At 70.1% G+C, this 55,901-nt stretch carries 55 protein-coding genes and 3 tRNA genes (1 of these 58 running past the window's edge); 34 read left to right on the top strand and 24 right to left on the bottom strand.

The window, feature by feature from the left end; genetic code table 11:
• Positions 1 to 772: the 5' portion of a phosphotransferase enzyme family protein gene (locus tag QH270_RS08375; protein WP_280339941.1), read on the bottom strand. It extends 434 nt beyond the left edge of the window; the window shows 772 of its 1,206 coding nt (coding positions 1-772); its start codon is at positions 770 to 772; the stop codon falls past the left edge of the window.
• Positions 773 to 987: 215 nt separating this feature from the next.
• Between QH270_RS08375 and cmrA the strand changes: the two genes are divergently transcribed.
• The 3 genes from cmrA to QH270_RS08360 all read left to right on the top strand — a co-directional run bounded on the left by cmrA (position 988) and on the right by QH270_RS08360 (position 3,811).
• Positions 988 to 1,791 (top strand): mycolate reductase, encoded by an 804-nt coding sequence (cmrA, locus tag QH270_RS08370; RefSeq protein WP_280339940.1) that lies wholly within the window; start codon positions 988 to 990, stop codon positions 1,789 to 1,791.
• A 152-nt stretch (positions 1,792 to 1,943) separates the two neighbouring features.
• Entirely contained in the window at positions 1,944 to 3,314 is a 1,371-nt protein-coding gene (locus QH270_RS08365) for a diaminopimelate decarboxylase family protein (protein WP_280339939.1), read from the top strand.
• Positions 3,315 to 3,475: 161 nt separating this feature from the next.
• The gene (locus QH270_RS08360; protein WP_280339938.1) at positions 3,476 to 3,811 is read left to right on the top strand and encodes a hypothetical protein; all 336 of its coding nucleotides are present in this window, start codon (positions 3,476 to 3,478) and stop codon (positions 3,809 to 3,811) included.
• A 57-nt stretch (positions 3,812 to 3,868) separates the two neighbouring features.
• Here QH270_RS08360 and QH270_RS08355 read toward each other — a convergent pair whose 3' ends face one another.
• Positions 3,869 to 5,536 (bottom strand): helicase HerA-like domain-containing protein, encoded by a 1,668-nt coding sequence (locus QH270_RS08355; protein ID WP_280339937.1) that lies wholly within the window; start codon positions 5,534 to 5,536, stop codon positions 3,869 to 3,871.
• A 166-nt stretch (positions 5,537 to 5,702) separates the two neighbouring features.
• Here QH270_RS08355 and orn point away from each other — a divergent pair, with 166 nt between their 5' ends.
• Complete coding sequence (gene orn, locus QH270_RS08350; protein ID WP_167456361.1) at positions 5,703 to 6,341, top strand: oligoribonuclease; 639 nt, start codon at positions 5,703 to 5,705, stop codon at positions 6,339 to 6,341.
• Between the two features lie 54 nt (positions 6,342 to 6,395).
• Positions 6,396 to 6,473 (top strand) — tRNA-His (locus QH270_RS08345).
• 44 nt (positions 6,474 to 6,517) lie between these two features.
• Here QH270_RS08345 and QH270_RS08340 read toward each other — a convergent pair.
• Positions 6,518 to 6,919 (bottom strand): VOC family protein, encoded by a 402-nt coding sequence (locus QH270_RS08340; RefSeq protein ID WP_280339936.1) that lies wholly within the window; start codon positions 6,917 to 6,919, stop codon positions 6,518 to 6,520.
• Positions 6,920 to 6,968: 49 nt separating this feature from the next.
• On the opposite strand from QH270_RS08340, the gene QH270_RS08335 reads away from it, so the two are divergent.
• Both QH270_RS08335 and QH270_RS08330 read left to right on the top strand, forming a co-directional pair.
• The gene (locus QH270_RS08335; protein WP_280339934.1) at positions 6,969 to 7,604 is read left to right on the top strand and encodes a TetR/AcrR family transcriptional regulator; all 636 of its coding nucleotides are present in this window, start codon (positions 6,969 to 6,971) and stop codon (positions 7,602 to 7,604) included.
• 6 nt (positions 7,605 to 7,610) lie between these two features.
• Entirely contained in the window at positions 7,611 to 8,921 is a 1,311-nt protein-coding gene (locus QH270_RS08330; protein ID WP_280339932.1) for an FAD-binding oxidoreductase, read from the top strand.
• A gap of 94 nt (positions 8,922 to 9,015) precedes the next feature.
• Here the strand turns inward: QH270_RS08330 and QH270_RS08325 are convergent, their stop codons facing one another.
• Positions 9,016 to 9,540: a CGNR zinc finger domain-containing protein gene (locus QH270_RS08325; RefSeq protein WP_280339931.1), complete on the bottom strand. Its 525-nt coding sequence runs from the start codon at positions 9,538 to 9,540 to the stop codon at positions 9,016 to 9,018.
• Positions 9,541 to 9,565: 25 nt separating this feature from the next.
• On the opposite strand from QH270_RS08325, the gene QH270_RS08320 reads away from it, so the two are divergent.
• Both QH270_RS08320 and QH270_RS08315 read left to right on the top strand, forming a co-directional pair.
• Positions 9,566 to 9,742: a hypothetical protein gene (locus tag QH270_RS08320; protein ID WP_280339930.1), complete on the top strand. Its 177-nt coding sequence runs from the start codon at positions 9,566 to 9,568 to the stop codon at positions 9,740 to 9,742.
• A 106-nt stretch (positions 9,743 to 9,848) separates the two neighbouring features.
• Positions 9,849 to 10,193 (top strand): hypothetical protein, encoded by a 345-nt coding sequence (locus QH270_RS08315; protein ID WP_280339929.1) that lies wholly within the window; start codon positions 9,849 to 9,851, stop codon positions 10,191 to 10,193.
• A gap of 61 nt (positions 10,194 to 10,254) precedes the next feature.
• On the opposite strand, the gene QH270_RS08310 is transcribed toward QH270_RS08315, so the two are convergent.
• Positions 10,255 to 11,463, bottom strand: a complete 1,209-nt coding sequence (locus tag QH270_RS08310; RefSeq protein WP_280339928.1) for a L,D-transpeptidase — start codon at positions 11,461 to 11,463, stop codon at positions 10,255 to 10,257.
• A 350-nt stretch (positions 11,464 to 11,813) separates the two neighbouring features.
• On the opposite strand from QH270_RS08310, the gene QH270_RS08305 reads away from it, so the two are divergent.
• The 4 genes from QH270_RS08305 (at position 11,814) to QH270_RS08290 (ending at position 15,282) form a co-directional block, all read left to right on the top strand.
• Positions 11,814 to 11,886, top strand: a tRNA-Lys gene (locus QH270_RS08305).
• A 290-nt stretch (positions 11,887 to 12,176) separates the two neighbouring features.
• The gene (locus tag QH270_RS08300; protein ID WP_280339927.1) at positions 12,177 to 13,607 is read left to right on the top strand and encodes a DUF1254 domain-containing protein; all 1,431 of its coding nucleotides are present in this window, start codon (positions 12,177 to 12,179) and stop codon (positions 13,605 to 13,607) included.
• Positions 13,608 to 14,227: 620 nt separating this feature from the next.
• Positions 14,228 to 14,863, top strand: a complete 636-nt coding sequence (locus QH270_RS08295) for a transglycosylase SLT domain-containing protein (RefSeq protein WP_280339926.1) — start codon at positions 14,228 to 14,230, stop codon at positions 14,861 to 14,863.
• 74 nt (positions 14,864 to 14,937) lie between these two features.
• Positions 14,938 to 15,282, top strand: a complete 345-nt coding sequence (locus QH270_RS08290; RefSeq protein WP_280339925.1) for a hypothetical protein — start codon at positions 14,938 to 14,940, stop codon at positions 15,280 to 15,282.
• Between the two features lie 21 nt (positions 15,283 to 15,303).
• On the opposite strand, the gene QH270_RS08285 is transcribed toward QH270_RS08290, so the two are convergent.
• Positions 15,304 to 15,924, bottom strand: a complete 621-nt coding sequence (locus QH270_RS08285; RefSeq protein WP_280339924.1) for a LysE/ArgO family amino acid transporter — start codon at positions 15,922 to 15,924, stop codon at positions 15,304 to 15,306.
• 71 nt (positions 15,925 to 15,995) lie between these two features.
• Between QH270_RS08285 and QH270_RS08280 the strand changes: the two genes are divergently transcribed.
• Positions 15,996 to 16,892 (top strand): LysR family transcriptional regulator ArgP, encoded by an 897-nt coding sequence (locus QH270_RS08280; RefSeq protein WP_280339922.1) that lies wholly within the window; start codon positions 15,996 to 15,998, stop codon positions 16,890 to 16,892.
• 7 nt (positions 16,893 to 16,899) lie between these two features.
• Here QH270_RS08280 and QH270_RS08275 read toward each other — a convergent pair whose 3' ends face one another.
• Complete coding sequence (locus tag QH270_RS08275) at positions 16,900 to 17,244, bottom strand: zinc ribbon domain-containing protein YjdM (RefSeq protein ID WP_280339920.1); 345 nt, start codon at positions 17,242 to 17,244, stop codon at positions 16,900 to 16,902.
• A gap of 25 nt (positions 17,245 to 17,269) precedes the next feature.
• Complete coding sequence (locus QH270_RS08270; protein ID WP_280339919.1) at positions 17,270 to 18,073, bottom strand: alpha/beta fold hydrolase; 804 nt, start codon at positions 18,071 to 18,073, stop codon at positions 17,270 to 17,272.
• A gap of 101 nt (positions 18,074 to 18,174) precedes the next feature.
• Between QH270_RS08270 and QH270_RS08265 the strand changes: the two genes are divergently transcribed.
• The 3 genes from QH270_RS08265 (at position 18,175) to QH270_RS08255 (ending at position 22,022) form a co-directional block, all read left to right on the top strand.
• On the top strand, positions 18,175 to 18,486 hold the full coding sequence (locus tag QH270_RS08265; protein ID WP_280339944.1) for an ArsR/SmtB family transcription factor: 312 nt from the start codon (positions 18,175 to 18,177) through the stop codon (positions 18,484 to 18,486).
• 78 nt (positions 18,487 to 18,564) lie between these two features.
• A complete protein-coding gene (locus QH270_RS08260) occupies positions 18,565 to 20,388 on the top strand; it encodes a phosphoenolpyruvate carboxykinase (GTP) (RefSeq protein WP_280339918.1) in 1,824 nt (607 codons plus the stop codon).
• 2 nt (positions 20,389 to 20,390) lie between these two features.
• Positions 20,391 to 22,022: a SulP family inorganic anion transporter gene (locus QH270_RS08255; RefSeq protein ID WP_280339917.1), complete on the top strand. Its 1,632-nt coding sequence runs from the start codon at positions 20,391 to 20,393 to the stop codon at positions 22,020 to 22,022.
• Positions 22,023 to 22,221: 199 nt separating this feature from the next.
• Here the strand turns inward: QH270_RS08255 and QH270_RS08250 are convergent, their stop codons facing one another.
• Positions 22,222 to 23,202 carry a GlxA family transcriptional regulator gene (locus tag QH270_RS08250; RefSeq protein ID WP_280339916.1) on the bottom strand — a complete coding sequence of 327 codons (981 nt, stop codon included), beginning with the start codon at positions 23,200 to 23,202 and terminating at the stop codon, positions 22,222 to 22,224.
• Positions 23,203 to 23,254: 52 nt separating this feature from the next.
• Here QH270_RS08250 and QH270_RS08245 point away from each other — a divergent pair, with 52 nt between their 5' ends.
• A complete protein-coding gene (locus QH270_RS08245) occupies positions 23,255 to 23,650 on the top strand; it encodes a cupin domain-containing protein (RefSeq protein WP_280339915.1) in 396 nt (131 codons plus the stop codon).
• Between the two features lie 51 nt (positions 23,651 to 23,701).
• Here QH270_RS08245 and QH270_RS08240 read toward each other — a convergent pair whose 3' ends face one another.
• Complete coding sequence (locus tag QH270_RS08240) at positions 23,702 to 24,166, bottom strand: MarR family winged helix-turn-helix transcriptional regulator (protein ID WP_280339914.1); 465 nt, start codon at positions 24,164 to 24,166, stop codon at positions 23,702 to 23,704.
• A gap of 66 nt (positions 24,167 to 24,232) precedes the next feature.
• On the opposite strand from QH270_RS08240, the gene QH270_RS08235 reads away from it, so the two are divergent.
• Together QH270_RS08235 and QH270_RS08230 are read left to right on the top strand one after the other, a co-directional pair.
• On the top strand, positions 24,233 to 25,210 hold the full coding sequence (locus QH270_RS08235; protein WP_280339912.1) for a pirin family protein: 978 nt from the start codon (positions 24,233 to 24,235) through the stop codon (positions 25,208 to 25,210).
• A 124-nt stretch (positions 25,211 to 25,334) separates the two neighbouring features.
• The gene (locus QH270_RS08230) at positions 25,335 to 25,631 is read left to right on the top strand and encodes an excalibur calcium-binding domain-containing protein (protein ID WP_280339910.1); all 297 of its coding nucleotides are present in this window, start codon (positions 25,335 to 25,337) and stop codon (positions 25,629 to 25,631) included.
• A 129-nt stretch (positions 25,632 to 25,760) separates the two neighbouring features.
• On the opposite strand, the gene QH270_RS08225 is transcribed toward QH270_RS08230, so the two are convergent.
• Entirely contained in the window at positions 25,761 to 25,994 is a 234-nt protein-coding gene (locus tag QH270_RS08225; protein ID WP_420107251.1) for a DUF3618 domain-containing protein, read from the bottom strand.
• Between the two features lie 74 nt (positions 25,995 to 26,068).
• Here QH270_RS08225 and bcp point away from each other — a divergent pair, with 74 nt between their 5' ends.
• Positions 26,069 to 26,542 carry a thioredoxin-dependent thiol peroxidase gene (gene bcp, locus QH270_RS08220; RefSeq protein ID WP_110039601.1) on the top strand — a complete coding sequence of 158 codons (474 nt, stop codon included), beginning with the start codon at positions 26,069 to 26,071 and terminating at the stop codon, positions 26,540 to 26,542.
• 4 nt (positions 26,543 to 26,546) lie between these two features.
• Here bcp and QH270_RS08215 read toward each other — a convergent pair whose 3' ends face one another.
• A complete protein-coding gene (locus QH270_RS08215; protein WP_280339909.1) occupies positions 26,547 to 27,269 on the bottom strand; it encodes a TetR/AcrR family transcriptional regulator in 723 nt (240 codons plus the stop codon).
• 125 nt (positions 27,270 to 27,394) lie between these two features.
• Between QH270_RS08215 and QH270_RS08210 the strand changes: the two genes are divergently transcribed.
• Complete coding sequence (locus tag QH270_RS08210) at positions 27,395 to 28,327, top strand: ATP-binding cassette domain-containing protein (RefSeq protein WP_432420319.1); 933 nt, start codon at positions 27,395 to 27,397, stop codon at positions 28,325 to 28,327.
• A 26-nt stretch (positions 28,328 to 28,353) separates the two neighbouring features.
• A complete protein-coding gene (locus tag QH270_RS08205) occupies positions 28,354 to 29,139 on the top strand; it encodes an ABC transporter permease (RefSeq protein WP_280339907.1) in 786 nt (261 codons plus the stop codon).
• Positions 29,140 to 29,211: 72 nt separating this feature from the next.
• Here the strand turns inward: QH270_RS08205 and QH270_RS08200 are convergent, their stop codons facing one another.
• Positions 29,212 to 30,429 carry a hypothetical protein gene (locus QH270_RS08200; protein ID WP_280339906.1) on the bottom strand — a complete coding sequence of 406 codons (1,218 nt, stop codon included), beginning with the start codon at positions 30,427 to 30,429 and terminating at the stop codon, positions 29,212 to 29,214.
• Between the two features lie 312 nt (positions 30,430 to 30,741).
• Here QH270_RS08200 and QH270_RS08195 point away from each other — a divergent pair, with 312 nt between their 5' ends.
• Complete coding sequence (locus QH270_RS08195; RefSeq protein WP_233001701.1) at positions 30,742 to 31,362, top strand: TetR/AcrR family transcriptional regulator; 621 nt, start codon at positions 30,742 to 30,744, stop codon at positions 31,360 to 31,362.
• 15 nt (positions 31,363 to 31,377) lie between these two features.
• Here QH270_RS08195 and acpS read toward each other — a convergent pair whose 3' ends face one another.
• Both acpS and QH270_RS08185 read right to left on the bottom strand, forming a co-directional pair.
• Positions 31,378 to 31,815 (bottom strand): holo-ACP synthase AcpS, encoded by a 438-nt coding sequence (acpS, locus tag QH270_RS08190; RefSeq protein ID WP_110039378.1) that lies wholly within the window; start codon positions 31,813 to 31,815, stop codon positions 31,378 to 31,380.
• Positions 31,816 to 31,826: 11 nt separating this feature from the next.
• On the bottom strand, positions 31,827 to 41,165 hold the full coding sequence (locus QH270_RS08185; RefSeq protein ID WP_280339904.1) for a type I polyketide synthase: 9,339 nt from the start codon (positions 41,163 to 41,165) through the stop codon (positions 31,827 to 31,829).
• A gap of 373 nt (positions 41,166 to 41,538) precedes the next feature.
• Between QH270_RS08185 and QH270_RS08180 the strand changes: the two genes are divergently transcribed.
• From QH270_RS08180 to QH270_RS08165, 4 genes are all read left to right on the top strand, one after another.
• Positions 41,539 to 41,620: transfer RNA gene (locus QH270_RS08180), tRNA-Leu, on the top strand.
• Between the two features lie 190 nt (positions 41,621 to 41,810).
• A complete protein-coding gene (locus QH270_RS08175) occupies positions 41,811 to 42,938 on the top strand; it encodes a hypothetical protein (RefSeq protein WP_280339903.1) in 1,128 nt (375 codons plus the stop codon).
• Positions 42,939 to 42,963: 25 nt separating this feature from the next.
• Positions 42,964 to 43,551 carry a hypothetical protein gene (locus QH270_RS08170; protein ID WP_280339902.1) on the top strand — a complete coding sequence of 196 codons (588 nt, stop codon included), beginning with the start codon at positions 42,964 to 42,966 and terminating at the stop codon, positions 43,549 to 43,551.
• A complete protein-coding gene (locus tag QH270_RS08165) occupies positions 43,548 to 43,988 on the top strand; it encodes a hypothetical protein (RefSeq protein ID WP_280339901.1) in 441 nt (146 codons plus the stop codon). The genes QH270_RS08170 and QH270_RS08165 overlap by 4 nt, the downstream gene beginning before the upstream one ends.
• A gap of 124 nt (positions 43,989 to 44,112) precedes the next feature.
• Here QH270_RS08165 and QH270_RS08160 read toward each other — a convergent pair whose 3' ends face one another.
• The 3 genes from QH270_RS08160 to QH270_RS08150 all read right to left on the bottom strand — a co-directional run bounded on the left by QH270_RS08160 (position 44,113) and on the right by QH270_RS08150 (position 47,774).
• Positions 44,113 to 44,673, bottom strand: coding sequence for a hypothetical protein (locus QH270_RS08160; protein ID WP_280339900.1), 561 nt, complete (start codon positions 44,671 to 44,673; stop codon positions 44,113 to 44,115).
• Positions 44,674 to 44,871: 198 nt separating this feature from the next.
• Positions 44,872 to 47,028 (bottom strand): elongation factor G-like protein EF-G2, encoded by a 2,157-nt coding sequence (locus QH270_RS08155; protein WP_280339899.1) that lies wholly within the window; start codon positions 47,026 to 47,028, stop codon positions 44,872 to 44,874.
• A gap of 101 nt (positions 47,029 to 47,129) precedes the next feature.
• Positions 47,130 to 47,774 carry an LppU/SCO3897 family protein gene (locus QH270_RS08150; protein ID WP_280339898.1) on the bottom strand — a complete coding sequence of 215 codons (645 nt, stop codon included), beginning with the start codon at positions 47,772 to 47,774 and terminating at the stop codon, positions 47,130 to 47,132.
• A gap of 296 nt (positions 47,775 to 48,070) precedes the next feature.
• Between QH270_RS08150 and QH270_RS08145 the strand changes: the two genes are divergently transcribed.
• From QH270_RS08145 to QH270_RS08125, 5 genes are all read left to right on the top strand, one after another.
• Positions 48,071 to 48,700 (top strand): hypothetical protein, encoded by a 630-nt coding sequence (locus QH270_RS08145; RefSeq protein ID WP_280339897.1) that lies wholly within the window; start codon positions 48,071 to 48,073, stop codon positions 48,698 to 48,700.
• 97 nt (positions 48,701 to 48,797) lie between these two features.
• The gene (locus tag QH270_RS08140; RefSeq protein ID WP_280339896.1) at positions 48,798 to 49,562 is read left to right on the top strand and encodes a glutamine amidotransferase; all 765 of its coding nucleotides are present in this window, start codon (positions 48,798 to 48,800) and stop codon (positions 49,560 to 49,562) included.
• A gap of 35 nt (positions 49,563 to 49,597) precedes the next feature.
• Positions 49,598 to 49,933 carry an ArsR/SmtB family transcription factor gene (locus QH270_RS08135; protein WP_280339895.1) on the top strand — a complete coding sequence of 112 codons (336 nt, stop codon included), beginning with the start codon at positions 49,598 to 49,600 and terminating at the stop codon, positions 49,931 to 49,933.
• Positions 49,933 to 50,607 (top strand): cation transporter, encoded by a 675-nt coding sequence (locus QH270_RS08130; protein ID WP_280339893.1) that lies wholly within the window; start codon positions 49,933 to 49,935, stop codon positions 50,605 to 50,607. Before QH270_RS08135 ends, QH270_RS08130 begins: the two co-directional genes overlap by 1 nt.
• Before the next feature lie 85 nt (positions 50,608 to 50,692).
• The gene (locus QH270_RS08125) at positions 50,693 to 51,082 is read left to right on the top strand and encodes a low affinity iron permease family protein (RefSeq protein WP_280339891.1); all 390 of its coding nucleotides are present in this window, start codon (positions 50,693 to 50,695) and stop codon (positions 51,080 to 51,082) included.
• Positions 51,083 to 51,091: 9 nt separating this feature from the next.
• Here the strand turns inward: QH270_RS08125 and QH270_RS08120 are convergent, their stop codons facing one another.
• The 4 genes from QH270_RS08120 to QH270_RS08105 form a co-directional block, all read right to left on the bottom strand.
• Positions 51,092 to 51,664, bottom strand: coding sequence for a TetR/AcrR family transcriptional regulator (locus QH270_RS08120; RefSeq protein WP_280339943.1), 573 nt, complete (start codon positions 51,662 to 51,664; stop codon positions 51,092 to 51,094).
• Between the two features lie 111 nt (positions 51,665 to 51,775).
• Positions 51,776 to 52,306, bottom strand: coding sequence for a dihydrofolate reductase family protein (locus tag QH270_RS08115; protein WP_280339890.1), 531 nt, complete (start codon positions 52,304 to 52,306; stop codon positions 51,776 to 51,778).
• Positions 52,307 to 52,419: 113 nt separating this feature from the next.
• On the bottom strand, positions 52,420 to 52,620 hold the full coding sequence (locus tag QH270_RS08110; protein WP_110041523.1) for a hypothetical protein: 201 nt from the start codon (positions 52,618 to 52,620) through the stop codon (positions 52,420 to 52,422).
• A 174-nt stretch (positions 52,621 to 52,794) separates the two neighbouring features.
• A complete protein-coding gene (locus QH270_RS08105; protein ID WP_280339888.1) occupies positions 52,795 to 53,190 on the bottom strand; it encodes a hypothetical protein in 396 nt (131 codons plus the stop codon).
• A gap of 144 nt (positions 53,191 to 53,334) precedes the next feature.
• On the opposite strand from QH270_RS08105, the gene QH270_RS08100 reads away from it, so the two are divergent.
• Complete coding sequence (locus QH270_RS08100; protein WP_280339886.1) at positions 53,335 to 53,772, top strand: SRPBCC family protein; 438 nt, start codon at positions 53,335 to 53,337, stop codon at positions 53,770 to 53,772.
• Positions 53,773 to 53,780: 8 nt separating this feature from the next.
• Here QH270_RS08100 and QH270_RS34640 read toward each other — a convergent pair whose 3' ends face one another.
• On the bottom strand, positions 53,781 to 54,095 hold the full coding sequence (locus tag QH270_RS34640; RefSeq protein WP_432420318.1) for a hypothetical protein: 315 nt from the start codon (positions 54,093 to 54,095) through the stop codon (positions 53,781 to 53,783).
• A 92-nt stretch (positions 54,096 to 54,187) separates the two neighbouring features.
• Positions 54,188 to 55,675 (bottom strand): FAD-dependent oxidoreductase, encoded by a 1,488-nt coding sequence (locus tag QH270_RS08090; RefSeq protein ID WP_280339884.1) that lies wholly within the window; start codon positions 55,673 to 55,675, stop codon positions 54,188 to 54,190.
• Positions 55,676 to 55,901 lie beyond the last annotated feature (226 nt).

Raw genomic sequence — 55,901 nt, 5'->3', positions numbered from 1 at the left:
GTGTCCACAGCGGTTCGGTGCCGGTGAGATCGACGCGCAGATCAGGGATCTCGGCACGCCAGTCGTGGTCGGCGAGGAACCGCGCCAGCGCCGGTCGACGCGCGATGTGCCAGTCGAACGCGCTGACGACACTGTCGCCGTGCAGGCCGGCCACCAGGGGTCGGGCCGGTCGAGCGGGTGCGTCGTAGCCCTGTGCCGCCACGTGCAGGCGAGCCAGCATCACCCCGGCGCCGGCCGCGTCATCGGTGTCGCGATACGGCGTCCACGAGAAGTCGGCACGATACCGGTCCGCCCCGACCCCGGCCCGCTGAACTTCGTAGACGTACGCCTCGCCGCCGGGCAGGCCTGTCCCGGCCGTCCTCACCTCTGTCGCCGAGATGACCTGCCGCACGGCGTCGGTCCGCGGCGCCGGATCGACACCGACGGGAGCAGGTTCTTCAGTCGACGTGCCCCGATCGCCCACGGCGGCCCGCACCGCGGGCACCGGGATACCGCGGGTGCGCAGGTGCGCCATGAAGCGGTGCTCCTCGGTCAGCGCGCCCAGGTCACGCAGTCGCACCGGGAGCCGCTTCACGACCACCTGCGCACCGTCGGTCAACCGCACGCCCACCGTCGACGACAGCGGGCGCGCGCTGCGCCATTCGATCTCGGCGGGCTCTGGCCCACCCCAGGTCGCGGCGATCGCCCGGACGATCTCGTCGTCGGTCAGTGCGGGCCAGGTCGGCGCGGCCGTCGGCTCGTCCCCCATCCCGAACACCGGGGAGCCGGTCATGTCCGACCTCCACCGATCGACGCCGTCCTCGTCGACGAGGGCGCGGCGGGGCCGTACCGGTCGGCTCGGTGACCGGTCGTGGCGCCGCCCGCCGGGTGGGGTGCTGCGATATCGCTGACCGTCATGACAGCTGTCAGCCTAGGGCCGCCTCGCCGGGTGTTCACGATCCCGGCTCGGTCGGCGGCGTCGGCGGCAGATCCCCTAAGCTCGCCCTGGTGAGCTTGCCCTCCCCCACTGCAGACAATCGTGCCGTCGTCACCGGCGCGTCCTCCGGTATCGGCACCGCGCTGGCCGCCGAGCTGGCCGGGCGCGGCTACTCGTTGATCCTGGTCGCGCGGCGCGGTGAGATCCTCACCGAGCTCGCCCAGCGGCTCACGCTGGCGCACGGGATCACCGCCGAGGTGCGCGCGGTCGACCTCGCCGATCGGACCCAGCGCGCCAGCCTGGTCGACGAGCTCGCCGTGCGCGATATCGCGATCCTGTGCAACAACGCGGGCATCGCCACCTTCGGCCCGGTCGCCGAGCTGGACTTCGCCTACGAGCGCGCGCAGATGGAACTCAACGCGACCGCTGTGCACGATCTGACGCTGGCCGTGCTGCCCGGCATGCTCGAGCGCAAGGCGGGCGGCATCCTGATCAGCGGCTCGGCCGCGGGCAACATGCCGATCCCGAACAACGCCACCTACGCCGCGTCCAAAGCGTTCGCCAACACCTTCTCGGAGTCGCTGCGCGGCGAACTCAAGGGCAGCGGCGTCCATGTCACGCTGCTGGCGCCCGGCCCGGTCCGCACGGAAACTCCGGCGCCCGAGGACGAATCGATCGTCGACAAGATGGTCCCCGATTTCCTGTGGGTCTCCTCGGAGTACACCGCCAAGGTGTCCATCGACGCGCTGGCGCGCAACAAGATGCGCATCGTGCCCGGCCTGATCAGCAAGGGCATGAGCGTGGCGGGCAATTACGGCCCGCGCGCGGTGACCGCCCCGATCGCGGGCGCGTTCTACAAGAAGCTGGGCGGCTGAGCCCACCCTGACGGGTGGCCGCGTCAGCAACCCGTCAGGAACGTCCGCCCCGGGGTCAAGGACTCGTCAACAGCGCGTTCGACGGCCCGCGTGCGGCGTAGTCCTGGAGTCGGCCCCGCCGTCGGAGCGCGGGGGCGTCCCCAGGAGACACCGTGACGTTGCTCGAGATCTTTCCTTCGTTGCGCGCGACCACCGTGCCGCGGCTGGATCCCGCGGTCTGGCCCGCCGACACCCACTACGACGACGAGGGGCGCATCACGCTCGGCGGGGTCGCGCTGACCGACGTCGCCGACGAATTCGGCACCCCCGTCCACGTGGTCGACGAGGCCGAGGTGCGGACTCGCTGCCGCGCCTATCGCAAGCACTTCCCCGACGCCGAGATCGTCTACGCGGGCACCGCGCTGATGGTCGGCGCGGTGGCGCGCTGGGTCGCCGAGGAGGGCCTGTCGGTGCAGGTCGGCTCGGCCGGTGAACTGTCGATCGCCCTCGCCGCAGGCATCGATCCGGGCCGGATCGTGTTGCACGGCAACGGCAAGACCTTCGACGAGCTCCGGACCGCCGTCGAGTGCGGCGTCGGGCGCATCGTGGTCGGCTCGCTCACCGAGATCACCCTGCTGGCCGCGCTGGCGGTCACGCCGCGGCAACTGCTGCTGCGCGTCGACCCCGGCGTCGACGTCCCCGGCGGCCCGCGTTTCGGCTTCCCGCTCGGCAGCGCGTCGTTCGAGACCGCCGTCGCCAGGATCGCGGCGCAGCCCAACCTCCGGCTCACCGGCCTGCACTGCCATCTCGGCGCGCAGATCCACAACCCCGACCACTACGGCGAGGCGATCCGCCGGATGATCGGCGAAATGGCCTGGGTCGACCACGAATACGGCCTGCTGCTCACCCATCTCGACATCGGCGGCGGGCACGCGGTGGCCTATCGCGGCGGCGACGCGGAACTGAACCTGCGCGAACTCGCCGACATCCTCGACGACGCCCTCGACGCCGGGTGCGCACGCCACCGCTTCCCCCGCCCCGTGATCGCCATGGAACCCGGGCGCGCGATCGTCGCCAGGGCCGGGGTCACGCTCTACCGGGTGCTCGCCGTCACCGAGACCGCCGAGGGCGGGCACCGCGTCCTCGTCGACGGTGGCGGTTGCGGCCCGGGCCGGGGGCACGACGGCGCGGTGGTGGTGAACCGGCATCCCACCGGCGCCCAGCGGGCGACGTCGATCGCGGGCAGGCACACCGAGACCGGCGAACTCCTCGCCACCGGCGTGCGGCTGCCCGCGGACCTGCGTCCCGGCGAGGTGCTCGCCGTGCCGTGCACCGGGGCCTATCACCACGGGCTCGCCTCGACCTACAGCACCGTCGGCAGGCCGCCGATCGTCGCCGTCACCGGCGGCCGGACCAGGCAGCTGCTGCGCCGCGAGACAACCGCGGACCTGCTGATGCGCGAGATCGCCGACCCGCCGTCGGCCGTCGCCGAGCCGGCCCGGACACCGGCCGGATCAGGGGCGGACAGCCAGTCGGTCCGGTGACTCGCGGGCGGAGAACCCCGCCCCGACCGCGGAGATCCGCCCAGGTCGAGTGCCGCCACAGCCTGGTGGTGACGCCGGTGACGCGCCTACGATCAGAGTGTCGGGGACTCTCATCCAACTCGACACACGGCGCACCGAATTCCGCGCCGGAAGAGGCGATCATGAAGACCACAACGACAAGCACGGCCGGTCTACGCCGACTGCTCCTGAGCGCCGCCGTGGTGGGTGCGGCAGCTACCTTCCCGCTGACCATGGCCACCCCCGCCACCGCCCTGCCCGCGGCCGCACCGGCCGCGGTGCACACCAGCAACCCCCGCTGCGATGACTGGAACAAGCATCGCGACTGGGACTACTGCGATCGCGACCGCGGCCACCGCTGCGACCACGACAAGTACGGCCGCAACCACTGGAACGACCGGGACTGGGAGTACTGCGACCGTGATCGTGGCCGCGGCGGACACCACTGGTTCCCCTGGGGCTGGTTCGGCAGCAGCTGACCAGCGCCCGTTGCTTTCGGGGACACCGCACGACCTGCGGTGTCCCCCAGGCGCGCGCTAACGCCTGCGCGTGCCGAACAGGCTGCGGCTGATCTCCCGGCCCGCCGCGCTCGCCGCCGAGCGCAGAAAACTCTTCACCGCCGGGTTTTTCATGATCCGTTCGGCCGCGGAGTCTTCCTCCCGCTGCGCCTGCGAGCGGCCCGCCGGCTCCGGCGTCTCCGGCGCCGGTTCGGCCGCGGCCACGCTGGCCAGCAGCATCTCGTAGGCGGACTCCCGGTCGACGCTCTGCCCGTACTTGCCCTGCAGCGGGCTCGACAGCGCCTTGGACTTGATGGCGTCGTCACCGATGGTGTCCATCAGCGAGGTCGGCGGCGCGATCCTGGTCCAGGCGACCGGCGTCGGAGCACCCTTCTCCGAGAGCACGGTGACGATCGCCTCGCCCGTGCCCAGCGAGGTGAGCGCCTCCTCGAGATCGTAGACCGCCGACTTCGGGTAGGTCCGCACCGTCTTCGACAACGCCTTCTGATCGTCGGGGGTGAAGGCGCGCAGTGCGTGCTGCACGCGGGCGCCGAGCTGCGACAGCACCGGATTCGGGATATCGGTGGGCAACTGCGTGCAGAAGAACACGCCCACCCCCTTGGACCGGATCAGCTTCACCGTCTGCTCCACCTGCTGCAGGAACGCCTTGGACGCCTCGGCGAACAGCAGGTGCGCCTCGTCGAAGATGAAGACCAGCTTCGGCTTGTCCAGATCGCCCTCCTCGGGCAGTGTCTGGAACAAGTCGGCGAGCACCCACATCAGGAAGGTGGAGAACAGCACCGGCCGCGCGGCCTGCTGACCGAGTTCGAACAGCGTGATCACGCCCTGCCCGCCCGCGGTGCGCAGCAGGTCGGCGGGGTCGAGCTCGGGTTCGCCGAAGAAGGTGTCACCGCCCTCGGCTTCCAGATTGACCAGCGCGCGCAGGATCACTCCCGCCGTCTGTGCCGACACCCCGCCGATGCCCTTGAGGTCTTCCTTGCCTTCCGGGCTGGTCAGGTGGGTGATCACCGCCCGCAGATCCTTCAGGTCCAGCAGGGCGAGGCCGCGCTGATCGGCCCAGTGGAAGATCAGGCCGAGCGTGGATTCCTGGGTGTCGTTGAGGCCGAGCACCTTGCTGAGCAGGATCGGGCCGAAGGAGGTGATCGTCGCCCGGATCGGCACGCCGATGCCGCCGGTGCCGAGCGAGACGAACTCCGTCGGGTACGAGCGCGGCGCCCAGTCGGTCGCGGCGGTCTCGGCGGCGCGCACCCTGATCTTCTCGTCGTCGGCACCGGGTTCGCCCAAGCCCGACAGGTCGCCCTTCACATCGGCCATCACCACCGGCACCCCCGCCCGGGACAGGTGCTCGGCGATGCCCTGCAGTGTTTTGGTCTTACCGGTGCCGGTGGCCCCGGCGACCAGGCCGTGCCGGTTCATCATCCGCAGCGGAATACGCACGCGCGCAGCGGGATCCGCGGCGCCATCGACCATCACGGTGCCGAGTTCGAGCGCCGGTCCGTCGAAGGCGTAGCCCGCGGCGATCTCGGCGGCCGCACCGGATGCCGCAGGCGCCCGCGATGATTCGCTACTCGCGGCCGCGGCTTCCTGCTCGGCGGCCTCGGCGGCGGCCGCGGCCTCCGCGGCGACCCGGGCCGCTTCCTCGGCCGCTTTGCGGGCCGCTGCCGCCTTCTCCTGGGGGGTGGTCATCGCGCGTCCTCCGTCTGGTCACAACTGCCGTACGCAAGAAATGCTCGAAACGTGGTGCGGGGAGATCAAGGCAAACTGTATCGCCGCCGGTCGACTCCTGGTCCCGCCTCGCCCGCACGACACACCTGCCGCCCGGGCGCGCCCGCACCCCGTTAGGGTGGCTCAGGTGTCCGACAAACTCCTGGTCTGGATGGATTGCGAGATGACGGGGCTCCGTCTCGACAGCGACAAGCTGATCGAGATCGCCGCGCTCGTGACCGACAGCGACCTGAACATCCTCGGTGACGGTGTCGACATCGTCATCCACGCCGACGACGCCGCCCTGGCCTGCATGCCACCGGTCGTCGCCGAGATGCACGCGAAATCCGGTCTCACCGAAGAGGTTCGGCGTTCCACGGTGACGCTCGAGCAGGCCCAGGCCGAGGTGCTCGCCTACATCCGCGAGTACGCGCCCACCGCGCGCACGGTTCCGCTGTGCGGCAACTCGATCGCCACCGACCGCGGCTTCATCGCCCGCGACATGCCCGAGCTCGACGAGCACCTGCACTACCGCATGGTCGACGTGAGCTCGATCAAGGAGCTGTGCCGGCGCTGGTACCCGCGCATCTACTTCGGCCAGCCCGAAAAGGGTCTCGCCCACCGCGCGCTGGCCGACATCAAGGAATCCATCCGCGAGCTCGAGTACTACCGCCGCACCGCGTTCGTGCCGCTGCCCGGCCCGTCGACCACCGAGATCGCCGCGGTCGCCGAAGCGGTCACCGAGGCCGTGGATGTCACCGGAACAAGCCCCCGACCAGCGGATTAGGGACTGACGCCCGAAACACGCTAGTATCTACGGCGCCGGTGATTCACCGGCGATGGTGAGTGTAGTTCAGTTGGTAGAGCACCAGGTTGTGATCCTGGCTGTCGCGGGTTCGAGTCCCGTCACTCACCCCCACCGAGGCCCAGGCCGGGAGCGATCCCGACCTGGGCCTCACTCGTTCACCGGGATTCACCGGCCTTCGACTCGAAGAGCTCGATCGGATTGCCCGACGGGTCCTCGATCACGGCCTGTCGCCCGCCCCCGCCCTCGACGATGCTCGTCCTGACCCGCACGCCCGCGTGCTCCAGTCCGGCGAGTACCTCGTCCAGGTCCGGCACGGCGAGCTGGAATCGGTTCCAGCCGCCGGGCGCCGGGCGTCTGCCCGCGTCGTCCGGATGACCGGCGCCACCGGCACCGGGCCGGTTCAGCAGCAGCCGGAGGCCGTCGCGGTCGAGCATCGCGAAGCCCGCCGGGGCGTGCATGACGACGGCGAAGCCGAGCCGCTCGGCGTAGAAGGGTACGGCCGCGTCGACATCGTCGACGATGTAGCGAATGGTGATCATGTCGACCTCCTCGGTCAACTACGAAACGGTAGCGTCTCGCTATAGAACGATACCGTACGATAGCGTCGTGGACCAGGCCGAAACCCATGTCGATCCCCGGATCACCGAGTCGCGTCGCCGTGTGCTCACCGCCGCGCTGGAAGAACTGGCCGAAGCCGGCTACGGCGGCTTCGCCATCGAGTCGGTGTGCCGCCGCAGCGGCGTCGCCAAGAGCACCGTCTACCGGCACTGGCCGGGCAAACTCGCGCTGATCGCCGACGCGCTGCGCTCGCTCAACGTCCAACCCGGCTCCGCCGACGATCCGCTGACCGGCCGGACACCGCGACAACGGGTCATCGCCATCGTCGGGCACCTGGCCACGGCGTTCACCGGCTCGACCGTCGCCGACTGCACCCCCGCGCTCATCGACGCCGCCGAGCGCAACGACGAGCTACGCGAGCTGTTCCACCGATACAACGCCGAGCGCCGTCGAACCCTCGTCGCCGCCGTGCGCGACGGAATCACCGCCGGAGACTTCCCGCCCGGCGCCGACCCGGACCTGGCCGCGACCGCGCTGGCGGGCGCGGTGATCTACCGGCGCCTGCTGACCCCCACGGCGCTCGATCCCGCCGAGGTCGAGGACCTGGTGAACACCGTCCTCGGGCCCGGTGTGTCACAGTCGCCTTCCCCGCGTCGTCGACCCGGTGACGCCACGAGGGAATGAGGAAACATGGGAATCGACGCGCTGCGCACCACCGTCCGCGGGACGGTACTGCTGCCGGGTGAGCAGGACTTCGAGCAGGCCGCGCGGCCGTGGAACACGGCCGTGAGCCAATCGGTGGCCGCCGTCGTCACGGCTGCCGACGCCGAGGACATCGCCTCGGTCGTTCGCCATGCCCAGCGCACCGGCCGCACCGTGGTGACCCAGCCGACCGGCCACGGCGCCACCGGTGACATCGCCGATGCCATCCTGGTGCGCACCGGCAGGCTCGACGAGATCAGCATCGACCCCGATCGGCGCACCGCCCGCGTCGGCTCCGGCACGCAGTGGGGACACGTCCAGGCCGCGGCCGCCGCGCACGGACTGACCGGCCTGGCGGGCAGCAATCCCGTCGTCGGTGTGACGGGCTACACCCTCGGCGGCGGGTTCGGCTGGTTCTCTCGCGCGCACGGCTGGGCGGCGAACGCGGTCACCGCGCTCGAGATCGTCGACGCGGCGGGCGAGCGACGCCGGATCAGCGCCGACTCCGACCCCGACCTGTTCTGGGCGCTGCGCGGCGGCGGTGGCGACTTCGGAATCGTCACGGCGCTGGAGTTCGATCTGTTCGAGCTGCCCCAGCTCTACGGCGGCCGGGTGAGCTGGCCCGCCGACCGCACCGCCGAGGTCTTCGAGACGTTCACCGCACTCACCGCATCGGCACCGACCGAGCTCTCGGTGTGGCTGCAGCGCTACCAGCTGCCCGGCGCGGTGCCGACCGTCGCCATCGATGTCGCCTACCTCGGCGACCCCGCCGAGGGCCGCGCGCTGACCAGTTCGCTCGATACGATCGCGGGCGCGCTCGCCGATACTCGCGGCGCCATGACCCCCGACCGAGTCGGCGCCATCACGGCCGAACCCACCGACCCCACGCCGTCTCTGTCGCGCGGCGAACTGCTCACCGACCTCGGCGACACGGTGGTGAAGACGATCATCGATGCGCCGGTCGCGCCCCTGCTCAACATCCAGATCCGCAGCCTCGGTGGCGCGCTGGCGAAGGCCGACCCCGCCGACGGTGCGCGCGGGCCGGTCACCGAGCCGTACGCGCTCTACCTGCTCGGACTCGGCCTGCCACAGACGGCCGACGACGTCAGGGCCGGATTCGCGACCATCGTGGACGACCTGGGCACCCACATCACCGGCGCCAAGCCGTACACCTTCCTGGCCCCCGGCGAATCGGCGAGCGCGGCCTTCGACCCGGCGACCCTCGCCCGCCTCCGTGCGATCAAGCAGGCCCGCGATCCACACAACGTCTTGCGCGCCAACTTCCCTGTACTGGAGTGACTTCCACCGACAGAGCTGACGCCCGCGAGTATCGGTGCCGTCGTCTACCACCCGACCGCGCGCCCGGCGCCGTGCCTACCCGGTTCGCCATCGATCACCCGACCGCGCGGCCGGCCCGGTGTCTGCGCACCGCCGACCGGTTCGCGCAGGCCGGGCTGCAGAATCGCTGCCTGCCGTTGCGCGAGATGTCGGCGTACACCCGGACGCATCCGTCGGCCTGGCAGACACCGAGCCGGTCCATGCCCAGGCCGGTCAGATGCAGCGCGGTACCGACGGTGATCAGCGCGGCGATCTGGCGGTCCGTCGCGACGCCGGGGTCGCGGAAGTGCAGGTGCCAGCCGTCGCCGAGGTGATCGGTGAGGCGAGGCGCGGAGGCGTACTCGGCCAGCAGCGCGTTGAGCAGGTCGGCGCGGGCGGGACGGTCCGCGCACTCGATCACCCGGCGCCAGCGCGCCAGGAACGCCGTCACCGAGGTCACGTCGGCGTCGGTCGGCGGGACGGAGAGGACCAGCCCGGCGGCGGCGCAGCGTTCGGCCAGCTCGGCCGCCGAGGCGCAGGGCTCGTTGAGCAGCTCGATGCCGAGTTGCACGGGCTCCCGACCGTAATGGTTGTAATGCACAATGCCATTACATCAGACTCGGGACATGAGCAGCCACACCTCCCACACCTGGTGGATCGAATCGTGCCATCGCACCAGCGACGGTCTTGTCGCCTATCAACGCTGCCGCTGCGGCGTCCGGCGCGTGGTCGTCGGCGACCCCGGGGTCAGCATCTCGGCCGAGCTCCGCGGCCCCGAGCACGGTCTCGCCGCGACCGCCTGACCGTCCCCGCCGGTGTCATGACGAAGATCACGTTTGCCCGCTACACTCTGGACCACCGCCCAGTTGTGCGGCATCTCTCGTCAGGTTCGACCGGAAAGACCCCTTGATGAAGCGTTCCACCGTCGTCGCCGTTCTCGCGGCCACCACCGCGCTCGGCCCGATCGCGGGGACCGCGGCGGCTGAGCCCGGCCTGCCCCTGTCTCCGTATGTCGCCGCGGCGCCCGCCGGCGATTTCGGTCTGCCCACCGAGCAGCCCGAGTCCGGCTCGGCGCAGAGCGGTTCGACCACCGGCCTGGAGACCACCGGGTCCTCCGGCACCGGCTCGGCCGGCCTGCCCAACCTGGACCGCCTGCTGTTCGGCGGCCGCATCCTCTGCGGCGCGCTCGGCAGCGCGCTGGCCGTCGCGGGCGAGGCGATGATGGACTGCAGCGAGCTGCCCACCCCCGCCTGACCTCCCCCGAGAACGACGAAGGGCCACCGGAATAATCCGGTGGCCCTTACGCTTTCGCGCGTCAGGAGACGTCGGCGTTGCCCGCCTTCCATTCCGGCCACGGGATGTTCCAGTCGCCGAGCCCGTCGACGCCGGACAGCGTGCCGCCGACGGTGTTCTTCACGATCGTGATGTCACCGCGCTTGGCGTTCTCGTACACCCAGCGCGCGTTGGCCGGGCTCAGGTTCAGGCAGCCGTGGCTGGCGTTCGAGTAGCCCTGCTGCCCCACCGACCACGGCGCCGAGTGGAAGAAGATGCCGCTGTAGGAGATTCGCGTCGCGTAGTCCACCGGGGTGCGGTAGCCGTCGGGCGAGTTCACCGCGACACCGTAGGTCGAGGAGTCCATGATCAGCTTGTCGTGCTTGTCGGCGACGATGTAGATGCCGTTGTCGGTGGGCGTGGAGTCCTTGCCCATCGAGGTCGGCATGGTCATGATCACCTCGCCGTTGCGCTCCACGGTCACCTGGTGGGTGTTGTCGTCGGCGGTGAAGATCTGCGCGTCACCGACGGTGAAGAACGAGTGGATGTTGTCCTGGCCGAACAGACCCTTGCCCAGGTCCTTGCCGTAGACGTTCACGTCGATGGTCACCTTGGTGCCCGGAGCCCAGAAATGCTCTGGGCGCCACCGCACTTCGCGATTGTTCACCCAGTAGAACGCGCCCTCCACCGGCGGCTCGGTGGTGATCTTGATGGCGTCCTGCACCGCCCGGCGGTCCGGGATGTTCTCGTCGAACTGGATGGCCACCGGCTGGCCGATGCCGACCACCTCGCCCTCGCCCGGCATCAGGTAGGGCTTGGTCTGGTTGTTCGGGGAGCTGGTGGTGAAGCTGAGCGTCGAGGCGTTCGCGCCGCCGAGACCGATCGCCGACGCCGTCAGCTGATAGGTCTTGCCGTACCCGAGCACCTCGGTGGTCGCCCACGAGCGCCCGTCCGCGGCGAGCTGACCCGCGACCGCCTTGCCCTCCTTGTTGGTGAGCTTCACATCGGTGAATTTGCCGTCCTCGACCTGGAAGGCCATCGGCATGCCCGGCGAGACGCCGACCTGCCCATCCTTGATCGCCGACACCAATTTCGGCTTCATCAGCTCGGTGATCGGGTTACGGTCGATCGCGACTTCGACTCCAGCGCCTTCCGCCGCCGAGCAGGCACTCGCGCCCAACGCGAACACCGCCAGCAGCACCACCGGAACGATCGTCCGCAGCGACCGAGGTCGCCCCCGCTTCTTACCCATGTCAACCCCGTTTCCATACCGACGCAGTCACTGTGCGCCGCAGATCCCACCGACGGTCCACGCCCGTGCCATCCACGCCGGCTGGGGCGTACGGTTCGTCGTCCCAGCCATTCTGCCAGTCAGCCTGGTCGGCACAAACGGGAAAGCCCCCGCGACACGACCAAGTCACATCCCTTAGATACGCACTCGGCCCCCGATCGTTAACAACCCGGATCGCCCGGCATCGCTGCTGGTCAGAGCCCGATTTCACTTTCCGGCCCCGAGCCTGTTAATGTTTGTTCCGCACCGGAGAGCGGGGCGAACGGAGAAGCCGAGAGGTTCTCTCCTAGAGTCGCGATCCGAGCAAACAAGCGCCATTAGCTCAATTGGCAGAGCAGCTGACTCTTAATCAGCGGGTTCGGGGTTCGAGTCCCTGATGGCGCACAGTAGCAACAGGTCAGGTCCGGTTACCGGGCCTGACCTGCTTCGTTTCGGGGTGAAGCCACATCAGGTCACGAATCCCTGTGTGTCCAGTCACATTCCACGCAACGTGCCGTACACGGTCGCCGGGAGTCCATCGCAACGGTCACGTCGCGGGCGCCGAGCCGGATCCGCAAACTTCCGGCGCGTCGAGTTCACCCGCTTCGGGTGAGGTGCGAACTCGGCCCGATCGGGTCTGCTGGTGTGACCGGACCTGGCCGGGTCCGGGTGATCTCGGCAGGAAAGGGGACCTCGTGTCGCGGTATGAGGAGCTGGCCGGAGTCGACTTCGACGGCGGGTTCGCCCCTGACGAGATGGTGCGCGTACTCACCGACGAATTGCGCTTCCAGCGGGCGGTACAGGCGTACCTGTGGACGTTGCCCGCGATCAACATCTGGGCGATGAAAGAAGCCTCGGAGCGACGCTTCGGTGCCGGGTACGCCGTGCTGCCGGTGTGGCAGAACCGCATCGATGCCAAGACACTGGTGACCACCCCGAATTTCGACGTCGTGTACGCGATGGGCTATCTCGACCTCGCCGAATACGGTCCGCTGGTCGTCGAGGCGCCGCCCGGCGTGCAGGGGGTCTTCGACGACTTCTGGCAGCGCCCGATCCACGGACCGGTCATCGGCGGCCACCTGTTCACCGGTGATGTCGGCCTGGCGGGCCCCGACGCGGGCAAAGGCGGCACCTACGTGCTCCTGCCGCCGGACTACGACGGGCCCGACCCCGATGAGGGATTCGTCTATCGGTCGCGCACCAACAATGTCTTCCTGTTCTGGCGCGCGTTCTTCAAGGACCCCACGGACCTGTCCGACCCTGTCGCCCGGATCGAGGCGACCGTGATCTACCCACTCGGCCACAAGGACGACGCCGAGCCGATGCAGTTCCCGCATGCCTCGGGAGTCGAGCTGGACATGCTGTTTCCCCGCGACGGTTCCTACTTCGACATGCTCGACCGATTCATCCAGAGCGAGGCGGTCGATCCCGCGGACTTGGACATGCGGGGTTTCCTGCACACCATCGGGATCGACAAGGGCGCGAAATTCGCGCCCTCCGTAGAGGATCGGGACCTGCTCGACAAGGCGGCGCGGGCCGCGTTCGCGATCAGCAAGGTCACCATCACCAACCTGGTACCGCTCGAACCGGGCGGCTCCTACTATCCGGGTCGCGCGTGGTTGAACGTCTTCGCCGGGGAGAACACCGAATTCCGGTCCAGCGGCACCTACACCGATCTCGAACAGCGCACCGGCTACTTCACCTCCGCCTACTCCAACTCGCCCGGGATGGTGGTCGACCTCGTCGACAAGGGCGCCAAGTACCCGGCGACCATGCGCGACGCCCACGGCGACTGGCTCGACGGCGCCCGCTCGTACACCCTGCGTCTGCCCGCCGACATCCCCGCCGCGCTGTTCTGGTCGGTCGCGATCTACGACCCGGTCACCGCGTCCGGCCTCGACAACGGACAGCCGTTTCCCTCGATCAACACCATGGACCGGCCCACCGCCGATCCCGACGGCGCGTACACCATCCACTTCGGCCCGCACAAGCCCGGCGATGTCGACGAACGCAACTGGCTGGCCACCGTGCCGGGCAAGGGGTTCTTCGTCATCGTGCGGCTCTACGGACCCGGAACCCGGTTCTACGACCAGAGCTGGACGCCCGGCGATCTCGAACCCGCCTGAGCACTCCGCCGTTCCGGCGAAGACGCCGGCGATCGAGGCCGGCCTCCGCGCCCCGACGGCGGCGGACATCCGACGGTCACGATTCCGTGATCGGATCGGCGTGGACATCGGCCCGGCAAGCCACTGGAGTCCCGATCCGGACACCCTGGAGCTGCGCAAACGCTCATGAAACCCGATCTGGGCAAACTTTTTCTGTGAGGCGGGCCACACCGATCTCGGCCGCAAACCCCCTGCATACATAACGATTCCGCAACTGCCGGAAGAAGCGACCAAGATCGGCATCGTTTGCCGTTCAGGTTCCGTTCACCTTCTGTTAACCACTCGTGACCATTCTGCAATCAGGTCAAAAACGGACCTGCGGTTTGGTCAGCCCGGAAGTATCCAACCTCCGGAGCCTGGGATCGAACAGCGCGTGGTCTCCCCGCAGCCAGCTGTGGAGCACCGTGCGGCGCACGGACCGCCATCGAGCGAGTCCGACCCCGACAGCGTCGCACATTCCCATACAGACAGAAACAACACATCGCCTGACCGGCGTGCGCCGCCGCGTGCGCGCTGCGCGATCCCCCGCGCCCTCACCAGGGCCAGCGGTCGCCAGACAGAGATGAAGGAACAGAAAAGCAATGCTCAACAAAGACAAGCTCAGCACCGTTTTCGGCCGTCGTTCGCGCCGTGAGGCGTTCACCGTGGCGGTCGCCGCGGTCGGTCTGGTCGCCGTAGCCGCGTCCTCCGCCGTCTCCTTCGCGGACGACAGCGTGCCCGAGCGTGCTGCCATGGTCGTCGAGCAGGCGGAGAACATCCCCGCCGTCGGCGCCGCCCCCGCTGTCGAGGCGATCCCGGCCCCCGCTCCCGCCCCCGCGCCGGAGGCCGCCCCCGCGCCCGCTCCGGAGCCCGCACCGGCCCCGATGCCCGAGCCCGCGCCCGCCCCGCCGGCGTACCCGGACAACCTGGACGGCTGGATCCGCCAGGCCCTCGACATCATGGCCGCCAAGGGCATCCCCGGCAGCTACGAGGGCATCCACCGCAACATCATGCGCGAGTCGACCGGTAACCCCCAGGCGATCAACCTGTGGGACTCCAACGCCGCGATGGGCATCCCCTCCAAGGGCCTGCTGCAGGTGATCGACCCCACCTTCGCCGCGTACCACGTCGAGGGCACCCCGTTCGACGTCTGGAACCCGGTCTCCAACATCGTCGCGGCCTGCAACTACGCCGCGCACCGCTACGGCTCGATGGACAACGTCAACAGCGCGTACTGAGCCACCTGACGGGTGAACGCCCGCGCCCCGGTCACCACCGACCGGAGCGCGGGCGTTCGTCGTAGAATCGCCCCGTGCCAGACAGCGCCGATCAGGCACCCGATCACGCGCATTCCGACGCGGCCACCGCGAGCCGCGTCGCCAAGGCCCGCCGGCTGGCCGCCTACGTCTGGGCCCGCGATATCCGCGGCGCCGAACTACTCGCGCTGCCCGCGGCCACCCTGCGCAAACTGGCCAGGGCCGCCGATACCAATCCGCCGAGCACCGGCGAGACCTGGCAGGTGGTCGCCGACCTGCTCGCGCAGAAGGACGCGTGGGCCGCGCGTAATCCCGGCCACGCCGCCGCGGTACGCACGCACGCGGACGAGAAGCTGCTGTGGGTGAAACCACCCGTCACGCCCTGGGGCGACGAGACCTGACCCGTGCCCGGCCCCGCGAGCTCACGCGACGAGCAGGCCGACCGCGAGTGTGAGCATCACCGCCGCGATCAGCGAATCCAGTACCCGCCAGGCGAGCGGCCGGGCGAACAGCGGCGCCAGCTTGCGCGCGCCGTAGCCGAGGCCGACGAACCAGAGCACGCTGGCCACCATCGCGCCCGCGGCCAGGAACCAGCGTTCGGGTCCGGCATAGGTGCTGGCGAAGGAGCCGAGCAGCATCACAGTGTCCACGTAGACGTGCGGATTGAGCCAGGTGAGTGCCAGACAGGTCAGCACCGTCGCGCCGACGGCCACCGACGCGCCCGCGGCCTCGGCGATCAGCGTCGACGAGCTCAGGGCCCGCCGCACCGCCAGCACGGCGTAGCCGAGCAGGAACGCCGCGCCCGCGTACCTCGCGACGGTGAGCAGAGCGGGCATCGCCTCGACGATCGTGCCGAAACCGGCGACACCCGCCGCGATGAGGACGATGTCGGACACGGCGCACACCGCGATCACCGGCAGTACGTGCTGACCACGAATGCCCTGGCGCAGCACGAACGCGTTCTGGGCGCCGATCGCCACGATGAGCGAGAGCCCGAAGCCCAATCCGGAGAGGGCGGCCAGTGCCGCGGAGGAAGCCGTCACGCCTTCGACGTTAAGAGACCGTAGATTTTCAGACCAGCTAATGATTCTTCAGCACCATTAGAATCCCTTACGTGGACTTCCAGCTGGACCAGTTGCGCGCGCTCGACGCGGCACTCACCGAGGGCACCTTCGACGCGGCGGCTCGGCGGTTGAACGTGACCCCCTCCGCCATCAGCCAGCGGATCAAGGCGCTCGAGGAAGCGGCGGGCCGCATCCTGCTGCAACGCTCGAAACCGGTGCGCGCCACCGACTCCGGGCTCGCCGTCCTGCGCCTGGCCCGCCAGGTCGAGTTGCTCGCCCGCGACACCGCCCGCGAACTCGGTGACGCCGATCGGCCCGCCGGACGCGCCCCCCGGATCCCGATCGCGGTGAACGCCGACTCACTGGAGACCTGGGTGATGCCCGCGCTCGCCCAGGTGAGCCACCTGGTCTGTGTCGAACTGCACCGCGAGGACGAGGAGCACACCACCCGCCTGCTGCGCGACGGGACGGTGATGGCGGCCATCACCGCCACGGCCACGCCGGTGCAGGGATGCCGGGTCGAGCCGCTCGGGGCCATGCGATATCAGGCGCTGGCCCGTCCGGATTTCGCGCGGTACTGGTTCCCCGACGGCGCGCGACGGGGGTCCTACGCGCACGTGCCGATGATCCAGTTCGACCGCAAGGACGACCTGCAGTTCCGTCACGTACGCGGCCGTTCCCCCGACCCGATCGACCCGCCGACCCACTACGTGCCGTCCTCGAACGCCTTCGGCGACGCGGTGCGCCTCGGCATGGGCTGGGGCATGCTCCCCGACCTGCAAACCGAAAAGGACAGGGCGGCGGGAACTCTCGTCAACCTCGACGGCCACGCCCACATCGACGTCCCGCTGTACTGGCAACAGTGGAAACTCGACTCCCCCGCGCTGGGCGCCGTGGCGTCGGCCATCGCCGCGGCCGCCGCCGCAGCCCTGATCCAGCCGACCTGACGCCCGCTCAGGCCTTCTTCACGACGCTGGACTTGAGCTGCATGGGCCCGATGCCGTCGACCTTGCAGTCGATGTCGTGATCGCCGACGCCGTTCACCAGCCGGATGTTGCGCACTTTCGTGCCCGCCTTGATGCCGGTGGGGCTGCCTTTCACCTTGAGCGACTTGATCACCGTGACGGTGTCACCGTCGGCGAGCACATTGCCGACGGCGTCCCGGATCACGGCGTCGCCGGCGTCATCGGCCGCGGTCGGCGCCCATTCGTTGGCGCATTCCGGGCACACCAGCAGGGCTCCGAGTTCGTAGGTGTACTCACACGAGCACGCGGGGCAGGGCGGAAGCGAGTCGCTCATGAGAGTCCTTCGGGGAGAACGGTGATCACGCGGCGGTGAGGAATTCGACGAGGAGGCGGTTGATCTCGTCGGGCTGTTCGAGGTAGCCGTAGTGGCCGCAGCGTTCGATCTCGGCGTAGCGGGCGTTCGGGATCGACTCGGCGACCTCGCGGCAGAACCGCGGCGGCACCATCTGGTCGTCGGCGAAACCGACGACCAGGCTCGGCACGGTGATCGCGCGGTACGCCTCGCGCCGGTCCTGTGAACGGTCCAGCCCGAGCTGGGCGCGCGTGCCGGGAGTGCCCTTGCCCGAGGTGAATTCGAAGATGTCGAGCCATTCCTGCGCCTTGGCGGGATCGGCCAGGGTGTGCGGGGAGAGATTGAGCATCGCCTTCACCGCGGCGGCGTACTCGGGCGGCAACTGGATTCCCTTGTCGTACAAGGCCTGTTCGCCCCGGTTGAGCGTGCTCGAGACCGGATGCGGACGCGCGGTCGCGGCGAACATCACCGCCTTGCCCAGCAATTCGGGCCGGGCCAGCGCCAGCTCGGCGACCACCCGCGACCCCATCGACGTACCGACCACATGGGCGGGCGCGCCCAGGTGCTCGATCAGCGCGGCGGTGTCGCCGACCAGGTCGGCCATGGTGATGCCCGCCGCCGACTCCGCCGACGGCGCGATCCCCCGATTGTCCACGGTGGCGACCCGGAACCCGGCCTTGACCAGCGCGGGAACCTGATACGTCCGCCAGACACGGCCGGGACTGCCGCTTCCCATGACGAGCAAGACCAGCGGCCCGGACCCCGTGACGTCGTAGTTGAGGTGGATGCCATTGAGCGAGGCGATGGGCATATCTCTCCTGTTAGCCTGTTTGCTAAAGTTAGAAAATACCCTACCGCTACACCAGGACGGGACTCGCCACGGTGCCAGGACTGAGCAGACCGCTCTACCAGATGAAGGCCGATTTCTTCAAGACTCTCGGCCATCCGGTTCGCATCCGCGTGCTCGAGCTACTCAGCGAGCGCGAGCACGCGGTCTCGGAGATGCTGCCCGAGGTCGGCGTCGAGGCCGCGAACCTCTCCCAGCAGTTGGCGATCCTGCGCCGAGCGGGACTGGTGACCGCCCACAGGGAAGGCTTGTCGGTGACCTACGAACTCACCTCCCCCCGGGTGAAGGAGCTGCTCGTCGTGGCTCGCGCCATCCTCACCGGTGTCGTCGCCGGTCAGGCGGAACTGCTCGAGCCCCCCGAGTCCACCGTCGCCTGACCAACCATCACCCGCCGCCCCACCCGTGCGCACTGATTGCATATTTTCTAAACTAGCAAGTTAACAAGGAGATTATCCGTGACCGCGAGCACCGAGCCGACGACGGTTCCCACCGAGCATCCCGCGATCCTGCGCTGGGCCGCGGAGATCGCCGCACTGACCACGCCCGACCGTGTCGTGTGGTGCGACGGGTCGCGGGCCGAATGGGACAGCCTGACCGACGAACTCGTCGAGAAGGGCACCTTCGTCCGGCTCACCGGCAAGCCCAATTCGTTCTGGTGCGCTTCCGACCCCGACGATGTCGCCCGGGTCGAAGACCGCACGTTCATCTGTTCCACCGACCCCGCCGACGCCGGCCCGACCAACAACTGGGTCGACCCGGTGGACATGCGCACCGAGATGACCGCGCACTTCCGCGGCGCCATGACGGGCCGCACGATGTACGTCATCGCCTTCTGCATGGGGCCACTCGACGCCGCCGAGCCGAAGTTCGGCGTGCAGATCACCGACTCCCCGTATGTGGCGGTGTCGATGCAGGTGATGACCCGCTCGGGTGCCGCCGTGTGGGAAAAGCTCACGGGTGACACCGATTTCGTGCGGTGTCTGCATTCGGTCGGCGCCCCGCTGGCCCCGGGTCAGGCCGATGTGCCGTGGCCGTGCGGGCCCACCAAGTACATCGCGCACTTCCCCGAATCGCGCACCATCTGGAGCTACGGGTCCGGCTACGGCGGCAACGCGCTGCTCGGCAAGAAGTGCTTCGCGCTGCGGATCGCCTCGGTGCTCGGGCGGGACGAGGGCTGGCTGGCCGAGCACATGCTCATCCTCAAACTCACCTCGCCGCGGGGCCGCACACACTATGTCGCCGCCGCGTTCCCCTCCTCCTGCGGCAAGACCAACCTGGCCATGCTGGAACCGGCGCTGCCCGGCTGGCAGGCGGAGACGATCGGCGACGACATCGCGTGGATGCGTTTCGGCGCCGACGGCAGGCTCTACGCGGTGAACCCGGAGGCCGGGTTCTTCGGCGTCGCACCGGGCACCGGAGCGCGCACCAACCCGAACGCGATCGCCACCATCGACCGGGGCAATTCGATCTTCACCAACACCGCGCTCACCGATGACGGCGACGTGTGGTGGGAGGGTCTGACGAAGCAGCCGCCCGCCCACCTCACCGACTGGCGCGGCAACGACTGGACGCCCGAATCGGGCACCCCGGCCGCGCATCCGAATTCGCGCTACTGCACCCCGATCGAGCAGTGCCCCTCGGTGGCGCCGGAGTGGAACGACCCGACCGGCGTGCCGATCTCGGCGATCTTCTTCGGCGGGCGCAGGGCGAGCACGGTGCCGCTGGTCACCGAGACCTTCGACTGGGCGCACGGGGTGTTCACCGCCTCGGTGCTGTCGTCGGAGACCACCGCCGCGGCGACCGGCGCGGTCGGCGTGGTGCGCCGCGATCCGATGGCCATGCTGCCGTTCCTCGGCTATCACGTGGGCGACTACTTCGCGCACTGGCTGCGCCTCGGCGCGCAGGCGGACCCCCTGAAGCTGCCGAAGATCTTCCAGGTCAACTGGTTCCGCCGCGACGCCGACGGCACGTTCCTGTGGCCCGGCTTCGGTGACAACGTGCGCGTACTGAAGTGGGCGCTGGAACGGCTCGACGGCGAGGCCGCGGCCGAGTGGACCCCCATCGGCTACGTCCCGACCGCCGACGCCATCGACCTGTCCGGCCTCGGCGAGACCGACCGGGCCCTGGTCGACAAGGCGCTGGCCGTGGACTACGCCGAATGGGTCGCCGAGACCCGTTCCATCGACGAGTGGTTCGCCGGAATCGGCGGCAACCGCCTCCCGGATGAACTCCGCGAGCAGCTCGCCGCCCTGAAACTGCGCCTGCTCGGCAACCGCTGACCATGCGGGCCCTGCTGCCGACCTGGTCGGAGTGGAAGCCCGCCTTCCGGGCACCGGGCACGGATCTGCTGTCGGGGCTGATCGTGGCGCTGGTGGCACTGCCACTCGCGCTGGGATTCGGCATCAGTTCCGGGCTCGGTGCCGCCGCCGGACTGGCGACGGCTGTCGTCGCCGGCACGCTGGCCGCGGTCTTCGGCGGCTCCCGGTTCCAGGTGTCGGGGCCGACCGGCGCCATGACCGTGGTCGTGGTGCCGATCGTGCACGAACACGGCGCGTCCGGCGTGCTGACCGTCGGGCTGATGGCCGGGGTGCTGCTCGTCGCGCTGGCGTTCGCCGGCGTCGGCCGCGCGGTGCGGTTCATGCCTGCCCCCGTGATCGAGGGGTTCACCGCGGGCATCGCGGTCGTGATCGCGCTGCAGCAGTTTCCGGGCGCTCTCGGGGTGTCCGGCGCCGAGGGTGAGAAGGTCTGGCAGTCAGCGTTCGACGCGGTGCGCCGATTCGCCGACGACCCGCACGCCGCCGCGCCGGTGACCGCGCTCGTGGTCGCCGTGGCGATCCTGGTCGGCGGGCGGTACCTGCCCAGGTTGCCGTTCGCGCTGGTCGCCGTCGTGGTGGCGACAGTGGTCGGGCGCGTCTTCGAGCTGCCGCTCACGTCCATCGGCACGATTCCGGCGGGGCTGGCCGCGCCCTCGTTCGGGTTCCTCCGGTTCGACGAGCTGACCACCCTGCTCCTGCCCGCGCTCGCGGTCGCCGCACTGGCCGCGCTCGAATCGCTGCTGTCGGCCACCGCCGCCGACGCCATGGCCGTCGGTACCCGCCACGATCCGGACCGGGAACTGTTCGGGCAGGGCCTGGCCAATATCGCCGCACCGCTGTTCGGCGGTGTGCCCGCGACCGGCGCGATCGCGCGGACGGCGGTCAATGTGCGTTCGGGCGCGCGGACCCGCCTCGCCGCGCTCACCCACGCGGTGATCCTGGCGGGCATCGTCTACCTGGGCGCCGGCCTCGTGGCGGACATCCCGATCGCGGCACTGGCCGGGGTGCTCCTCGCGACGACGGTGCGGATGGTGGAGACGGCCTCGCTCACCGCGATCGCGCGGGCCTCCCGCGGGGACGCGATCGTCATGGCGGTCACCTTCTTCGTCACCGTCGCGTTCGACCTCGTCACCGCCGTGGTGATCGGCATCGGCTTCGCGCTGGTGCTGGCGGTGCGCGCCATCGCCCGCGAGGCGAACCTGCGGCAGGTCCCGCTCGACGAGTCCGATCACCTCGGTGAGGAGCACGCGCTGCTGCGTGATCACATCGTCGCCTATCGCATCGACGGACCGCTGTTCTTCGCCGCGGCCCACCGGTTCCTGCTCGAACTGTCGGAGGTGGCCGAGGTGCGGGTGGTGATTCTGCGGATGTCGCGGGTCACCGCGCTCGACACCACCGGGGCGCTGGTGCTCGCGGATGCCGTCGACAAGCTCGAGCACCGGCACATCACCGTCCTGATGTCCGGTCTACGCGATGACCACCGCGCCCGCCTGGCGGCGATGGGCGCCCTGCCTTCCGGCGGCGACGAGGCCGTCTTCCCCGACACCGGCTCGGCCATCACCTACGCCCGGCGGTTTCTCCCCCACCGAGCCCACTGAGCGCAGCCTGCTGTGCGGCGGGCCTCCGCGCGGACCCAGCCCGGTCCGCGTCCGCACCGCGGCGTCCACTCATCGCCCGGCGGGAACGCCTCGCCGGGCGCGCCTCACCACGCGGGCGCGCCTCACCACGCGGGCACGCCTCACCGGGCGGACCGGGGTGTGGCACCGTCGCGGGGGCTGCCGGAAACCACTCGCCGGATCATGCCGTCCTGGCGCGGAATTGGGCACGGTAGGCGGTCGGGGTCAGGCCGGTGGCGGCGGCGAGGTGGGTGCGGAGGTTGGCGGTGGTGCCGAGGCCGCACTCGGCGGCGACGCGTTCGATGGGGAGGTCGGTGGTTTCGAGGAGGCGGCGGGCCTGGTCGAGGCGGCGGGCGGTGAGCCAGGCCAGCGGGGTGCAGCCGAGTTCGGCGCGGAAGTGGCGATGCAGGGTGGCCACGCTGACGCGGGCGCGGGCGGCGAGGTCGGCGACCGTGAGGGGTTCGGTCGCATGGTGTTCGGCCCACTCCAGGGTCGCCGCCAGGGACGCGCCGGGAGCGAGCGGCACCGGGCGTTCGATGAATTGGCGCTGGCCGCCGCGGCGGTGCGCGGCGAAGACGAGGCGGCGGGCGACGGCGGAGGCGATCTCGGTGCCGTGGTCGCGGCCGACCAGGTACAGCGCGAGGTCGAGGGCCGCCGCGCTGCCGGCCGAGGTCAGGATGTCGCCGTCGTCGATGAACAGGACCGTGTCGTCGACCTCGGTGTCGGGGAAGCGGCGCCGGAATTCGTCGGCCCACTGCCAGTGCAGCGTCGCCCGTCGTCCACGCAGCACGCCCGCCTCGGCCAAGGTGAACGCGCCGCTGCACATGCCGACCAGCCGGGCACCGCGGGCGTGCGCTCGCGCGATCGCCGCGAGCACCGCCGGATGCCGCGGCGCGGCGGTGTCGGGCCGGTTGGGGACGATCACCGTGTCGGCCGTGTCGAGCAGCTCCAGGCCGGCCAGCCCGGTCATGGTGAAGAAGTTCTGCCGCATCGGCACCTCGCGCTGGTGCGCGCACAGCCGGAAGTCGTAGAGCAGCCCGCCCACCTCGGGCCGCTCGATGCCGAACACCTCCGTCATACAGGCCAGCTCGAAGGGGTTGGAGCCCTCGTCGACGAGAGCCGCGACCCGATGCAGACCCGGCTGCGAGAAATCTTTCGACATATGCCATTCATCGCACTGTCGCGGGACTGACCGCAAGCGCGACCATGAACGCATGACCGATCGACCCAGCAATATCGACACCGCGCTCGCCACCTTCGACGAGCTGTGGAGCCCACGTATCCTCACCCGCGTCAACGACTGGGACGTGCGCCTGGCCAAGGTGCGCGGCGAGCACGTGTGGCACGCCCACCACGACACCGACGAGTTCTTCCTCGTCCTCGACGGGACCCTCGACATCGACCTGCGGGAGCCGGGCGCCCCGCCGCGGCGAGTCACCCTGCGCCGCAACGACACCTACGTGGTTCCGCGCGGCGTCGACCACCGCCCGTCCTCGGTCGAGGGCGCTACCCTGCTGCTGTTCGAGCCCGCGGGCACCCTCACCACCGGCGACTACCCGGGCGAAGTTCCCGCCCACATCACCGCGTCCATCGGCACCGCCCTCGCCTAGGAGCGCGGCGACGCGGACGGGCGCCTGCCGTCGGCGAGCTCACCGGCCGCCTCATCCGGGCAGTGCGCTCCGCTCGTCGCTCGCCGCGACGACCTTCGCCGCCAGCGTCCGGATCGAGGTGCTCTCCTGTTCGGTCAACCGGTCGACGAACACCGCGCGCACCAGCTCCACGTGCTCGGGCGCGGCACGGCCGAGGACTGCCCGGCCCTCGTCGGTGAGCGAGACGACGATGCCGCGCGCGTCGTCCTCGGCGGGTCGCCGGTCGACCAGGCCGCGGGCGGCCATCCGGGCGAGCTGCTTGGAGAGCCGGGACTTGTCCCAGCACACCTCGGCCGCCAGCTCCTTGGCCCGCATGCACCCGTTCGGCGTGGCCGACAGCGCCACCATCAGCTCGTAGTCCGGCATGGACAGGCCGTGGTCGGCCAGGCCGGCGGCCAGGGCCGCGTCCAGACGCTGGCGCATGCGGATGTACGCCTGCCAGGTCTGCTGCTCTTCGTCGGTCAACCATCGGGTCACGGGAATGATCCTAGAACGCATTTGGTTGACATGGAAACAAAGCTACTCGACCAGGAGGCGCATCCCATGCCCGCAATCACCGTCGACGACATCATGGTGCTGCCCCGGCTGCCCCGCCCCGATGTCACCGCGACCCAGCGACCGGTCCGCCAGCTCGTCACCGCCGCGCGTCAGCGGGAAGGCGCGGGCTTCGAGGTGACGCGTCCGTTCCCCAGCCTGGACCTGCGCTCGGCCGATCCGTTCATTCTGCTCGACCAGATGGGGCCGGTCGCCTACGAGCCCTACGAGGCCAAGGGCGCGCCGTGGCATCCGCACCGCGGCTTCGAGACCGTCACCTACATGCTCGACGGCACCATGGTCCACCACGATTCCCAGGGTGGCGGTGGCGTGATCAGCGAGGGCGACACGCAGTGGATGACGGCGGGCTCGGGCATGCTGCACGACGAACTGCCCGAGGAGAAGCTCGTCATCTCCGGCGGCACCTTCCACGGCATCCAGCTGTGGGTGAACCTGCCACGGGCGAACAAGTTCGCCGCCCCGCGCTACCAGGATCTGCGTGCCGGGGAACTGACCCTGGTCAGCTCGCACGACGGCGGCGCCCTGGTCCGGCTGATCGCCGGTGAGCTCGCCGGTTTCACCGGCCCCGGTTCCACCTACACCCCGATCGCCTACGCGCACGCCTCGATCAGCCCCGGCGCGCAACTGGAGACGCCGTGGCCGACGGACTACACCGCGATGGCCTACGTGCTCGCGGGCAGCGGCACGGTCGGCACCGATCGCAGGCCGATCCGCGCCGGTCAGCTGGCGGTCTTCGGCAAGGGCGACGCCATCACCCTCGCCGCCGACACCGACCAGCACACCACCACCGGCGACCTCGAGGTCCTGCTGCTCGGCGGAAAGCCCCTGCGCGAACCGGTGATCCAGTACGGGCCGTTCGTGATGAACACCAAGGAGGAGATCATCGAGGCCATGGAGGATTTCCAGGCGGGCCGGATGGGGACCGTCCCCGCCGAACACCTGACCGGACGACGCCTGGGCGAATGACCGGCCACGGGCCGGGACACGCGCGCGGTTGACAACCGGACGCCCCGTCACAAAGGTGGACGGGGCCGCCCGACGCGTGAAGTGTCCGGGCCCACAACCGAAACGCGCAGACATCGAGGAATCCATGAACGTTCGTCGGCTGACCGTCAGCCTCGCCGCGGTGGGGCTTTCCCTGCTCGCCGTACCCGCCGCCCACGCCAACGTGCCCACCGGCTCCGCGGGCACCGGCTCCTCCAGCTTCGACTCCCTCCTCGGCGCGACGGGCTCGGCCAACCTGGTCCAGTCCGGCTCGGCCGGTGGCGCGTTCCGCAGCTGCGACGACGCCTACGCGCAGGGTCGCGCTCCCCTGTTCCGCGGCGAGGCGGGCTACTCCCCCCACCTCGACCCCGACGGTGACGGGCTGGCCTGCCCCACGCAGTAGTTTTGGCGGCTGGCGCCGCGGGTTTTCGGCCTCGTGACCTCGCCGCAAACGTGGTGATCGGCTTACCAGAAAACAGAAAACACCCGATGTGGCTGTGCCGCATCGGGTGTTTCGCGTTGTTGCCGCGTGTCAGCGGCGGAAGATCTTGACCAGGACCAGGCCCGCGACGAGCGCGCCCGCGCCGATCAGGGTGTATTTGACCTTCGGCTCGTTCAACTTGGCGACCACGACCGCCTTGGTATCGTCGGCGATCCGCTGCGGATCGGCGCGCACCGCCAGTTCGTCGAGCGTCGTCGCCAACCGGGCGCGCGCGATCTCGATCTCACGCTCGATCCGGTCGGTGTCGTTCTTGGCCACCGTCACCTCCAGTATGTGTCTGCTGCTCGCCGACGAGTCTATCCATGCCCCCGGCGTACCCGGTCGGTTACCGTGCGGTGGTGACCGACAACCATCGCCTCTCCCCCGGAGACACCGCACCCGATTTCACGCTGCCCGACGCCGACGGCAAGGACGTGTCGCTGTCGGACTATCGCGGCCGCAAGGTGATCGTCTACTTCTACCCGGCCGCGAGCACCCCCGGCTGCACCAAGCAGGCCTGCGACTTCCGCGACAATCTGGCCGAGCTCGGCGGCGCCGGGATCGACGTCGTCGGCATCTCGCCGGACAAGCCGGCCAAGCTGGCCAAGTTCCGCGACGCCGAGGGCCTGACGTTCCCGCTGCTGTCCGATCCCGAGCGCACCGTCCTGCAGGAGTGGGGCGCCTTCGGCGAGAAGAAGATGTACGGCAAGACCGTCACCGGCGTGATCCGGTCGACCTTCCTCGTCGACGCCGAGGGCAAGATCGAGGTGGCGCAGTACAACGTGCGAGCCACCGGGCACGTGGCCAAGCTGCGCCGCGACCTGTCGGTGTAGCAGGTCAGGCGAAGGTGCGGACGAACACCTCGTAGCCGTCCAGCAACCGCGCCAGACCGAATTCGAAATCGGCTTTACCCCAGTCGATCTCGTCGTCGTAGAAGGCGGAGGCGGACAGTGCGGCCGTCACCGAGGGAAAGCGCGCCGGGTCGAGCACCCTGGCCAGCACCCCGGTGAAGTCGCCGTCCTCCTCCGTCTGCAGATCGCGCACCGCCCGCCGCTTGGACACCACGAACATCGACAGGTTCATCACCAGCTGGAGCTTGATCGATTCGGGAACCGCCGTCGCGCTCAGGGTCCGTAGGCCCGCGTCGAGCCAGGCCATGTTGTTGGGCCCCAGCGGCGGCCGGTTCAGCGGAACGTCCACCCACCACGGGTGGATCCCGATCCGGTCGAACTCCGCGTGCGCCCAGCGCTCCAGACCGGCGCGCCACGGGATGTCCGCCGAGATGTCCGGCGGTGGTCCGACCACCCGGTCCATCAGGAGATCGACCAGCGTGTTCTTGCTGTCCACATAGCGGTACAGCGACATGGCCGTGAAGCCGAGCTGCTTGGCGACGCGGTTCATCGACAGCGCCGCGTATCCCTCCGCGTCGGCGACGGCGATCGCGGCGTCGAGGATCTGGTCGAGGGTGAGCCCGCGCCGGGGCCCGCGGGATCCGGCTTGCTCCAGACCCCACATCAGCTCGACCGCTTTCGGTAGTGCCGTGTCGCCGGATGTCGTCATCTACTCCCTGCCTCCTCCGCTCCCTCCGACTCTAACGCCACCGGACCCTTGCGCCCGAGAACTGCTTACTCTATAAACTAAGTTTATCTCATAAACAGTTTCTCGATCGGAGCGAACTCATGACCATGGCACCCGCCCTCGCGATCCGGGAGTTGCGCAAGTCCTTCGGCGCGCACGTCGTCCTCGCCGACCTGGACCTGGAGGTCGAGCCGGGCACGGTCTTCGCCCTGCTCGGCCCGAACGGCGCGGGCAAGACCACGCTCGTCCGCCTCCTGACCACGCTGATCCGGCCCGACCACGGACAGGTCCGGGTCTTCGGGCACGACCTGGTGACCGAAGCCGACACGGTCCGCGGGCTGATCGGCGTCACCGGGCAGTACGCGGCCGTCGACGGCGTCCTCACCGGCACCGAGAACCTGCGCCTGACCGGCAGACTGCTGCATCTGGGCGCGAAGGAGACGGCCCGGCGTGCCGCCGAACTGCTCGCGCGCTTCGACCTCGTCGACGCCGCCGACCGTCCGGTCGACTCCTATTCCGGCGGCATGCGCCGCAGGCTCGACCTGGCCATGAGCCTGATGGGCAGGCCGCGCATGGTCTTCCTGGACGAGCCGACCACGGGCCTGGACCCGCGCAGCCGACGTGATCTGTGGACCGCGATCAGGGAACTCGCCGCCGACGGGACCACCATCGTCCTCACCACCCAGTACCTCGAGGAGGCCGATCAGCTCGCCGATCGGATCGCCGTGCTCGACGGCGGCGTCATCGTCGCCGACGGCACCCCGGACGAACTCAAACGCCGCGTCCCCGGCGGGCACCTGCTGCTGCGCTTCCCCGACCACCGCCGGCTCACCGCGGCGCGCCACGCCGTCCCGGACGGGCACGCCGACCCCGACCAGCTGACCTTGCAGGTGCCGACGAGCGGCGGCACCACGCAGATCAAGGACCTGCTCGACCGGTTCGCCGCCCTCGACATCACCGTCGAACAGCTGACCGTGCACACCCCCGATCTCGACGACGTCTTCTTCGCGCTCACCGACCGCGTCGACGTCGCGGCCTGACCATCCGAACGAAAAGAGCCACCACCATGTCCCTTTCGCCAGCGGCCACGCTCGTGCGCGCCGCCAAGGACTCCACGACCATGCTCGACCGCAATATCCGCCACACCCTGCGCAGTCCCGACACGATGATCATGACGATCGCGCTGCCGGTGATGATCCTGTTGATGTTCGTCTACGTGTTCGGCGGCGCCATGGACGTCGGCCCCGGCGCCTACATCGACTACGTGGTGCCCGGCATCATCCTGCTGTGCGCGGGGTTCGGCGCGTCCACCACGGCGGTCGCGCTGTCCACCGATCTGGCCGAGGGCATCATCGACCGGTTCCGCGCCATGGCCATCGCCCGTTCGGCGGTACTCACCGGACACGTGGTGGAGAGTGTGCTGCGCAATCTGCTCACCTCGGCCATCGTGATCGGTGTCGCGGTGCTGCTCGGGTTCCGCCCGACCACCGACCCACTGCGCTGGCTCGGCGTGTTCGGCGTGCTCGCGATGTTCGTCTTCGCGCTGTCGTGGCTGTCCGCCGCGCTCGGCCTGCTGGCCCGAAACCCGGAGGCGGCCAACGGCTTCACCTTCGTGTTCATGTTCCTGCCGTATGTGAGCAGCGCGTTCGTGCCGACCGAGTCGATGCCCACATGGCTGCACGCCTTCGCCGAGAACCAGCCGGTGACCCCGGTGATCGAGACGACGCGCGGCCTGCTGATGGGCACCCCGATCGGTGACAGCGGCCTGCTCGCGGTGCTGTGGTGCGCGGGCATCGCGGCGGCCGGATTCCTCACCGCCGGTGCGCTGTTCCGCCGCCGCACCAGCGTCTGAGCACCGGGCCGGTGACAGTGGGAAGGGCCGCGCGAGGAGTCCGCGCGGCCCTTCCCGATCTGCTCGGCCGGCTCAGTCCGCCGACTCGGTGCGCGGGCCCTCCGGCAGCACCGGCGCCTGCGCGGGCTGCATGCCCGTGGGAATTCCGGTGCCCGGCACCGTCTGCGCCGCGGCGGGCTTCTGCGGGACCACCGGGGCGGGCTCGAGCGGCAACGGATCGTCCTGCGGCGCATCGCCGTACAGCTGGGTGGGGTAGTCCAGCGGGAATTGACTCGGGTCGATCAGCTGCGGATTCGGCGACAGGTGTTCGTAGGTCGAGGTGTCGGCCGGCTCACCGGCCGGATCCACCTGGAGTCCGCTCTGGGAACCGACACCACCCGCCGAACCGGTGTCGGCGGTCTCCTGGATCGCCGGTCGTGGTGGAATCACCGGTGCCGGGCCCGCGGCGGGTTCCGACGACACCGCCGTGTTGTCCACCCCCTGCGATCCGCCGTTCATCACCGCGTACGCCCCACCGGCGACCAGCCCGCCCGCCAGCAGGCTCGCGGCCGCCGCGACCATCGCGGTACCGCGCTTGGACTGCGGCGCGACCGGGACGGGCGCCTCGGTGACGTCGCCCAGCGCGACCAACGCGGCGCCGGCGGCGGGCGCGAACGGCGCCAGCCGGCAGGGCAGCACCGGCACGCCGAACCCGGCGACGGCCTCACGCACCGCGGGCGCGTCGGCCGAGGAGCCGACCAGCACCACCGCGCTGGGGCGCACCCCGGCCGCCTCGAACTGGTCCCACGCCGCCGACACACCCACCTGCAGCGCGCCGGGAGTGGGCGCGCCGGTCTGCGCCGACGCGGCCAGCACCCGGTGCCTGCCCGGGTCGAGCAGCGTCATCGCCTGGTGGCCGGGCACGGCCTCGTAGACCAGCAGATTGTCGAACTCGTCGAGCCAGCTCATCGCCCCGGCGACGAACAGATGCGCGGACTTGGCCGAGACCAGCGAGGCCGTGCGCCACGGCGTCGCCGCGAGCCTGGTGACGATCGCGCGCCGCTCGATCGCGTCGCGGTAACTCACTGCCACTCCGGCGATCTCGTGCTCGTCCTCGAGTTCGGCGGCCATCGTATCCAGCGCGGTCTGCACCGCGACGGCGATGTCGGCCTTCCCGTCTCCGCCTGCACGGACCGTGCGCCGCAGCAGCATCCGGTCGGTGAGGGTGGCGCCCGAGTCGGCGAACGCCACCGCGTGCACGGCGCCTCGCTCGGTACTGACGCCGAGCGTGATCACAGATCCTGCAGCCACAAGTCAAGCCTTCCCTGTGCGAAACGATGCGGGACGGACCACGCGGGGTCCATCACTTCGCGGTAGGTCGGTTGCGGTAGGAGATCGCCGCGAATAAGCGTGCGGATGCACGCACGCTCATCTCATGATTCGTCACCATCCTCCGCCCGGATGGGAGGAATTTCGCCCAGTTGTTGACACGCTGTCGGTAGACGCATGTCGCCGGACTGTGTATACCGCTAGCCTGGATGGGTGGAGGTACACGCGCAGGCCCGGTCGAAGCACACCCGTCTGGACCCTGCGCTGGAATTGCAGGACGACCCGCAGGAGCTGATGCCCCGCAAGCGGCCGACCCAGGAACGCAGCAAGCGCAAGTTCGACGCGCTGTTGCAGTCCTCCCGGGAGCTGCTCGTCGAAGTCGGGTTCGAGTCCTTCACCTGTGAAGAGGTGGCCCAGCGGGCCGAGGTGCCGATCGGCACGCTGTACCAGTTCTTCGCCAACAAGTACGTAATCGTCTGCGAGCTCAATCGGCAAGACCTGGTCGCGGTTTCGCGCGAGCTGGCCGACTTCCACGGCGAGATCCCTTCGCTGGACTGGCTGCGGCACATGAATCAGTTCGTCGACCACCTGGCGAACCTGTGGACCACCGATCCCTCGCGGCGCGAGGTGTGGCTGGCCATGCAATCCACCCCGTCCACCAGGGCCACCGGCGCGCTGCACGAGAAGGAGTTCGCCGAGGTCGTCTCGCAGATGCTGCGGCCGCTCACCCCGCGCACCCCGCGCGCCCGGCGCACGATGATGGCCGAAGTGCTGGTGCACGTGGTGTATTCGATGCTGAACTTCTCCGTCCAGGACGAACAGACCAACGCCGACGCGGTCGCCGAACTCAAGCGCCTGATGGTCGCGTACCTGCTGGTGGCGGAAAAAGAATCGCGGACCGCCCACGAGAAGTAAGCGGTCCGCGATGGTCTAGCGCGTGGTCTCCCTGCCCTCGATCAGGTCGGCCAGCTCGCCCGGGTCCTCCAGGACCACCATGGCCGCGGCGGTGTCGCCGTCATGGGTCAGCGAGAGGTGGACGCGCACCCGAGGCAGGAATTCCGCGGCCAGGCCGTGCAGCTTGATGCTCGGCCTGCCCCAGGCGTCGTTGACGACTTCGATCAGCGGATACGGGTTGTCCCCGATCTGCGGGCTGCGCGCGAAGCGAGACGATGCCCAAGCCTTGAGCACCGCCTCCTTCGCGGCCCACCGTGCGGCGAAGCTGCGGGCGGGGTCGGTCTGTTTGCTCTGGCAGTAGCGGCGTTCACCAGCGGTGAAGCTCTCCCTGAGCATCGTCGTCCCCGACCGTTGCAGCTGTTCGGCGAACTCGGAGATGGTCACCAAGTCCAAACCGATACCGAGAATCGTCACGAAGCGGCAGCCTACGACGCTTCGGTCGGCTGCGGAGCGGAACCGAGCTGTCCTGCGCCGCAACCCCATCCGTTCGCCCGGTACAGGCCGTCGCTGTCGAGCCGGGCCTCCGGCGAGAGCAGCATGTCGGCCTCGAGCTGACGGATCTGCTCGGCCGGGGTGCCGTCGGCACCGAGGCGACGATCCGCCGGCTTCTCGTAGAGCGCCGCGCCACCGCACATGGCCTCGGCGAAGCGCTGCCTGCCCGCGAGCTGACGCGCCTGCGCCCGCTCCTGGTAGTCGGCGCGCGCCGAGGGCTCGATCGCCGCCAGGAACGCCTGCGGATGGACCACCGCGAGCAGACCCGACACGTGACCGAAGCCGAGCGAGGTCACCAGACCCGCCTTCAGCGCGAACTTCTCGCCGAAGCGCAGCGGTTCGCGCGCCCACACCAGGTGCGGGTAGGCCTGCATCTTCTCGTCGACGCAGTCCAGGCTCCGGTTCGGCGGCACCACACCGTTTTCCAGCACCTGGCACAGGCCGATGAGCTGGAAGGCCGCCGCGCCGCCCTTGGCGTGGCCGGTGAGGCTCTTCTGCGAGACCACGAACAGCGGGGCACCGTCGGTACGGCCCAGCGAGCCCGCGAGCCGCTCGTGCAGCTCCGACTCGTTGGGATCGTTGGCGGCGGTGGAGGTGTCGTGCTTGGAGATCACCGCGATGTCGTCCGGGGTGACACCGAGCTTGCGCAGTTCGGCGGCCAGGCGCGACCCGCTGCCGCCACGACCGGCGCCCAGCGCGCCGAGCCCCGGTGCGGGGATGGAGGTGTGCACACCGTCGGCGAAGGACTGCGCGAAGGCGAGCACGCCGAGCACCGGCAGGCCCATCTCCACGGCCACGTCACCGCGGGCCAGCAGCACGGTGCCGCCACCCTGCGATTCCACGAAGCCGCCGCGACGGCGGTCGTTGGCGCGGGAGAAGTAGCGGTCGCTGATGCCCTTGGCGCGCATGGCCGCCGAGTCGGCGGTGGCCGACATGTCACCGAAGCCGACGATGCCCTCGATCCCGAGATCGTCGTACCCGCCGGCGACCACGACCTCGGCCTTGCCGAGCCTGATCTTGTCGACGGCTTCCTCCACCGACACCGCCGCCGTGGCGCACGCCGCGACCGGGTGCACCATGGCGCCGTAGCTGCCGACGTAGGACTGCACCACGTGCGCCAGCGCGACGTTGGGCAGCGCCTCCTGCAGGATGTCGTTCGGGCGCGGCTCGCCGAGCAGGTTGTCGACGTAGAGCGAACGCATCGAGGACATGCCGCCCATGCCGGTGCCCTGGGTGTTGGCCACCAGGCTCGGGTGCACCCAGCTCATCAGCTCGTCGGGGCTGAAGCCCGCGCCGACGAACGCGTCGACGGTGCAGACGATGTTCCACAGCGCGACCCGGTCGATCGAGGCGGCCATGTCCGCGGAGACACCCCAGATCGTGGGGTCCCAGCCGGTCGGGATCTGGCCACCGACCACCCGCGACAGCTTCGCCTTGCGCGGCACCCGGATCTCGGTGCCCGCCTTGCGGGTGACGGTCCAGTCGCCGGAATCGGCGACGGGGGTGATCACCGTGTGCTCCGGATCGGCGGTGTGGAAGGCACGCGCCTCGGCCTCGTTGGCGACCGTGAAGCTCAGGTCCTGGTCGAGGAACACCGAGGTCAGCAGCGGGGCGGCGTTGTCGACCATGGCCGCGTCGTCCTCGTAGCGGCGCACACCGCAGCGCTCGACGACCGTGTCGTGGTAGCGCTGCGCGACCTCCGACTCCGGCACGAAGTCCCCGGATTCGGTGTCGTACCAGCCCGGCTTCGGGTCGTTCTCCCAGCGGATCAGACCGGTGGTCCAGGCCAACTCGAGCACGCCCGCGGCGGAGAGCTTGTCCTCGACCTCCATCTCGAAGCGGGTCCGCGAGGAACCGTACGGGCCGAGCTCGGCCGCGCCGACGATCACGACCATGTCGCTGAGATCGGCGGTGACCTCACCCCACTCCGGCACCGGCAGGGCCGAGCTCAGGGTGGGCGGCGCGGGCAGCGCGGCGATGGTCGCGGCGGTGACCGCTTCCTCCTCGGCGGCGGCCGCGGCCTCCTGCGCCTGCTTGGCCAGCGCGGGCAGGTCCAGCTTGGCGCGGGCGAGACCACCGGTGAGGTCGATCTGCTGCGGGCCGGTGACCGTCACCTGACGGGCCCGCGAGGTGCACCACTTGAGCAGCTCGTCGGCCATCTCGCTGGTCGACCACGTGTGCACGCCCGCCTTCTCCACGGCCTCGACCATCGGGTCGTTGTGGCCCATCAGCCCGGTGCCGCGCACCCAGCCGATCAGCGCGTGCACCATGGTGACCCGGGCGGCCCAGGACTTCTCGGCCTTCCACTTGGCGACGATCGCGTCGAGCGCGGCCTTCGACTCGCCGTAGGCACCGTCGCCACCGAAGAGGCCACGGTTGGGCGAACCCGGCAGCACCACATGCAGTTTCGCGTCGACGTCGTGGTCGGCGCCGAGGGCGGACAGGCCGCCGATCAGCCGCTCGACCGACCAGAGCAGGACCCGCATCTCCATCTCCGCGCGGGCGCCCGCGTCGGCGAGGTCACCGGCGACGCGCGGCGCCGCGAAGGGCAGCAGCAGCGTCGGGGTCATCGCGTCCTTGGTCTTGATCTTGGCGCCGCCCGCGTTGTCGACCTGCTCGGTCCCGACCCACTCGATGAGCGCGTCCAGGTCCTGGTAGGAGGCCATGTTCGCGGGAACCACCCACAGCGCCGCGCCGTGGCGGGCGTTGTCGCGGTAGAGCGAGCGGTAGAACTTCAGCCGCTCGTCGTCGAGCCCGGACGTGGTGACCACCACCGTGGCGCCGCCCGAGAGCAGCCTGCCGGTGACCGCGGCCGCGATCGAACCCTTGCTGGCGCCGGTGATCACGGCGACGTCGTCGGACCACAGGCCCGGGTCGGTGGTGTCGAGGGCGGCCTCCGCGATCTTCGCGTAGACCCCCGCCAGCACCGAGCGCGCCTCGCTCATGGCCCGCTGCCGCCACCAGTTCGCCTGCGCGGCAACCGCTTCGCCCGCACCCACGTAGCCGGCGATCGACTGTTCGGCCGTGGCGGCGTCGTCACCGAGCCACATGGTCGCGAGGTCTTCGCGGGCGGTGGCCCAGCGGTCGTCGATGAGGACGGCCTTGCGGGCGTCGAAGGCGGGCGCGACCAGGCGCGGCCAGTCCGCGCCGAGTTCGGCGGAGACCAGGTCGACCAGGGTGTCGGGGGTCGCCTCCGGAGCGCTGGCCTGCTCGCTGAGGCCGAGCTGATCGAGGATCACCCGCGCCGCGGTGGCGAGCACGCCGTCGCGGCCGGTGATCTGCTCGGTGAACTCGCCGAGCGCGGCCGCGTCGACGGTGCCGCCGGACGCGCCACCCGCCGAGGGCAGCGAGACCGCGACGCCGCGCCGCGCGGCGACCGCCTGCACGGCGGCGTCGATGGCGGCATCGACCGAGGCGGCGTCGGACAGCGCGCCGCCGACGAGTCCGCCGAGGTCACCGCCGCGCACGCTGGCGCCTTCGCGGGTGCCGAGGGAGACCTCGGCGGTGACGTGGCTGGCCCAGCCGTCGCCGAGTTCCCAGGTCTTCTTGACCCGGTCGGCGATGGCGGCGGGCCGCTTGCCGGAGGGGCCGAAGACCTTGCGCAGGTGGTCGCCGATGGCGTCGGTGAGCACGGTGCCGAACGGCTTGTAGGTGCGGGCCAGGCGCTCGACCGTGGCCGCGAGGGCGCCCATGTCGGCGTCGGCGGCACCGTCGATGGCGCCGAGCGAGAGCTCGGAGCCGAGGTCGACGAGCAGCTGGTTGCGGCGCGAGGACACGCCGTCGCAGAGGCCCTCGATGGTGTCGACCGCGCCGATCTGGTCCAGCCGGAGCTTGGTCCACAGCGCGATGAGCACGCGGGTGGCGTCGGCGGCGGTGAACGCGATGTCGTCGGGGCGCGGGCCACCGGTGGCGACCGGGGCCGCGGCGACCGGGGCGGCGGGAGCGGCAGCGGCGGCGGGCGCCTCGGCCGTGCTCTCCTCGACGTCGTCCTCGACCGGCGCGGGATCGGTGTCGGTGGCGTAGACGACCGCGGCGTCGCGCTCGACGTTGACGACCTCGACCGTGGCGCCGCCGAACGCGGGCAGCTTCAGCGTCTGCGAGGCCAGGTTGGCCACCGTCGGGGTGGCGCCGAGGCCGACCTCGACGAAGCGCTCCACGCCGAGACCGCCGTGCGCGGTGTCGGTGAACAGCAGGTCCTGGGTCTCGATCCAGCGCACCGGGCTGGCGAACTGCCAGGCCAGCAGCTCGATCAGCACCACCCGGCACAGCTCCGCCTCGCGCTGGGTCCAGCTGTCGAAGTCGGCGAGCACGGCGGCCAGCGGTTCCGAGGGCACGAGTTCAGCGATCTCGGTGAGGAATTCGCGCTTCAGCGAGAACGGGCGCGGCACCAGGTTCGGGATGTAGCGGCCGACGAGCACCTCCGGGTGCACCTCGGCGGGCAGCAGCTGCTCGAGCTTGTGCCGGAACTCCGGCACGCCGTCACGCAGCACCGAGGAGTGGAACGGCACGTCGATGCCGGGCACCAGGATGAACGCCCGCTTGCCGCCGAATTCGGCACGGCGGCGGTCGATCTCGGTCTCGAGCGCCTCGAGTCCGGCGACCGTGCCCGCGATGGCGTACTGCGAGCCACGCAGGTTCAGGTTCACGACCTCGAGGAATTCTCCGGTGGCCGCGCCGATGCCGTTGACGAAGTCGATGACCTCGGCGTCGGGCAGCCCGATCTGCGACGGGCGGATGGCGGCCATCCGGTAGTCGCTGCGGCCCTGCGCGTCACGCGGGACCAGCTCGTGCATGGCCGAACCACGCTGGAACACGACCTCCAGCACGGCTTCCAGCGGCAGCACGCCGGCGACGGCGGCGAGCGCGTTGTACTCACCGACGGAGTGACCGGCCAGCATCGCGCCCTCGACGAACGCACCGGCCTCGCGCAGCTCGGCGACCTGGGCGACACCGAGGGTCGCCATGGCGACCTGGGTGAACTGGGTCAGGTGCAGCACGCCGTCCGGGTGCCGGTGTTCGACACCCCGGGCCTTGAGGTAGGTCGGGTTGTCGCGCACCACCGCCAGGATCGAGAACCCGAGGGCCTCGCGGGTGTGCGCGTCGGCGCGCTCCCAGACCTTCTTGGCCGCCTTCGAGCGGGTCAGCGCGTCCAGACCCATCCCCTTGCGCTGGATGCCCTGGCCCGGGAAGGCGTAGACGGTCTTCGGGGCGGCGGTGCGCCCGGTCGCGGTCATGACCAGGTCACCGTCGACGCGGCAGGAGACCTCGACGATCTCGCTGCCCGCGTCCACCGCGATCCGCTCCACCCGCACGTCGACGGTCGCGCCGGGGCGGACCATGCCGAGGAACCGGGTGGTCCAGGCGGTGAGAGTGCGTGCGGGAACGGAGCTTTCGGGATCCACGGCGACGACCGCGTGCTGGGCGGCGGCCGAGAGCCACATGCCGTGCACGATCGGGCTGCCGAGGCCGGCCAGCTTGGCGGCGGCGTCGGAGGTGTGGATCGGGTTGTGGTCGCCGGAGACGGCGGCGAAGGCGTGCATGGCGCGCGGGGCGGCCATGCTCACGTCGCGACGACGGCGGCGCGGGGTGTCGGCGGCGGCGTCGGAGACAGCGCCCGCCGCGCGCGGCGGATCGGTGAGCTCGCCCGCGCCGTTGCGGCCGCGGATCGCGAAGCGCTCCACCAGGCGGGCCAGCGGGGTCGGCTCCAGCCCCTGGTCCAGGATCAGGCCGACCTGCACGGCCACCTCGACGACCCGGCCCATGTCGGTGTCGACCACGGCGCCGCTCTCGGCGCGCACCACGAGAATGCTGGTCTCGGCGGGCAGTTCGTTCAGCAGCTCGATCTGGTGGTCCAGGTGGACCAGGTCGAGCATGCCCTCGATGACCGAGCCACCGGTGCCGGTGCGGGCCGCGCCGAGCACCGCGAAGACCGCGGGCCAGCAGGCGCCGACGAGCACGTCGGGCGCGGTGCGGCCGAGGGTGCTCAGCGTGTCGGGCAGGCCGGAGCCGGTGACACCGGCGTGGTCGGCGACCAGATCGGGCATCCAGGCCAGGTTGAGGTGCGCCACACCGGCTTTCACCTCGGGCAGCGACTGACCGGCGGCCACGCCGAGCAGCGCCGACATGGCGGTCTCGGCGTCGGCCTCGGTGATCACCGGAGCGCCGCCGGAGTACACGCTCACCGGCACGGTGATGCGGATCGTCACCGCGTCGCGGCCGAGCAGCGGCACGGCCAGCTCGACATAGCTGAAATCGGCTTCGGGGCCGGTGGTCTCGGTCAGCGTCGCGCCGGTGCCGCGGTGCACCGCGCTGCCCTGCTCGACGACCCACTCGCTGACGGCACCGAGCCGGTGCACGGGGTTGACCGTGGTGCGGCCCGCCCACTGCACGTCGGGGGCGGCGAGCACGGTGTCGATCGGGCCCGCGACCACACCGGCGACGCGGCGGGCGTCGACCGGAGCGGGCGTGACGCCCGCGCGGACCAGGCTGTAGGCGGTGTCCTGCTCGAAGCGGTCGAGCAGTTCGCCGACCGGCTCGTCGACGCGGGTGATGCCGGCGACCGCGACGGTGCCGGGGATGACGCACACCTGATCGGCCGAGTAGCGCGGGTCATGGGCCTGCCACAGCGAATCCGAGCGCCACCAGCGGCGCACGTCGGCGTCGACGACGGGCACGAAGTTCACCGGCTTGCCCGGGGTCTTACACAGCGAGACGAAGAACGGGACGTCGGCCGGGTGCAGCACCGTCTCGGCGACGGCCGGGTACTGCTTCTTGAGCGCGCACAGCGCCTGCACGGGGTGCTCGAAGGCCTCGTCGTCGGCGAACAGCGTCTCGATCTCGCCGCTGTCGGCCGGGTGCAGCCGGGCTTCGGTGCGCCGCATCATCTCCGCGAACCGGTCGCGCCAGCTGATGTCGAGCCAGTCCGAGCGGGTGGCGTCGATGATCGCGTCACCGATGTCGGAGCCGCAGTCGAAGGAGATCGGGACCTCGCTCGACACCGCCAGGGAGACATAGCGTTCCAGCCACTGCTGGTAGGTCATGGTGGCGACATCGCCGAAGTAGGGCTTGGCGGTGGCGTCGAGCGCGGCGATGATCTCCTCGCGCCGGGCCGCCACGGCCTCGGCGTCGCCGGCGACCTCGTCGAGCAGGCGGCCGGTGCGCGAGGCGGCGTTGTCGATCTCGTGGATGTCGGCGCCCAGCTGGCTGCGGCCCGAGGCCATGCCACCGCTGGCGGTGCCTGCGCCGACCCAGTCGGGCGTACCGGGGGTGTCGACGAGCAGTTGCTTCACCTCGGGGGCGGTGGTCGCCTCGAGGGTGGCCATGGCGGCGGTGCCGACGAGCACGCCGTCCAGCGGCATGGCCGGGTAACCGTGGGTGGTGGACCAGGTGCCGGTCAGGTAGTCGGTGGCGCGCTCGGGCGTGCCGATGCCGCCGCCGACGCAGACGACCACGTTGGCGCGGCCGCGCAGCTCGGCGTAGGTGGCCAGCAGCAGGTCGTCGAGGTCTTCCCAGGAGTGGTGCCCACCGGCCTTGCCGCCCTCGATGTGCATGATCACCGGGTAGTCCGGCACCGCGTCGGCGATGCGCAGCACGGCCCGGATCTGGGCGACGGTGCCCGGCTTGAACGCGACGTGGCTGATGCCGACCTCGGTCAGCTCCTCGATCAACGCGACGGCCTCGTCGAGCTCGGGGATGCCGGCGGTGACGATGACGCCGTCGAGCGGGGCACCCGCCGCGCGCGCCTTCTGCACCAGGCGCTTGCCGCCCAGCTGCAGCTTCCACAGGTACGGATCGAGGAACAGCGAGTTGAACTGCACCGCGCGGCCCGGCTGCAGCAGCTGACGCAGCTCGGTCATCCGGTCGGCGAAGATCTGCTCGGTGACCTGGCCGCCACCGGCCAGCTCGGCCCAGTGGCCCGCGTTGGCCGCCGCGGCGACGATCTTGGCGTCGACGGTGGTGGGGGTCATGCCGGCCAGCAGGATCGGCGAGCGACCGGTGAGCTTGGTGAACGCGGTCTCGACGACGATGCGCCCGTTGGGCAGCCGCACCGGCTTCGGCGCGAAGGCCGACCACGGGGTGGACGGCTCGGGCGCCGCGCCCGGGGTGAGCAGGCTGCGCTGGCCGGGGCGGGTGGCGGCGGCGATCACGCCGACGCCGGTGCCCTTGAGCGAACCACCGGTGACGCGCGAGAGCAGGTCGCCGGGGCCGAGGTCGAGGATCCACTCCGCGCCCGCCTCGACGACGGAATCGACGGTGGCGACCCAGTCGATCGGGTCGACGAGCACCTGCTGGGTCAGCGCGGCGGCGAACTCGGCGTCGAGCTCGCACTGGCGGGCCCAGCCTGCGACCAGGTCGACGGTCTCGGCCAGCGCCGGATGGTGGAAGGCGACGTCGACGGCGATGTCCTCGAAGACCGGCGCGAACACCGCACCGCCGCGGATCTTGTTCTCGCGCTCCTTGGTCTGCTCGTCGTGCAGCTGCGCGCACCTGGCCCGCACGCGGTCGAGCTGCGCCGGGGCGCCGGAGAGCACGACGCGCCTGCGGCCGTTGCGGATCGAGACCACCGCGGCGATCGCGGGGTCGACACCCTCGGCGACCTCGGCGACGATCGCCCGCAGCTGCTCGGGATCGACGTTGGACACCGCGACCATCGGCGAGCGCTCGCCCACCGGCATCAGCCCGCGCCTGCGCGCGATCAGACCGGCGGCGGCACCGACGAGCTGGGCGATGGCCAGCAGCTCCGCGTCACGCGCGCCCCCGGCCTCGACCGCGGCGGCGGCGAACAGGCCCTGCGAGTGTCCGACGACGGCGACCGGCGGGTGCTCGGCGGTGTCGAGGCCCTGCAGCCGCAGCGCCCTGGTGGCCGCGAGCTGGGCCAACAGCACACCCGGCATCGACACCGCGGCCGAGCGCAGCACCGACTCGGCGGGCGCGGACGAGGGCTCCTCCGGCTCGTCCAGCTCACTCTCCAGCATCCAGCCCATGGGATCGAAGCCACCGGGACGCACCACCAGCAACTGCGCAGCGACCGGTTCGATCAGCGCCTCGGCCTCGCGCACGAGCGCCGTGAGTTCGGACTCGAGCGCGCTGTCGCGCCCGATCTCCTCCAGTTCGCGCAGCCACTGCGCACCCTGCCCACCGAACGCCAACGCGTAGCCCGTCCCGTCACGCAGCTGGTCGAGCAGCGGCGCGCGGACACCCGCCGCCTGGCCGCGACCATCGGCTTTCGCGGTCGCCCCGCGGCCCATCTCGGTGCTCTCGTTGATCGTCAAGACGCTCGACTTCCTTCTCCTGGCGCTCCGCCCACCGACGGACCACACACGTATCCGGCAGCCCCTCGGGCCTGTATGGCAGCCACGATCGCACAAAATCATGAGGAAAGCCTCACGTTTCCCGCCCCCACGCCAGCTACCGCCGAGTATTTCGGCACGACCGTACCGAAATTATCTGAAACATGACCCTCCCTCACGTTTGAACCCGCAGGTGAGGCCTGTTACTTCGCTTCGCAAACATGAGTGGCCCTCACATTGGGAGTTACCGAATCGTTATAACCCCAGGTCGTGTTACCCACGAGTACGCCACGCCGCCCCCACGCTTCGCGTAGCCGGTTTTGCCCGGTAGAGTTTGGACGGTCGTACACATCCAGCGCGAGTGGCGAAATTGGCAGACGCGCCAGATTTAGGTTCTGGTGTCCACGGACGTGGGGGTTCAAGTCCCCCCTCGCGCACAACAGGCAGTTGGCTCCGCCGTACCTGGCGCCGCGCCCCACCCGGCGCCGTCGCGGACCCCCGACATCGACGTCCGAAGCCCCCTGCCCGCTTACCCGCGTGGGTGGCATAGCGCAGTTCCCCACTGGGGCTTGATCATTCGGCGAATCTCCGGCGCTACGCTGCTAGCATTGCGCCGAGGGGGAACAGATGAACGACTTCGCCGTGCAGGTGGGCAACCTCGACGGATTCGGATCGGACCTGCGGGACCTGGGATCGAACTTCGCGAGCAACGCCGCGCGCTTGTTGCCGGAACTCTCGCTGCCCAGTGGAACGACCGGACTGCTCGCTTCGCTGGCATCGTCGTTCGAGCACTTTCAGGGCACGTTGACCACCGCCCATCAGCAGGATCTGACCGATCTCGCCTCGTACGGCACCGGCCTCGCCACCGCCTCCCGGCAGCTCCAGAGCACCGACGACGCGTCCGCACAGGCGATCTCATCGGTCGCCGGAACCATACCGAACGATCCGGGCACCAGCGGCGCGCCGAGCGACGGCGCAGTCACCCGATTCACCGGTCTCCAGTTGCCGACCCTGCCGACGATCGAGGACGGTCGGTTCATCGTGCGCACGGTGGTCGACTCGGCGATCGGGCTGCTCGCCCATTTCGACGAGCCGCTGAGCCGCGCGATCGGGATCAAGCCGACCGCCGACTACCTCGTCCCGCTGGCCGCGGACTGGGAAACCCTGGACACCTTGGGCAGCCGGATTCGACAGCTCGGCATCAACGACTTCGTGGCATCGGAGAACCTGGCAGGCGGCGTCCGATGGCTGCAAGGCAGCTGGACCGGGGAGTCCTCGTCATCTTTCGTCGCGAGCGCGAACTCGTTGGCGCAAGCCATCTCCACCCGGAGCTCCGACCTCGACATCGTGGCGAAGATCGTCGCCAACGGTGGGGTCTGCCTCGAAAGGCTGGTCTACAACCAAGCCATGGGATGGAGCAGCGGGCTGTCCCAGTCGATGAGCTTCCTCGGTTTCACCCTTCCCCTCGGCGCGTGGGCGCAACTCATCGATCGACCGATGAACGAGTCCTACAAGTCGCAGATCGTGTCGGCGGTCGACACCCTGAAAGCGGCATGTGACGCCCGGCGCGACGCGATCACGAACATGATCGGGAAGATCAGCCAGGCGCTCGCGTACTCGCCTGGGCAGACGGTCCCGACCTTCTCCGAGGCCGAATACGAGGTACCAGACAAAGTGGTTGTCGACTTCGGCGCGAGCCGTTACGGGTTCGGAAACAACGTGTGGTGGGAGAGCAGCATTGCGTCGCCCGCCTGATCCCCCGCTACCCGCGGACCGCGCGGTGTACGCCTCGAAGACCAGCGCCTACGACAAAACGGTCGCCGCCGCGGCCAGTGTGGACGCCGCCTCGGCCCAGGCGTATTTCGACCTGCGTGGATGGGATTTCTCCGAGGACATCCTGGGCACCTACCTCGGAAACAACGACGAGGGCTTCATCTACGAAATCAGTACGGGCCACTACGATCGGGTGATGGCCACGCGTGGTGCACGACAGGCCGTCGCGCTCTGCCTGGACGAGATCAAGACTCAGGCACGCCAGAACCCTCAGATCGGTGTCACACAGGAGTTGACTTCCGCATGGCTGGGTGTCCAGCCGGGCGATGACGACGACATCGACAACGCGCTGGGTCACTACGATGTGGCGGTCAGCAGCGACACCACGGTCTCTGAAGTCGACGGCGGCCTCCAGGCCGAGATCATCTACAAGAGCTATGTCTACGAGTTCTACAACTTCGACAAGGACTCCGAGACCAGTCCGGCGGGGGTTGTCAACAACGAGATGCGCCACCTCGAGGAAGCCGGCTGGGCACGAAGTTTCCGCGTCCACGGCGAAGCCACCCTCCAGTTCAGGCAGGTCGAGAAGCTATGAGACGGGTCGGCGGAAAGTCTGCCTCCTTGTTGCTCACCTCGTGCGTGGTCGCTGTCGGAATCGGAGGGTGTTCCGCCGGTCAGGACGGGGAGGTGAGTCACCTGTCCACGTGCGCGAGCCTGCCGTTACCGGATGGCGCGGAAGTCGTGTGGTACCAGCATGACTCGCGTTTCCGAGCATCGACGTCGGTCGCGGTGATCGACCTTCCGGTCGGTTCGGTCGACGAGTTCAAGCGACGATCCGGATTCGCGGAATTCGCGCCGGGGGTTCCGCCGTCGTGGAAGACCTACTGGGAAACGACCGGGATGAACGATCCCCTGGCGACCGATGGCGGGAACGAGCATTCGGTCGAGGGATACCGGGATCCGCGACGGTATGTCGTGATCCATGACGGCGGCGAGGGGAACCGCCGGGTGTTCATTCACGCGGACTGTTAGCCACGCGGGATCCCCACGAAACACGATCTGGCCGGCCCCGGATAACAGCGAGACTCCCGGCGCGACTGCGTTTTTCCTCGCAGCGGCACCGGGAGTCACGAGTGGAGCGCGGTAACCCGCCGTCTCAGGGCAGGACTTGTGGGATGACCTCGGGGTTCGCGTGGCCGACAATGCCACCGATGACGGCTCCGACGGCCGCGTGGGGAAGGACGCCGAGGAGCAGGCAGATCGGGTAGCCCACGCCGAGCACGATGACGGACGGGAGGCAGTTGACCAGGGTGGCGAGCGCGCCGATTCCGGCGCCGGCGAGGGCCCCGTTGACGACCGGGTCGGAATTCGTGGCCTTCGGATCGGTCGCGACCTCGTGCAGCGGGGTGTCGATCACCTCCGGGATGACCTCAGCGACAACGGGAGCGGCCGGCTCCGAGGCAGTGACTTCGTCCGAAACTTCGGCGACCGGCGACACCGCGGACTCGACCTCCGGCGAAATCGCCACATCCGCCGGAGCCGGGGATCCGAATGAGAAATGGGCGATGGCAGTGCCGAACCCATCGGCCTGAATGGCCGGCTGAGCCTGCTGATCGACGGCGGCATCCGCCGACGCGAGACCACTACCAGCGAAGGTGACCGCCACGATTACCGGCAGCGCACCGAGAAGAATGTTGCGAGCTGAACGCGTGAACATTGAATTCCCTCTCGACCTTTTGCCCCCCGACGCGGACCAATTCGAATGTCGACCGGGATATTAGTAATAGCTGCTCGCTATTTTCGGCAACTTTTGTGATCTATTTCACATTGACACAATAGACCAATCCATTCCGCAACATGCCGATGAGCGTGCGAACACGGCCGATGCGGGTGGGCGAGCGAGGCTCTCGGGAATTCAGGCCGGTGCCTCGGCGCCTTCCTTGCGGGCGCGGGCGGCGACGGCGGCAGGCATCGGTTCGTGCCGCAGATAGGCGCGGGCGAAGGAGCCCGAGCCGTGGGTCAGGGATCGAAGGTCGATGACGTACCTGCTCAGTTCGAGCTCGGGGACCTCGGCGCGGATGTGGGTGCGGCCGGAGTCGGCGGGTTCGGTGCCGAGGATGCGGCCGCGCCGGGTGGACAGGTCGCCCAGGACGGCGCCCAGCTGATCGTCGGGGACCGTGACGCGCACGGCGGCGACCGGTTCGAGCAGCAGGGTTCCCGCGGCGTCCGCGGCGTCGCGCAGGGCGAGGGCGCCCGCGCTCTGGAAGGCGGCGTCGGAGGAGTCCACCGAGTGGGCCTTGCCGTCGACCAGGGTCACTCGCACATCCACCAGCGGGTACCCGGGAGTGACACCGCGAGCGGCCTGCGCCCTCGCCCCCTTCTCCACCGAACCGATGAACTGCCGGGGCACCACGCCGCCCACCACGCGATCGACGAATTCGACCCCCTGCCCCTGCGGCAGCGGTTCCACCTCGATGTGGCACACCGCGTACTGGCCGTGCCCGCCGGACTGCTTCACCAGCCTGCCGTGTCCCTCGGCGGGCGCGGCGAGCGTCTCCCGCAGCGCCACCCGGTACGGTTCCACGTCCACCCGCACCCCGAACCGGCCACGCAACCGCTCCAGGGCCACCTCGCGGTGGGCCTCCCCCAGGCACCACAGCACCAGCTGATGCGTGTGCTCGTTGTTCTCCAGCCGCAGGGTGGGATCCTCGGCGACGAGCCGGGTCAGGCTCTGCGAGAGCTTGTCCTCGTCGGCCTTGCCCTGCGCCCGGATAGCCACGGGCAGTAGAGGTTCCGGCAACTTCCACGGCTCGATCAGCAGGGATTGCCCGGTGCCGGAAAGGGTGTCGCCGGTTTCCGCGTGGCCGAGTTTGCTGACGAACGCGATGTCCCCGGCGACGGCCTCGGTGAGCGTCCGCTGCTGTTTCCCCAGTGGCGCGGTGACCCCGCCGACCCGGTCGTCGGCATCGTGCCCGGCTCCGCGGACGTGGACGGTGTCGTCGCTGTGCAAGGTGCCGGAGAACACCCGCACCAGCGATACCCGGCCCACATACGGGTCGGACGAGGTCCGGATGACCTCCGCGGCGAGGTCGGCGGCCGGATCACATCGCAGCGCGGTGGGCGCCGCGCCGTCGCCTACCGCGACGGCCGACATCGGGTGTTCGATCGGGGTCGGGAAGCCGGCGGTGACCAGTTCCAGCACTTCGAGCGTGCCGAGGCCCTGCTCCGCGTCCTCGGCCGCGGGCGCCGCGAACAGCACCGGATGGAAGCTGCCGCGCGCGACGGCGCGTTCCAGGTCCTCGACCAGGGTGCCGAGTTCGACGGGTTCGCCGTCGAGGTACCGGTCCATCAGCGTTTCGTCTTCGCTCTCGGCGATGATCGCCTCGATCAGCCGATCGCGGGCCGGGTCGATCTCCGCGAGCTGGGCCGCGTCGGGGTCGGTGCGCACGCGCTGCCCGCCGCGGTAGTCGGCCACTCGACGCTCGAGCAGTTCCAGCAGTCCGGTGGCCTGCCGGTGCCCGTCGGGGCTCTTCGGCCCGTAGACCGGTAGATGCAGCGGGAGCACGGTGTCGCTCGCGCCGTCGGTCAGCAGTGCCTGGCAGGTCTGGATCAGGTCCGCGTACTCCGCCCGCGCGGTGTCCAGGTGGGTCAGCACGATCGCCCGCGGCATGCCCACCCGCGCGCATTCGGCCCACAGCTCCCGCGTCGCCCCCGCCACGCCCTCCACGCCGTCGGCCGCCGACACCAGGAACAGCGCCGCGTCCGCCGCGCGTAGCCCGGCCCGCAGTTCGCCGACGAAATCCGGACATCCCGGCGTATCGATCAGATTGACCTTCACCCCGCCCCACAGCACCGGGACCACCGAGACCTGCACGGATCGGTGCTGTCGCCGTTCGACCTCGTCGTAGTCCGACAGCGAGGTCCCGTCTTCGACGCGGCCCGCCCGGTTCACCGTCCCGGTCGCCAGCGCCAGCGCCTCGACCAGCGTCGTCTTGCCCGCACCACTGCTACCGACCAGGGCCACGTTCCGGATGGTCTCCGGTCGCGGCGTTCCGTTCGTCCGGTCCACCATGTCGCACGCTCCCTCGGGTCGGGATCCGGCTCCTTCGAGCTTCCCACCGCGGGGAGGACACGTCCACGGTTCGCGGCCGATCGATGCCGCACCGTCCCGATTCAGCGCGTGCTGACGCAGACCACGTAGCGGCGCTGGTCGTAGACGACACCGCGATCGCCCGCCGTGCAGACGTTGACGTCGGTGGTGTCGTGCCGGATCTCGAGCACACGGACGCGGCCGGGCAGGTCGGCGGCGCAGTCGACGTGCCGGCCCGCGCCGCCGGACAGGTCGATGCAGTCGCCGACGGTCCAATCGATGTCGAGGCAGAGGGTTTGCCGCACGCCGCCCGGCAATGTCCGGGGATGTTCGTGGTCGACATCGCCAGGACAGTCCCCGCCGGCCGCCGCCAATTGCGCCACTTTGTAGCGGGAATTGGCGTTTCCGCAGGCGGCTTGCTGAATACCGGCGGGGCCCGCGCCCATTTCCACACAATCGCCGACCCGGAATTCGACCCACGGGATCTCGGTCGCGGATTTGCCCAATGTGGAGGCCACCCCGCCGGAAACCTCGTTCATAGTTCCCAGCGGCTGGGTCGGTGAAACCTCCGTGGGCAAAGCCTTTGCGACAGAGGCGTTGTCGGGCGAGCCCTGCTCCTCGGCACCGAACCCGACGATGACGGAAAGTGCGAGGTAGAACGTCCCGGCGAGGGCGAAAACCGCCCCCATCGACACACCGGCGAGTGCCAAGTTTCTCCGACGCGTCATCTGCGTTGTCCCTACACTTCTCATCCGCTGGACGCCCCCGACGGCATCCCACTCGGTGACAGTTCTTACACGGACGAACCGGACAATGTCGAATTGTGAACGCGTACCTTTTTTAAACGGAAACCGGTCCGGTTAAAAGAGGGAAAAACTGGTCCGGCGCCCAGATACGTGCGGTTCCCCTTCGCGAGAAAGGGATGCTAGGGTCTGCCCGATCTCTCTGGCGGACAACATGGTTCGTGCCCTCGGAACCGTCGTTCGACCGCGTAGTTCTTCCTGATGCGTAAAGGAATTCCCTGATGAAGCTCGGTTACTCCCCCGTTGCCGCCCTGCTCGTCGGCGCCGTCGTCGCGATCACCGGGGGCACTGCCACCGCGCAGCCGGAGACACCGACCCCGCAGGCCACCACCTCCGGAATCGACCAGTCCGTGCGCTACGAGGCCACCCTCACCGAGTTCTCCCGAGTCCTGACCACCACCGTCACCGGTGGCACCTTCAGCACCACCGCGGACAACACGGCGGTGACCCTCATCGCCGACTCCGGCGCGGAGGTCACCCGGATCCCGCTCGCCTACACCATCTCCGGCACCACCGTGCGGGTCGCGCAGACGATCTCCGACAACGGCCGCCACCTCGTGCTCGCCCCGCGGGCGAGCGCCACCGAGATCGACGAGATCGCCTCGGACATCGGCGAATTGCAGACCATCAGCCCCATGTCCCAGCTGACGAACGAGATCAACCGCAACATCGTCGGCGTCGTGGCCGGCGGCGTGCTGGGCGGTCTCATCGGCACCGTCCTCGGCTTCGGCTTCCTCAGCATCATCACCGGCCCGGTCGGCCTCGTGCTCGGTGCGATCGCCGGCGGCTACGCCATGGGCGGTCAGCCCTTCCTCGACGCCGTCACCGCCGCGGTCAGCGGACGGCCCTGAACCACCGGTTCCGACCGGCGCGCCACCGCCTCGACACCGAACGTCGCGGTGGCGCGGAAGGGTTCCGCCCGCCCGCCGCGCGGCTACGGTGTCTGGCATGACCGACGCGAGGGCGCGCGACCACGAAGGCAGGCCGTTTCTGCTGCTGGCGACACGTGCCGAGGACGAGGCCGCCGACCAGGAATACCGCGCGTTCGCCCGCTACGGCGGGCTCGCACCGCACCGGCTGCGCCGGCACCGCCTGGAACGCGACCCGCTCGACGACCTCGACCTCGACGACTACGCCGGGATCATCCTCGGCGGCAGCCCGTTCACCATCTCGGACCCGCCCGAAACCAAATCCCCGGTGCAGCGGCGGGTGGAAGCCGAGCTGGCCGACCTCGTCGCCGCCGTGGTGCGCCAGGACTTCCCGTTCCTCGGCGCCTGTTTCGGCATCGGCGTCATCGGCTCGCTGATCGGCGCGGTCATCGACCGGACCCATCCCGAACCGGTCGGCCCCACCACCATCACCCTGACCGAGGCGGGCCGGATCGATCCGCTGCTGTGCGTGCTGCCGCCCGAGTTCGACGCGTTCGTCGGACACAAGGAGGCGGTCACCGAGCTCCCGGCGGAGGCCGAGCGGCTCGCCGCCTCGGCAGGCTGCCCGATCCAGGCGTTCCGGGTGGGCGCCAACGTGTATGCCACGCAATTCCATCCGGAGCTCGACGCGCACGGCATGAGCACCCGGATCGATGCCTACAAGCACCACGGCTACTTCGACCCCGGCGAGGCCGAGACGCTCAAACAGGTCGCCCGGTCGGGAAACGTGGTGCATCCCGGCGCGCTGGTGCGCCGATTCGTCCAGCTGTACGAAAATCCATAATTTTCTGAATACAGAAACTGCTGTACATTTGGGCCATGCTCACCCCACCCGTGGCTCACACCGACGCGCTCGCCCGGTTCGGGCACGCGTTGTCGGACACGACCCGCACGCAGATCCTGCTCCACCTGCGGACGGCGCCGGGATATCCCGCTGAGCTGGCCGAACACATCGGGGTCTCGCGCCAGATCCTGTCCAATCACCTCGCCTGCCTGCGCGGTTGCGGGCTGGTGGTCGCCGTGCCCGAGGGGCGACGGGCCCGCTACGAACTGGCCGACCCGCGCATCGGTCACGCGCTCGCGGACCTGCTCGGCCTGGTGTTGGCGGTCGACCCGGCCTGCTGCCCCGACGCCCGGACCGAGGACTGCTGCTGATGACCGCTCACGACCTCCCCGCGCCGGTCGCGGTCGGCGGCACGCGCACAGCGTTGCTGACGAGGCGGATTCGCTGGCTGGTCGCCGCGACGATCTCCTACAACGTGATCGAAGCGGTCATCGCCCTCGCCGAGGGCACGCGGATCTCCTCCGGCGCGCTGATCGGATTCGGGCTCGACTCGGTGGTCGAGGTGTCGTCGGCCGCCGCGGTCGCCTGGCAGTTCGCCGGCCGCGATCCGGAGCAGCGGGAGAAGGTGGCGCTGCGCGTCATCGCCTGCTCGTTCTTCGCGCTCGCGCTCTACGTCACCGTCGATTCGGTCCGCGCCCTGGTCGGCGTCGGTGCGGCCGAGCACTCCGGGATCGGCATCGCGCTGGCGGCGACCAGTCTGGTGGTCATGCCGGTGCTCTCGGCCGCGCAGCGGCGGGCCGGGCGGGAACTGGGGTCGGCCTCGGCCGTGGCGGATTCCCAGCAGACCCTGCTGTGCACCTACCTCTCGGCCGTGCTGCTGGTCGGGTTGCTGCTCAACAGCCTGCTCGGCTGGACGCTCGCCGATCCGATCGCCGCGCTCGTCATCGCGGCGATCGCGGTGAAAGAGGGCGTCAACGCCTGGCGCGGGAACCCCTGCTGCCCCACACCGACGGCCGGTGTCGGGCACGACTGCGACTGCTGCTGACCGGGAGCCTGCGCGGCCGGGACAGGCGGCCCCGGGTTCGGACGAAACGGCGATTCGCCGCGGCGCGAGAGGGTAAGCGCGTGCTGTGATCGCTGCGCACGCTCGCCGTCTCGCCTCGGCGATACCGGACGCCGCCACGCACTGGGCCGGGGCGCGCTGGACCTGGATCGGCGTGCTCGTCCTCGCGCTCGGCGCGCTCGGCACCGGTGTCGCGACCGGGTTCCCGATCTGGTGGCAGACCACCGTCTACACGAGCGCCGGACTCACCAGCGTGGTGATGCTGTTCCTGCTCCAGCACACCACCAACCGCGCCAACCACGCGATCCTGATCAAACTCGACGAACTCGTCCGCGCCACCATCGGCGCGCGCACCGAATTCCTCGATCTCGAAGACCACCAGGTGCACGAAAAGGAAGCCCTGCACGATCGCCTGATCACCGCCGATGACGAACTCGGCGACGGCGAGGCCGGGTGAGGCCCGCGGCTACGCGCCGTCGGCGGGAGTCGTATAGGCCAGGGTGATCTCGCGGAACAGTTCCACGCGACGGGCTCGGACGCGGGGGGAATCGGGTTCCATCAGCACCTGGACGGAGGTGCCGTCGTGGGCGGCGACGAGTGCCTGGCCGTACGCCGCGGCGTCGGGGATCGTGCGGCCCGCGCGGTGCAGCAGGGGTTCCAGGATGGGGAGCAGGGTGTCGACGATCGCCCGTTCGCGGGCGACCATCACCGAGCGAAGTTCGGGATTGCGCAGGGCGTGGGCGGTGAATTCGGCGGTGATCCCGTACCAGCGGCCGTCCATCGGGACCGCGCGGTCGAAGCGTTCGACGATCTCGTCGAGTTCGCCGACGCCGCTGGCCTCCAGCGCCTCGAGCACCTCGCGCAGATCGGTGATCAGCTGCGCGGAGCGCTGCTCCCACATCGCGAGGAACAGCTCTTCCAGCGAGGTGAAATTCGAGTAGAACGCGCCGCGGGTGAATCCGGCTCGCTCACAGACCTGTTCGACGGTCGAGCGACCGAAGCCCACCTCGGCGAAGACGTCGAAGGCGGCCTCGAGCATCCGCGCCCTGGTCTGCACGCGGCGGCGGGTGACCCGTCGCGGCGCAGGGGCGGGAACTGTCACAGCGGCGTTCCTGACACGACGAAAAATGCTACTCGACCGGGCCCGTCGTCAGGCCGGGACGTAGCTCAGCCTGACGACGTCGGCACCGATGCGATCGACGGTGCGCAGCCGCAGCGGGGGGCGAGGGCCCGCGAAGTACGGGTCGCCGCCACCGAGCACGACGGGGTGGAGGTAGACGCGGTATTCGTCGATGAGGCCGAGGTCGGTGACACTGCGGGCCAGGTTCGGGCCCGCGATCTCGATCTCGCCCTCGTGCTCGGCCTTCAGCGCGCGGATCGCGCCCGCGAGGTCGGCGCCGAGCAGGGTGGCGTTGGGGCCGACAGTGGTCAGTGTGCGGGAGACGACCCATTTGCGCTGGTCGCGCCATGCCTGCGCGAATTCGCGCTCGTCCGCGTCCCAGGCGGGGTCGTCGTCGTCCCAGTAGCGCATGATCTCGTACATCCGGCGCCCGTACACGCTGCCGACCTGCTGCCGGGCCTCTTCGATGAAGTGTCGGAAGAGAGTGGGATCGGGCGCGAACTTGTCGTGATCGACGTAGCCGTCGAGGGACTGGTTCATTCCGAACACGAGCTCAGCCATACCCGGGTCCTTTCTCGTGCGTCCGATTGTATTGACCCGCGACGCGGAAGGCACCGACCCCGGACCCGGGTCGGGCCCGGCACAGGGTGCCGGGCCCGAGTGGCTGGAGCCGCTCAGCGTCCGCCGTGGCTGTGCTGGCCACCTTCGCGCTTGGCCTCGGTGGGCTGCGCCTGGGCGCCCTTGCGGCCCGCGGCCTGCGGATCGGCGGCGTTGCGCTCGCCGAAGCTGCCGCTGCTGGCCTGGCCGCCGCGGGCGGCCTGCTCCTGCGTGTCGTTTCGGTTGCCGAACTGTCCAGGGTTGTTCGGATCAGGCATGTCGCCCTCCTCGTTGTCGTCTGGCTTTCTGGCACGTGGTCGTCGTAGCGGCCACACGATGGCACTACCCGGCATCCGGCGGCCAAACCCGGATCACGGACTATTTTTCGCGGACCCGAAGCGAATTACTCGGTGGCACTGCACCTTTCGCCTGCTCACACCGGTTGATCGCGCTCAGCCGGGCGGCTCGGGATGACGGATCTCGGACGGCATCGAGCCGCCTGCCACGTCGGCCGAGATGCCGAGGTCTTCCTCGTAGCCGGGCGCGGGGGGCGTCGGCACTCCCTCGGTATCGATGTCGGCCGGGGCCGAGCCGGGGGCCTGCGGCGCGGAGCCGGGAACCACATCGGGCTCCTCCTCGGCCAGCCGCTCGTCCAGCGGGCGTGGCTGTGACTCCTCGCGGGGCGTCATGCCGTAGCTGGTGGTGCCGGTCCAGTGCTCGGGCGGGTCCATCGCGCCTTCGAGCGGGTCCTGGCGCAGCTGATCCTCGTCGGTCTCCTCGCTGCGGTCCAGGGTCGTCGACTCGTCGTCGACCGCGGTGTCCTCGGTGTTCTCCTCGGGTGCGGTCATCGCTTGCTCCTTCCCGTATCGATACCTTCCGTCGGTGCGCACTACCCGCCATGCCGCCGGGCAAACGGTTCTCGGACGCGGGCGGATTCGAGGTGATCGGAGGGGGTATGCACGCCCAGCGACCTGCCACCGAGAGGAGACGACATGGTCCAGGTGACGAGCACGATCCGCGCGTCGGCGGAGGATGTCTTCGCGGTGATCGCCGACGGGTGGTCCTACGCCGGCTGGGTGGTCGGCGCTTCCCATATCCGCGCGGTGGACGACGCCTGGCCGCGGGTCGGCGCGCGCATCCATCACAGTGTCGGGCCGTGGCCACTGACCCTCCAGGACACCACCGAGGTGCGCGCCGTCGATCCGCCGTGGAGTATCGAGCTGAGTGCGCGATTGTGGCCGCTCGGCACGGCCGTCGTCCGGCTCGAACTGCGCGCCACCGGGCCCGCATCGTGCCAGGTCCTCATGAGTGAGGAGGCCGTCGGCGGGCCGGGGCGGCTGATCCCCCATGCTGCCCAAGCTGTGCTGCTGACACCCCGGAACAAGGAGTCGCTGGCGCGGCTGGCCGATCTCGCCGTCGGCCGCGGGTGACCGGCGGCCTAGTCGCCGGTCAACCTCTGGCGCAGCAGCACCTTGCCCCGCTCGGCGCCCTTGTGGCTCTCGTGCCTTGCCCGGCGGAAGAACTCGGCTACCTCGCTGTCGCCCGCGCGGTCCGCGTCGGCGGCGAACTGTTCCATCCGCAGCGCGTTGCTCAGGCAGGTCTCGACGAAGCGGAGCAGGTCGTGATCCCGGTCCTTGCCTGCGAGCGCGGTCGAGAGCTCCCCGCGTAGTCGCTGGGCCGTGGCCTCGTCACCGGCATCGTCTGCGGTCGTGATGTCCTGCCGCCACTGCGCGATGATGTCCCGCGAAACCATGAATCCTCCTTCGACGATGCGGTAACCGATGCGTGTGACCGTCCGGCGGTCACACCGTGGCGATACCTCGTGACCGTGGTCCGAAACAGCGGCTACAGGTCGCGGGGCGACAGCGGCGCCGTCGCCGGGCCCTCGAGGACGGTGCCGTCCGGCGCGAAACGGGAGCCGTGCAGAGGGCAGTCCCAGGTCTTCTCGGCGTCGTTCCAGTTCACGATGCCCCACAGGTGCGTGCACACCGGGGAGACGGCGTCGGTGCGGCCGTCGACGGTGCACACGGCCGTCGGGTGCAGCCCGTGCCGTTCGACGCGGCCCTCGCCTTCGCGCGGTGGGACGCGGGGACCGCCCTCGACCGCGTGCAGCCAGCCCGACGAAAGATGCCATGCCACCGTGGCATTCGCCTCCGCGCCCGCGCGCAGGGTGCCCACCACGCCGGGGCGCCAGGTGTCGTAGACCCGCGCCCAGGCGGGCGGCGTACCGGCGACATGGCCGACCAGCGCGAGCGCGGCCGCCACGCCGTTGGTCATCCCCCACTTGGCGAAACCGGTCGCGCACCGCACCCGGTCGCCGCCGGGACCCACCGGTCCCACATACGGCAGTTCGCCGATCGGGTGATAGTCCTGCGCGGACCAGCGGTCGCGGAGTTCGGCGCCGGGGAACCATCGCCTCGCCCAGTTGAGCAGGTCGGCGACGTGCGCGGCCTCGCCGTCGGCCCGGCCGACCACGTGGCCGCTGCCACCGACGAGCAGCACCCGGCCGGTCTCGGTCGGCGCCCAGCGCAGCGATCTGGTCGGCGAACCGGCGCTGATGAACATCTCCTCGGGCACCGCGCCCGGCACGTCGAACGCGGCGAGATACGACCGCTCGGGAACAAGCCTGGCGGCCAGCCCGCGTCGGTCGAAGACGGGTGAGCCGGTCGCGACGATCACGTTCGACGCCGTCACCTGCCCGTTGCCGGCTTCCACCACGACCCGCTCGCCCTGGTGCCGAAGCCGGTGCGCGCGAGTCGATTCGAAGATCGGCGCGCCGTTGGCCTCCACGTCGGCCGCCATCGCCGCGAGCACGGCGACGGGGTCGACCTGCGCCTGCTCCGGCAGCCGCACACCGCCGTGCGCGGGGAAGGGCACGTCCAGCTCGTCCACCAGCTGGGTGGGCAGGCCGACGGCTCTGGTTGCCTCGAATTCGGCTCGGACTGCGGCGGATTCGCGCGGTTGCTGCGCATAGGTGATCGCGGGGACGCGCTGGGCCGGAATCTCGTGGGCGGCACAGAATTCCAGCAGCCAGTCGAACCCGGCGCGATTGGCCGTCACATACCGCGACAGGGCCCTGGTGCCGTGCCGGTTCGCGATCGCCTGGGCGCGGGTGCCCTGCAGCAAGGAGATCTTGGCGCTGGACGCCCCGGTGGTGACGGCGCCGACCCGGCGCGCTTCGAGAACGGCCACGGCCCGCCCGCGCTCGGCCAGGAGCAGCGCGCTCGTCAGGCCGACGAGGCCGGCGCCGATCACGACGGTGTCGACGTCGATTTCGTCGGCCAGCGGCAGTCGGGTGGGCAGCACGGCATCGGTCGACCAGAAGGATGTCATGTGCGGCGCATACCCGGCCACCGCGATCCAAACGCGCCCAGCCCCCGGGGGGGGGGGCCGGGGGGGGGGGGGGGCGGGGGGGGGGGGGCGGGGGGCGGGTTGCCGGCGGGCGGGGCCGGGGGGGCCGCGGTGTGGTTGGGGGCCCGCCCCCTGGGGGGCGCGGCCGGCGAGCATGGCGGCGTTGAGGCCCGCGTTCAGTTCGGCCCCGAGGCCGTGGGGACGGATG

The sequence above is a fragment of the Nocardia neocaledoniensis genome (assembly GCF_029868625.1).
Lineage (GTDB): Bacteria > Actinomycetota > Actinomycetes > Mycobacteriales > Mycobacteriaceae > Nocardia > Nocardia neocaledoniensis_A.
This window is presented reverse-complemented; position numbering and strand designations above follow the sequence as displayed.

What these genes read in the sequence shown, in the direction of transcription:
- QH270_RS08360 (WP_280339938.1), top strand. Translation starts at nt 3,476, where the DNA reads ATGAAGACCACAACGACAAGCACGGCCGGTCTACGCCGACTGCTCCTG.
- QH270_RS08355 (WP_280339937.1), bottom strand. Translation starts at nt 5,536, where the DNA reads ATGACCACCCCCCAGGAGAAGGCGGCAGCGGCCCGCAAAGCGGCCGAG.
- QH270_RS08330 (WP_280339932.1), top strand. Translation starts at nt 7,611, where the DNA reads ATGGGAATCGACGCGCTGCGCACCACCGTCCGCGGGACGGTACTGCTG.
- QH270_RS08320 (WP_280339930.1), top strand. Translation starts at nt 9,566, where the DNA reads ATGAGCAGCCACACCTCCCACACCTGGTGGATCGAATCGTGCCATCGC.
- QH270_RS08315 (WP_280339929.1), top strand. Translation starts at nt 9,849, where the DNA reads ATGAAGCGTTCCACCGTCGTCGCCGTTCTCGCGGCCACCACCGCGCTC.
- QH270_RS08310 (WP_280339928.1), bottom strand. Translation starts at nt 11,463, where the DNA reads ATGGGTAAGAAGCGGGGGCGACCTCGGTCGCTGCGGACGATCGTTCCG.
- QH270_RS08295 (WP_280339926.1), top strand. Translation starts at nt 14,228, where the DNA reads ATGCTCAACAAAGACAAGCTCAGCACCGTTTTCGGCCGTCGTTCGCGC.
- QH270_RS08275 (WP_280339920.1), bottom strand. Translation starts at nt 17,244, where the DNA reads ATGAGCGACTCGCTTCCGCCCTGCCCCGCGTGCTCGTGTGAGTACACC.
- QH270_RS08270 (WP_280339919.1), bottom strand. Translation starts at nt 18,073, where the DNA reads ATGCCCATCGCCTCGCTCAATGGCATCCACCTCAACTACGACGTCACG.
- QH270_RS08265 (WP_280339944.1), top strand. Translation starts at nt 18,175, where the DNA reads ATGAAGGCCGATTTCTTCAAGACTCTCGGCCATCCGGTTCGCATCCGC.
- QH270_RS08255 (WP_280339917.1), top strand. Translation starts at nt 20,391, where the DNA reads ATGCGGGCCCTGCTGCCGACCTGGTCGGAGTGGAAGCCCGCCTTCCGG.
- QH270_RS08250 (WP_280339916.1), bottom strand. Translation starts at nt 23,202, where the DNA reads ATGTCGAAAGATTTCTCGCAGCCGGGTCTGCATCGGGTCGCGGCTCTC.
- QH270_RS08245 (WP_280339915.1), top strand. Translation starts at nt 23,255, where the DNA reads ATGACCGATCGACCCAGCAATATCGACACCGCGCTCGCCACCTTCGAC.
- QH270_RS08235 (WP_280339912.1), top strand. Translation starts at nt 24,233, where the DNA reads ATGCCCGCAATCACCGTCGACGACATCATGGTGCTGCCCCGGCTGCCC.
- QH270_RS08230 (WP_280339910.1), top strand. Translation starts at nt 25,335, where the DNA reads ATGAACGTTCGTCGGCTGACCGTCAGCCTCGCCGCGGTGGGGCTTTCC.
- QH270_RS08215 (WP_280339909.1), bottom strand. Translation starts at nt 27,269, where the DNA reads ATGACGACATCCGGCGACACGGCACTACCGAAAGCGGTCGAGCTGATG.
- QH270_RS08210 (WP_432420319.1), top strand. Translation starts at nt 27,395, where the DNA reads ATGGCACCCGCCCTCGCGATCCGGGAGTTGCGCAAGTCCTTCGGCGCG.
- QH270_RS08205 (WP_280339907.1), top strand. Translation starts at nt 28,354, where the DNA reads ATGTCCCTTTCGCCAGCGGCCACGCTCGTGCGCGCCGCCAAGGACTCC.
- QH270_RS08195 (WP_233001701.1), top strand. Translation starts at nt 30,742, where the DNA reads ATGCCCCGCAAGCGGCCGACCCAGGAACGCAGCAAGCGCAAGTTCGAC.
- QH270_RS08175 (WP_280339903.1), top strand. Translation starts at nt 41,811, where the DNA reads ATGAACGACTTCGCCGTGCAGGTGGGCAACCTCGACGGATTCGGATCG.
- QH270_RS08165 (WP_280339901.1), top strand. Translation starts at nt 43,548, where the DNA reads ATGAGACGGGTCGGCGGAAAGTCTGCCTCCTTGTTGCTCACCTCGTGC.
- QH270_RS08160 (WP_280339900.1), bottom strand. Translation starts at nt 44,673, where the DNA reads ATGTTCACGCGTTCAGCTCGCAACATTCTTCTCGGTGCGCTGCCGGTA.
- QH270_RS08155 (WP_280339899.1), bottom strand. Translation starts at nt 47,028, where the DNA reads ATGGTGGACCGGACGAACGGAACGCCGCGACCGGAGACCATCCGGAAC.
- QH270_RS08150 (WP_280339898.1), bottom strand. Translation starts at nt 47,774, where the DNA reads ATGACGCGTCGGAGAAACTTGGCACTCGCCGGTGTGTCGATGGGGGCG.
- QH270_RS08145 (WP_280339897.1), top strand. Translation starts at nt 48,071, where the DNA reads ATGAAGCTCGGTTACTCCCCCGTTGCCGCCCTGCTCGTCGGCGCCGTC.
- QH270_RS08140 (WP_280339896.1), top strand. Translation starts at nt 48,798, where the DNA reads ATGACCGACGCGAGGGCGCGCGACCACGAAGGCAGGCCGTTTCTGCTG.
- QH270_RS08135 (WP_280339895.1), top strand. Translation starts at nt 49,598, where the DNA reads ATGCTCACCCCACCCGTGGCTCACACCGACGCGCTCGCCCGGTTCGGG.
- QH270_RS08130 (WP_280339893.1), top strand. Translation starts at nt 49,933, where the DNA reads ATGACCGCTCACGACCTCCCCGCGCCGGTCGCGGTCGGCGGCACGCGC.
- QH270_RS08120 (WP_280339943.1), bottom strand. Translation starts at nt 51,664, where the DNA reads ATGCTCGAGGCCGCCTTCGACGTCTTCGCCGAGGTGGGCTTCGGTCGC.
- QH270_RS08115 (WP_280339890.1), bottom strand. Translation starts at nt 52,306, where the DNA reads ATGGCTGAGCTCGTGTTCGGAATGAACCAGTCCCTCGACGGCTACGTC.
- QH270_RS08110 (WP_110041523.1), bottom strand. Translation starts at nt 52,620, where the DNA reads ATGCCTGATCCGAACAACCCTGGACAGTTCGGCAACCGAAACGACACG.
- QH270_RS08105 (WP_280339888.1), bottom strand. Translation starts at nt 53,190, where the DNA reads ATGACCGCACCCGAGGAGAACACCGAGGACACCGCGGTCGACGACGAG.
- QH270_RS08100 (WP_280339886.1), top strand. Translation starts at nt 53,335, where the DNA reads ATGGTCCAGGTGACGAGCACGATCCGCGCGTCGGCGGAGGATGTCTTC.
- QH270_RS34640 (WP_432420318.1), bottom strand. Translation starts at nt 54,095, where the DNA reads ATGGTTTCGCGGGACATCATCGCGCAGTGGCGGCAGGACATCACGACC.
- QH270_RS08090 (WP_280339884.1), bottom strand. Translation starts at nt 55,675, where the DNA reads ATGACATCCTTCTGGTCGACCGATGCCGTGCTGCCCACCCGACTGCCG.